Here is a 49,146-nt window from a genome sequence, read left to right as displayed (position 1 = left end):
AGGAACGAAGCGAAGACTGAGATATTTAATTTTATCGAGATGTTTTACAATCCGAAAAAGCGTCATTCTCATACAGGTGGTGTATCACCTGTTAACTTTGAAAAGGCGTACTTTGAGAATCTACAGACTGTCTAGTGAAAGCTGGGAAGTCCAGTGAACAACTATTCTATGTATTCCTTGCTTCTGGTTACTTGTTGTGGATTGGATTTTTTTTCGAGTACAGGGATGAGTATACTCGATACGAAGCGGCACGTGATACGGAAAAAGACAAGATCTTTTATCAAGAAGCAAACGCGTGGTTGAGGTTGGTAGCAAAGCACAATCACATTAGGGTTACCTTTAAGAAAAATCGAAGCCAATAAACGTATTCTCCGAGGACCACTACATTTTTTATGCTCAAAGAAGATAAGTCTGATTGTAATCGTCACTTGAGATATCCGCAAAAACGAGGTTTAGGGGCATGTTTCCAGCTAACACTGATGGACTCCCGAATGTTATTGCCAACCCGCTTTTAAGTGTATTTTTATAGCCCTTAAAAAGGCTTTCTACATGAAATAAACACTTTATAGCCCATATAAAGACTTTTATATAAATGAAATTGCGTACCTTAAATAGTCTGCTACACTCTACTTATAAGTTTAAAGCCTATTTAAGGTTCGTTATATGGATTCTGAGCGAGTTTCAGCAATCATTGGTCAGCGAGTCAGGCAGTATCGGCTGAATCAGGATTTAACTCAGGAGGACTTAGCTACCTTAGCGAATGTCTCTCTGAATGCCGTTAAATCTGCCGAGGGTGGTAAAAGCACCTTACCGACCTATGTCGCAATTCTTCAGGCTTTGGGTCATATCGACAATTTACTGGCCGCATTCCCGGACGAGGGCGTTTCTCCTGTGCAACTACTAAAAAGTAGCACCAAACAGAAGAAGCGGGCGAGCGGTAAAACGCGTGTGAAACCTGCTGACAAAGAGGAGCTGGACTGGTGATTAATACCATTGAAGTTCGCTACAAAGGTGAGCCTGTCGGTGCCTTAAGTTATAACAAAGGCGACACGGCTGCGCGGTTCGAGTACTTATCTGAATTTGTCGAAAAAAATATTCCGCTGGCGCCTTTAACTATGCCTGCCGAGAAGGGGCGAATTTACTCTTTTCCGGGGTTAAACTGGGATACCTTCAGAGGCCTGCCGGGCATGCTGGCGGACTCTTTGCCCGACGACTTTGGTAATGCGGTGCTGAACCAATGGGTTGCGCAACAGCCCGACCGCACCGAGCCTCTGAGCCCACTTGAGCGGCTTCAGTATACCGGCGAGCGGGGGATGGGCGCTCTGGAGTATCACCCCGCGCGTAAGAATCAAACCAACGCCAAAAACAAAGACATAGAGCTCGAAAGCTTAATAAAATTAGCGCAGGAAGTGCTGGATGCACGAAAGGGCTTTCGTAAGAGCACGCACTTTGACGACGCGGCAGACAAAGAAATGATGCAGGCCTTGTTAGCGGTTGGCACCAGCGCCGGTGGCGCAAGGCCAAAAGCGGTACTGGCGTTTAATAAGGATTTCAGCCAGGTGCGTTCAGGGCAGGGGCTTGTGCCCGAAGGGTTTGAGCATTATCTGCTGAAGTTTGACGGGGTAAAGGAGCGCGACCCATCTCAGCAAACCTTTGGCGACCCGCTCGGTTACGGTGCTATGGAGTATGTGTATTACTTAATGGCCACGCAAGCCGGCATTCATATGATGCCATGCCACCTGCTGGATGAAGGCAACCGTCGCCATTTTGTGACGAAGCGCTTTGACAGAATAGGCAATGAGAAAAAGCACATTCAAACGCTTACGGCTATTAAACACGTGAACTACCATGACATTGGCGCGTTTTCTTATGAAGAGCTGTTTCAGGTTGCCCGCCAGCTAAGGTTGCCTCGGGCGGACGCTATAGACTTATTTCGGCGTACGGTGTTTAACCACGTAGCAACCAACCATGATGATCACTCCAAGAATTTTGGTTTTATGCTGGAGGACAAGCAATGGCGGCTAAGCCCGGCTTACGACGTTGCCTTTAGCTATAAACCCGGAAACCCCTGGGTAGAGCAGCACTGGATGTCTTTAAATGGCAAACGCAGCGGCCATACCCGCGCCGATTTTTATGCACTTGCAGACGTTCAGTTGCCAAAGATAGAGCGCAAAGAAATAGATGCCATTATTGATGAGGTGATTAATGCGGTGTCTCAGTGGAGGGAGTTAGCCGCTGAACATGAGGTGCCCAAAGATCTTGCCGGCTCAATAGAGGGGCATCTCAGGCTGAAAGATTTTGCCTGAGAGGCGTTTAGGCGTTATCTGACTTCACTTTATGAAGGAGCTCGCGCATAACATTGTTGTTGTAAGCATGGACAATTTGTTGTGACTTAAACAATTGCGGCAGCTCGACAATAACAATGCCGACAAGAATAATAACCCCGACTATGGGTAAGAAAGGTAAGAAAACCAGCCCAACCAGCATGACACAAAGATTGATAACACCACGCTGCGTGTTGCCTAAATAAAAATGATGCAGACCCGCCATAATGAACCAGTTGAGTACAGCGTAGGTATCGGGGTCTTTAATTTTCTGACCTTCAAGCCGGTAATATTCTTTTCGCTGCTCAGGCGTTAGCTCGCGTATTTGTTTACGCAGGGTTTCTTCTTCATCGCGCAACTGTTCAGAAGACATTTCGTAAGACATAAGGGTTACCTTATTTAGGGAATATTTAGGGAATCGGGTCATGTTTTTTATGCACGCAGTCAGGGTCGTTACAACGCTTCATGCGTGCTACACCGATTTTTATACCGCGCCAGGTACCGTATTGGCTAATGGCCTGGTAAGTATAGTGCGAACAGGACGGCTCAAAATTACAGTCGGTATTAAAGAAGTGGCGCGAACCGCCACGACGCTGATACCAACGAATTGAAGCTAAAATGAACCGCTTTATCATGGTCGGTTTATCGACCCAAAGTCACAATGGCTGCTTCGCGCGTCCAGAACAACCAAAAACGCTTTTGCTCCAGTACCTGAAACACTAGTTGCCAACCGTCAGCAGCTTCCTGGTTCAAAGTAGATTCAATTTTCTTTAACGGCAGTCCACTTGAACCCAGTAGCAGGGTGCCACAGCCACCCTCCGTAATATGGATGACTTTGTATTCCGTAAACTTAGGCATGCTTTTTCCTTATTGTTATTTTGATTACTCTGACCATACTGCGTATTCGTTGCCGCTAGGGCAAGTAAATTGAAAGCGTCGACCACCGGGAAAATCAAATATAGGCTTAATGATTTTACCGCCCGCGTCCTCAACGCTTTTCAGGCTTTGCTCAAGGTCTTTGCTATACAAGACTATCAGAGCGCTGCCAGTGGATGTTTGAGCAACTAAATCAGACTGGTAAAAGCCGCCATCGAGTCCAGCGTTTTGGATAGCTGCGTATTCCGGACCATAGTCGACAAACTCCCAGCCAAAGGCTTGCTGAAAAAAGCGCTTGGTTGCTTCAAGGCTCCGCGCTGGTAGTTCAATGTAATTAATTTTGGTTGAGTTCATTGTGTGTCTCGCTTAGGGCTTTTAGAAAAACGATTTTGCCTTTCGTAAGCGTATCAGAGTTTTCGTAACCTACCATCAATCCGGATGTTTATTCACCTTCTACGGTTTCCCTAACTCGTAAAAAGCTGGCAAAGCGTGGCAAGCCATTATTAGTGTAGTCATGGTATTTGTAGGTAATGATACTGCCGACAGGTGGCGGGGTAGCGTGTTCTGCATCTGTAAACTTTGGCTTTATGGTGGAGGGAAACCAGTAGAGAGAGTTAGCGACTGAAAATGAGGTGCCCCAACCGCTTGTGGAATCAATAGACAGGCACCTCAAGTTGAAAGACTTTGCCTAATAAGTCTGTTTACTAGGAGCCTTCTGCTTTCGGTTTAAGGTTTTCATGCACTTCGCTAGCATCGAAGCTTGACTCTGAGTCCGGTTGCTCACCTTTACCGAACTTGATACTCATGATGGCTTCGACTTCGCTGTCGCGATTACCCCCTACAAAGACACCCGTTTCATAGGACGTCGATGGCCTGGTAGTGGTGCGGCACGACAATATGCCACATTCGCGAACTTGCTCATAACGACGAGTAAAACCTGCTTGAGAACTGCTTTTCGTCTGCTCTCTGTCGACCAGAGTTTCACGGCTGGAAACCGTAAACCAGTCGTAGTCATTTTGTAAGGTCAATTCAGCTGCGCGAAGCATAGCAAAGTCCATTGCTTTTTCAGTATCGGAACCTTTCGCCTTAAAGTGAACCCGATACTGGGTATCACTTAGCTGGCTTTCCTTATAGCCGAAACCGTTATCTTCTGCCTGACGGTACTCAGGCGAACTTGAGCATGCAACCAATGCTATTGATGAAAATAAAGCAAGTGCCCAATATTTCATAATATTGCCTCCTCATTGAGTGAGTTAGGTCAAAAACCTATTTATAGACTAGGAAAGTTTTAGATAAATAGATTGGTATTTTCGAAATTTTTACGGCGGTTTATGTTGTTAAGGCTAACCAGTATTTACACGGGTAGACGAATTACGATGAAATGATTTATGTGTCGCTTTGTTCGGTCTCAGCCTAATGGGTGAGTCAATTACAATTTAGATCTGCTTGGCTGTTGACAAATAAAACGTTCAGCTAGAGTATCAAATATGCAGTTCATTCGGTTTGTTTCTTCTTCGTTTGGCATGGATGGCGGTAACCCGAAAGAAAACTGAAGTAGGAGTTTGCCGATAGAAGATGGAGAGTTTTCTACGAGAATAAACTTTGACTCGTAGAAATCGAACAGCATACTTGCGTATGGAACACCGGTTTTTGACTCTAATAATAGCTTGTGTAGTTTATGGCCTGCGGTGTCGTGCATAATGAAAGGTGTAACGGATAGTCTTAATTCATCGACAAACGTTTCCCCTTCATATCTAAAGCCGAATCTATCGAAAAGCAACTCTAGTAAACTATCACTGTCTTTTCCCAAGCTACTGATCGTTATGTTACTAACGCTCGTTATGCCGTCACCATTAGAGGAAACCGGCTTATCAAACTTGATTTGAAGACCAATAGGATTTGAATAGCTCTCATCAGAGATATAAATATGATTATTTTTAATACCAAACGGAATCGAGATTGACTGAACACCAGCGTTGTAACTTTGTGTGTTCTCTTCCCAGCCAATTTTTTGTCCTGCTACTGAAGCAGAAGTAAAAATTATCAATGTGCAGATTATAACTTTTAGTTTTTGAAGCACTTCGACCCCTAAGGTAGATATACTGAAAGTCAGTAAATACTAATTCAAAAGTAAAAATGGAGGAAGCTGTTCACTAGCTCCAAGTCAACTTTTTTCATGAAATGAGAGGTCAAAAACAGGAAATACTCGTATTAATAAGTAAGCAATTCATAACCTCGGTGGTGGTATTCATGCAGAACGCTCAACTTATTATTTTTTACGATGGTGGTTGCCCTTTATGCGTAAAGGAGATGCGGCATCTGAAACGGTTGGATAAAGAAGGGCGGATTCAATTCGAAAACGTGAATGACCCAGACTTTAGTCAGCGCTACCCTCAGGTTGAGGTTGCTAAAGCCAACCAGTATTTACATGGGCAGACCCGCTCGGGTGAAATGATCTATGGTCTGGATGTCACCCATGAGGCTTGGTCGTTAGTCGGCAAAGGCTGGATGATTGCCCCTCTGCGCTGGCCTGTTATTCGTTGGTTCGCTGATAAAGCCTACTTGTTTTTTGCGCGCCACCGTAACCGAATTTCAAAGCTACTGACGGGCGAAGAGCGTTGTTCGCAGTGTTCTATTGATTGATCTTTCTAATTTTTGGGAGCGTTTTTAACGCGACTTGTATTGGGTAGGGCAATAGCCGCGGGATACTCCAGCCGGACGTAGCTTGCGGTGTTTGGTGGATCGACCTGTAACGCGTTGGCGCCAGAGCCGAAAGCTGCCAGGCTTTAGCTGCAATCGCATAAACTTCACAACCTGCTTTTCCTGCAGGCCAAATTGTTCTTCAATAGCCTCAAACGGCGTGCGGTCTTCCCATGCCATTTCAATAATTCGAGATTTTTCAGGTTTGGTCAGGTTCATAGGTGATTATGTAAAAGGTTTTATCAAATTACGTTGGCCAATCTTAATCGGATCGTTTTTTTGGCATCGATAAAGCGCTAAAATTATTTAGCGTCGTTGAATGACCCCTTTGTCTGGCGCACTCGTATAACTAATGACATATTTAAACGCGAATTGGGTTTACTTGATAATTCAATTCGTACCACATAGAACCTGTGCGGGTGCTCCCCTTGCAGTTTAACCTCAGACCAGGGGAACCTTTGGCTATAAAAAAACGAAGTTCACTGATAGCGATATTCCTCTATATTGTGGTGTTAATTCCTTTATTAATGGTTGCGGCCTGGATCGGAGCTTTAGTGGAGGAACGAATTAAGCAATCCGCTAAAGATGAAGCACTAACAGAGCTTCTGCTTGCTAAGTCCTCTTTAGAGGCGTCTCTTTTCAGGGATGTCTTTTTATCCGATAGTCTGGCAACCGTATTCAGTATCGACCCTGAAGAAGCGTCTAAGAATTTTCAAAACATTGGTTCTCGTCTGATTGAGAGATCGCAAAATGTTCGTAACGTTGGTATAGCACCAAATGATGTGGTCGAGAAAATTCTACCTCTAAAAGGAAATGAGAGGGCTGTTGGTTTAGATTTTAGAACCGTACCTTCTCAATATAAAACGGTGAAAGCTGCTCGTGATTTAAAAGATGTCTTTCTTGCAGGGCCTTTAGAACTCGTTCAGGGGGGGCGTGCTGTTATAGCCCGGCTTCCTATTTTTTATGATTACCCACGCAGTGAGAATTACTGGGGCTCAATAAGTGTGGTTATTGATTACGACAGACTGATGAACTCGGCAGGGCTTTTAAATATTGAGAATGCCAAAGTCGCTTTACGCGGAGTTAATGGACTTGGGGAAAAAGGGGAAGTATTTGAGGGGGACAAACTAACTTTTGAGCAGTCCGATTACCAAGGAACCTTAATAGTCCCTAATGGTGAATGGGCGGTAGCTGCGAAATTTGATGCGACAATCACTCAAACACAATCTCTTCTAATCGATATTGGGCGGCTGAGCCTCGTATTTTTGTACACGTTGGTTTTCTTTGGAACCTTTATGCTTTGGCGTTCTTACCAAATAGAGCGGAGTATGGCGAATCGAGATGCTTTAACTCAGCTTTTTAATCGACGGTTTTCACTCAGTTATCTCGAAAACTTAATGAGTAAGAGAAAGCCCAAAAAACATTTTTATGTGTTGGTCATTGATCTCAACCGGTTTAAGGAAGTGAATGACAAATATGGTCATGATGTGGGTGATAGCATGTTACAACTCGTCGCTAATGGTCTTGAGAAGTCGGTCCGAGCTTCGGATATCGTGGCCCGAATGGGAGGTGACGAGTTTTTAGTAGTTGTGAATAGAGTTGAGACTGAAGAAGCCATTACATCTATCATTGAAAATATAAAAAAGAACGTTGAAAGTGAGAGCGTCGAAGTGTCAGGAAGCATATTGAAACCGTCGTTGAGTATTGGGTTCGCGAGTAACGCAGGGGGCGCGGGCACACCTAAAGATCTTTTGAAGCTTGCTGACCAGAGAATGTACGAGGATAAGAGTAAGGGCTAAGTGTATGCCTTTATTTTACTGTTTTTTCTTCTACACTTAATGATGAAAAGGAAAGAAAACGCACTGACATTTTTAATGATTAAGGAGGCTTTATGACAGGGCCAATGAATCCGAAAGTTAAAAAACACGAGCAGGATCTGACCGAAGAAGAAAAACGTAAACTGCAGTCTCAGCAGGACAAAGAGAACCAGAGCCGCGAAGATCACCGTCGGCCGGGTTCAACGCATGACACTCATTCGCAAAAAGATAAGCAGATTGCCCCTGAGCAACGTGGCAAGGACTCCCAATAAGAGTAGGAGGCTGTTATGCCTGACGTTTGGCGTGATAAAGACGAGCGAATGTATCAGCATATCAAGCAGTCGCAACTGGATGACGGTAAGAGTGAAGACGAGGCAGAAGAAATAGCCAGTCGTACCGTGAACAAGCAGCGGCGCGAGGAAGGGGTTACTGATAACACCACCACTCAGGGTACCGGTAACCCCAATACCCGGCTGGAAGAGCGCACCAGAGATGAGCTTTATAACCGGGCGCAGCAGCTTGATATTGATAACCGCAGCGAAATGAGTAAAGACGAATTGATTGAGGCGATAAGGCAAAAGAAATAGAGGTTCAAGCTGACGCATGGCTAGGATGTGGTAATTCTTCACACCTTTGCCATAACCTATTAACAAAACCGTAACAAAAGTCTTTTAATGTGTCCTGGTGTGTGGTACTTATGAGTTGTGGTTTTTTTGTTAACGAACAGATTAACTGCAGCGCTAATACCATAATTAAAAAAGTTGTATCAAAAAAGCAGAGGGTCATACCATGGATAATTCCGAAGAACTGCAAAAGGTAAATGACAAGTCTGGAAAGGGTCGCGCCGCAAAACGTAAATGGCGTGAAATAGAACAACTAAAAGAGAAGTACCGGTTGCGGGAAGAACTCTCTGAAATGGATTACTCGCTAGAGCTCGATTTGGAAGAAATCGAATTATAAAAAAGAACGCCGTCTGGGTTAGCTCAGACGGCGTTTTGCTTTTTAGCGACTGAAAAACAGCTTAGCGAATTTGTGCCAGCATTTGTTTTAATGCTTTTGGTGCACCGGCTGCTATGTTGCCTGACTGAATGTAGTTGTGACCACCTTGAAAGTCACTGACTATGCCACCTGCTTCGCGAATTAATAATTCGCCGGCCAGCATGTCCCAGGGTTTTAAACCCATTTCCCAAAATGCATCATGACGTGCAGCAGCTACGTAAGCTAAATCTAGAGCGGCTGCGCCTGCGCGACGTACGTCAGCACAGTGTTCAAACAGTTTGCTGAACATATCCAGGTATTCTGGTAAGCGGTTTTTCATTTTGAATGGGAACCCGGTAGCAATAATTGCGCCTTTTAATTCCACTTTCGGTGAAATACGTAAACGACGGCCATTCAGCTGAGCGCCTGCCCCGCGAGATGCGGTGAAGAGTTCTTCGCGCATAGGGTCATACACAACGGCCTGCTGAACAGAGCCTTTGTGAAGCAAAGCAATAGAAATACAAAAGTGGGGAATACCGCGCATGTAATTGGTGGTGCCGTCTAGCGGATCGATAACCCACTGGAAGTCATTTTCTTTACCAGCCTGGGTACCGCTTTCTTCTGCAATGATGCCATGGTCCGGGTAGGACTTTTTGATAGTGTTGATAATAGCCTGCTCTGCGGCTTTATCCATTTCAGTAACCCAGTCATTTAAGCCTTTTGATTCGGCTTCAACAGGGCTGCCCTGATCGAAATTTTTAACTAAAATTTTGCCGGCCGCACGCGCTGCGCGCACCGCAATATTTAACATCGGATGCATACCAATTACCTGTGCTGTAAAAGAACAATTTTCGGTCGCGGATCATACCAGTGTTACGGTATCATGCCAAACTTTTCCATAAGTCGAGAAAAATCCAAGGGAAACGCCATGCTTGATAACATTCGTATTGTTCTGGTGAACACTTCTCACACCGGGAACATAGGCTCTGTTGCCCGTGCCATGAAAACCATGGGACTGTCTAAATTAACGTTAGTAGACCCTGTGCAGGAGCCGGACAGTCACGCATCGGCTTTGGCGGCTGGTGCAACTGATATTTTGGCATCGGCGACTATTGTGGACACCTTGCAAGAAGCGATTGCCGATTGCGGTCTGGTTATTGCGACCAGTGCTCGTAACCGTACGCTGGACTGGCCGCTTTTAGGGCCTCGCGAGTGTGCTGAAAAAGTGCTGGAAGAAGTAGGACAGCACGAGGTGGCTTTAGTATTTGGTCGTGAAAACAGTGGCCTAACCAATGAAGAGCTGCAGCAAAGTCAGTTCCACCTGCATATACCAACAAACCCGGATTACAGTTCTCTGAACCTGGCTATGGCGGTACAAACCGTGTGCTATGAACTGCGCATGCAGTGGCTGGAGTCACAACAACGCAGCTCTGGAAAATTACCGGAGTATCCAAGAGCCGAAGATTTAGAACGGTTTTACGAGCACCTTGAAAAAACATTGAGCCAAACAGGGTTCATTGTGCGTCAGCACCCGGGGCAGGTAATGACGAAATTACGCCGCTTATTCACCCGTGCCCGGCCGGAAGAGAACGAAATTAATATTTTGCGGGGCATTTTAGCCTCGGTGGATAAATCGACAGGCAATACTTGACTAAAATAGTCAGGAATGTAAAATTTCATAACATATTATGCTGATTTAAACACCAGAGGGAACCACCATGCGCCTGACGTCAAAAGGTCGATACGCAGTTACAGCTATGCTGGACGTTGCGCTTTTTACGGCAAATGGTCCTGTGCCGTTAGCGGACATTTCTGAGCGTCAGGGAATATCTCTGTCGTATTTAGAGCAACTGTTTGCGCGTTTGCGTAAGCACGGACTGGTGGACAGTGTGCGTGGTCCGGGCGGTGGTTATCGTCTGGGTTGCCCGGCAACCGATATTTCTGTTGGTGCGGTCATTCATGCCGTTGATGAATCTATTGATGCGACTCGTTGCCAGGGTAAAGCTAACTGCCAGGGCGGTGAGCGTTGTTTGACGCATTCGTTGTGGGAAGGCTTAAGTGACCGCATAGCGGACTTCCTGGACGGCATTACCTTGGCTGAACTGATGAAAAAGCGCGATGTTGGTGATGTTCTGAGTCGGCAAAATTCACTTCATAATAAAAGTGAAGAAGAGATTAAGTTAAACTCACATCTTTAATATTGTCTTTAGTTTGTCAGGAGCAACGAAGTGCCCAAGCTACCCCTTTATTTTGATTATGCTGCAACCACCCCTGTAGATCCTGTTGTAGCAGAGAAGATGATGGGCTGTTTAACTCAGGATGGTCTCTTCGGAAACCCCGCGTCACGTTCACATAAATACGGCTGGCAGGCTGAGGAAGCCGTTGATGTTGCCCGGCATCAGGTTGCTGATTTAATCAATGCCGACGCGCGCGAAATTGTGTTTACCTCCGGCGCTACTGAGTCGGATAACCTGGCAATAAAAGGTGCGGCTCAGTATTACTCGGCTAAAGGCAAGCATATCATTACGCTGAAAACTGAACACAAGGCAGTATTAGATACTTGCGGTCAGTTAGAAAAAGAAGGCTTTGAAGTTACTTACCTGGACGTTGGCAGCGACGGACTGCTGGATATGGATTTGTTCCGCTCAGCTCTGCGTGAAGACACCGTCCTGGTAAGCGTTATGCTGGTTAATAATGAAGTTGGCGTTATTCAGGACATTGCTGCTATTGGGCAACTTTGTCGTGAAAATGGCACCTTATTCCACGTTGATGCTGCCCAGGCTTCCGGTAAAGTTTCTATGGATATGGCTGAGTTGCCGGTCGATTTAATGTCACTTTCTGCTCACAAAATGTATGGCCCTAAAGGTATTGGGGCGCTCTATGTGCGTCGTACGCCCAGAGTTCGGCTACTTGCGCAAATGCATGGCGGCGGTCACGAACGGGGTATGCGTTCAGGTACCTTACCAACCCACCAGATTGTCGGCATGGGCGTTGCGGCTGAAATTGCGCGTAATGAGCTGGAGCTGGAGCCTGTGCGGGTTAAAAACCTGCAGCAGCGGTTATGGAAGGGTGTTAGTCAGTTAGAAGGCGTAACCCTGAATGGCTCTGACCAGCAACGAGTTCCGCATATTACCAATATCAGCTTTGCCGGAGTTGATGGCGAACTGCTGCTAATGGCGTTAAAAGATCTTGCGCTTTCGTCGGGCTCGGCCTGCACGTCGGCCAGCGTTGAACCTTCGTATGTGCTGAGAGCATTAGGCGTTGAACATGAGCTGGCAATGAGCTCATTGCGCTTTAGTATTGGCCGTTACACGTCCGAAGACGATATCGACAGTGCAGTAGAGCTTATCCACCGCACTATCGGTACCTTGCGAGGGGCTGCTTAGTCTTTCAGCAGGCCGGCAAAGGTTTTGCGGAATTTAGCCAGCTTAGGTGAAATGACCGCCTGACAATACGGGTTTTCCGGGTTTCTGGCGTAGTAGTTTTCGTGGTAATCCTCCGCCGGATAAAAGGTCCCTAACTCGGTGACTTCCGTTACTATAGGCGCTGCAAATGCATCGTCAGCCTCTAGCTCTGCAATAATTTTCTCGGCTTCTCGTTTTTGCTCGTCATTATGATAGAAGATTGATGTGCGATATTGCGTGCCAACATCGTTACCCTGGCGATTCACCTGAGTAGGATCGTGCAGGGTGAAAAAGATTTCTAAGATTTGACGGTAAGAGATCTGCTTCGGATCGTACTGGAGTTGAGCGACTTCTGCGTGGCCCGTGTTTCCCGTGCAAACTTGTTCGTAAGTGGGGGTTGGCGTATGACCACCCGTGTAGCCGGATTTAACCGACTGAATGCCTTTTACCTGAAGGAAGGCAGACTCAACACACCAGAAGCAGCCGCCGCCCAGAGTAGCTTGTTGGTATTCATTGTTCGCCATGTCAGAACTCCTTATCGTCAAATAGACGTCTATATGGCTAATTTGTTTTAGGCATCCTAGCTGAGAATAAGTGAAAAAACAATCACTGGGTATTCGATTTCTGTGCTGATCTCACGTATAATCCGCGCGACTAATTTATCCCTTTATTTTATTGGAGTTTATAACCATGGCTTTAGAGCGCACTCTATCAATTATCAAGCCTGATGCAGTTGCAAAAAACTTAATCGGCGCTATCTACAACCGTTTTGAATCTGCGGGCCTACGCATTGTCGGTGCTAAAATGATGCACTTAAGCAAAGAACAGGCGGAAGGTTTCTACGCTGAACACAAAGAACGTCCTTTCTTTGGCGCTTTGGTTGAATTCATGACTTCAGGTCCTATCGTTGTTCAGGTTCTTGAAGGTGAAGACGCTGTGCGTAAAAACCGTGACATTATGGGTGCTACGAATCCTGCAGAAGCACTGGCAGGAACTATCCGTGCCGACTATGCTGAAACTATAGACGAAAATGCGGTACACGGTTCAGATGCAACTGAATCTGCTGCGCGCGAAATCTCTTACTTCTTCAGCGACGAAGAAGTTTGCCAGCGCACTCGTTAAGACGTAAGAAAATATGGCCTGACGGAAACGTCAGGCTACATCAGAACACTGGAGCTTTATGACCAACGCAATAGATAAAAAAGTGAACTTACTCGACCTGAATCGTGAGGGGATTAAAGAATTCTTTCGTGAAATGGGTGAGAAACCGTTTCGTGCCGAACAGGTTATGAAATGGCTGTATCACTTTTGTGTCGATGACTTTGATGAGATGACGAATCTCAATAAAGCTTTGCGTGAAAAGCTCAAGCAAGTAGCCGAAATTCGCGCACCTGAAATTCGTGAACAACAGCAGTCGTCAGATGGCACCATTAAGTTCGCGATGACTTTGTTTGACGGTCAGGACGTGGAAACGGTATGGATACCCGAAGGTGACCGCGCTACTTTGTGCGTGTCTTCTCAGGTTGGGTGTGCTTTAGAGTGCACTTTCTGCTCAACAGGGGCTCAGGGCTTTAACCGTAACCTCAGCGTGGCAGAAATTATCGGCCAGGTGTGGCGGGTGAACCAGCTTTTAGGGGCTTATGGAAAAACCGGAATTAAACCCGTAACGAACGTTGTCATGATGGGCATGGGTGAACCACTGCTTAACTTAAACAATGTTGTTCCGGCAATGGAGTTAATGTTAGATGACCTGGGCTTTGGTTTATCAAAGCGTCGTGTCACTTTAAGTACTTCCGGTGTTGTTCCCGCATTGGAAAAGTTACGTGAACGCATTGATGTCATGCTGGCTATTTCTCTGCATGCACCAGACGATGAACTCCGTAACGAAATTGTACCTGTTAATAAGAAGTACAATATTGAAGAATTTTTGGCATCCAGTCGTCGTTATGTTGAGCAGTCAAAAGCTCAGCGTAAAGTAACGGTAGAGTATGTCATGCTGGACCATGTGAATGATTCAACTGATCAAGCGCATGCGCTGGCGAAAACATTAAAAGATACCCCAAGTAAAATTAATCTTATTCCGTTTAACCCGTTCCCGGGCTCGGACTACGGCCGTTCCAGCAACTCGCGTATTGACCGTTTTGCTAAGGTACTGATGGAATATGGGTTTACTGTAATGGTAAGAAAAACCCGGGGTGACGATATTGACGCAGCTTGCGGACAATTGGTCGGCGATGTCATTGATCGTACAAAACGCATACTGAAGCGTCAGCAGAAACAGCGTGGTGGAGAAGCAATAGCTGTAAAGACCGCGTAAATTAACAGAATCGCAGGCACAAGGAGTGTGATAATGCGAGCCGCTTTATTATTGATAGCCGTAGTGCTATATGGTTGTACCGCTAACCCTGAACAGTCGGTTTCTGAGGGTAAAGATGTACGGTTGCAGCTGGGACTTGCTTACTTAGCGCAAGGGAAGTTAAAACTTGCGCATCCACATTTGCAAACCGCATTAAAGAATAACCCTCAGTCTCTGGATGCCAACCTTGCCTTAGGGCAATGGTATTTATCGACAAATGACGTTGATTCAGCTTTGTCACTTTACCAACAGGCATTATCATGGCAACCTATGAGCGGTGCATTGTACAATAACTATGCGGTTGCACTGTGTGTGGCTGGTGACTGGAAAACAGCACTGACGTATTTTGATAAAGTGAGGTTGGATAGTAAGTATTCACATCACGACCGGGCCAGGAAAAACAGAGCCGAATGCCTGGCACGAGGAAGTCACGACGCAGCTCAACCATAACAGGGAAACCCCTTACAATCATGACTGCTGAAAACGAACCAACACAAGATAACGAAAAAACAGAACCTGAAGCGGTAAAAGAAACAGAACAAATGCCGAGCAAGGGTCCTGGACAAATACTAAAAGAAGCTCGTGAAGCAAAAGGCCTAAGCCAACGCGAGGTTGCAGACCAACTGCGTTTGAGAAAGCAGATCATTGAGTTGCTGGAAGTCGATGACTACTCAACTTTTTCGACGCCTACTTTTATTAAAGGTTATTTAAGAGCTTACGCCAAGTTACTGGATCTGGACGACACTGAGTTATTTCAGGCCTACAAGGCAAAAGGCTTTCAAGAAGTCCAAAGTAGCCAGATGCAGAGCTTTTCACGACGTAAGAAGCATCAGGAAAACGATAACCGCTTAATGCTGATTACATACGTGGTCATTATTGTTGTTATTGCCTTAGTTATTTGGTGGTGGCAGGAGCCTGATCTTGGTTTTAATGAAAAAGCTAACGGCACTCAGGAAAGTTCAGAAGTTGCTCCGACGGATGCGGATGGTGAAGCCGACAGTGTTGGCGGTATTGAAATTTCGAATCAGCCGACCGAGCCACAAATTCGGCCTGACGAAGAAGACGCGGTATTAGAGTCAGATGTTGAAGCCGAAGACACTAACGTTGCTGTTGAATCTGTTCAGGAACCGACTGCAGAAGGCGAAGAACTGAATAGCGAGTCGACGGGCGACACCTTAGCAGGTGCTGAGCCGATTACCGAAGAGACAGATAATGATTCGTCTCTTGAAAGTGCTGAAGAAGCTACCCCTGAAACTCAGTCAGCAGAAGCTGATGCTGAGCCTGTGGAAGCCGCTCAGGTGGCGGCAGAGCAATCTGAGCAGCCTGAAGCGAGTTCACCCAGTTTGGTTTTAGACTTTAATGAAGAATGTTGGGTAAAAATAGATGACGCCACCGGTGAAACTCAGGCCGTTGGTGTTAAAGCAGCGGGCTATCGCATGCCGGTACCGGGCGAGGCTCCATTTTCGATTACACTATGTAAACCAGAAGCAGTTAACGTAAGTTTTAACGGTAATGCAGTTGATATGAGCCAGTTCCGTACGGGCCGTGTTGCGCGCTTTACCGTGCCGACAGAGTAGTAGAGGTCAATTTAAGGTTATGATGCACGAAAATCCAATTAAACGCCGTCCTTCACGCCGTTTGTATGTAGGTAATGTACCTATTGGCGATGGCGCACCGATTGCTGTGCAGTCTATGACAAATACTGAAACAACCGATGTTGATGCTACCGTTGCTCAAATTGATGCGTTGGCTCAGGCCGGAGCTGATATTGTCCGGGTTTCGGTACCGACAATGGAAGCGGCTGAAGCTTTCAAACAAATCAAATTACGCAGCCCTGTTCCTCTGGTTACTGACATTCACTTCGATTATCGCATAGCGCTAAAAGTTGCTGAATACGGCGCTGACTGTTTACGCATTAACCCGGGCAACATTGGCCGTGAAGACAGAATTAAAGCTGTCGTTGATGCTGCGCGTGAGCGCAACATTCCAATTCGCATCGGTGTTAATGGCGGGTCGTTGGAAAAAGATTTACAGGAAAAGTACGGTGAGCCAACGGCTGAAGCCTTAGTTGAGTCTGCCATGCGGCATGTCGATATTCTCGACAAACTCGACTTTCACGACTTTAAAGTGAGCGTTAAAGCCTCCGATGTGTTTTTAGCCGTTGATTCCTACCGTCTGCTTGCGAAGAAGATAGACCAGCCACTGCACTTAGGTATTACCGAAGCGGGTGGTAAACGCAGCGGCGCCGTTAAATCGTCAGTAGGCTTAGGCATGTTGCTGGCTGAAGGTATTGGTGACACGCTTCGTGTTTCGCTAGCGGCCGATCCGGTTGAAGAAATTAAAGTGGGATTCGATATTCTGAAGTCACTGCGCATTCGCGCACGTGGTATCAACTTTATTGCCTGCCCAAGTTGCTCACGTCAGGAGTTTGATGTAATTAGCACGGTTAATGAGCTGGAACAGCGTCTGGAGGATATAACCACGCCTATGGATGTTTCGGTAATAGGCTGTGTTGTTAATGGTCCGGGCGAAGCCTTGATATCTCATGTTGGTCTTGCCGGCGCTAAAAATAAAAGTGGTTTGTATATTGGTGGTGCACGTCAGAAACAACGTTTAGACAACCATAATTTAGTGGATGAGCTGGAAGCGCAAATTCGCGAGCAAGTGAAGTTTATTGAAGCTAATAAAATTGACGTAAAAGAAATTAACGGTTGATTTTACCCGCATCGACAAAGTCCTTATAATACCCGCTTATTTTCTGTATCGATAACCAGACGAGAAGGTTCCGTGGCGAATACAATACAAGCAATTCGTGGCATGAATGATTTGTTGCCAGAGCAGAGTCCGGCCTGGCAGCAGGTTGAAGCAGTAATACGCCGTGTTGCTGCAAGCTACGGCTATAGCGAAATCCGTATGCCTGTGCTGGAAAGTACGCAACTTTTTAAACGTTCAATTGGCGAAGTAACGGATATTGTCGAGAAGGAAATGTACACTTTCGACGACCGTAACGGTGAAAGTGTCACTTTACGCCCTGAGGGAACGGCCAGCTGTGTTCGTGCAGGGAACCAACACGGTTTGCTGTATAACCAAATTCAGCGTTTGTGGTACATGGGACCCATGTTCCGTTACGAACGCCCGCAAAAAGGCCGTTATCGTCAATTTCACCAATTTGGTATTGAAACCTTTGGTTTAGAAAGCGCCGATGCCGACGCTGAAGTCATCCTGCTTTCTGCCAGGCTATGGCGTGAGTTTGGTATTGCGGATCAGGTTGAACTGCAACTGAACTCTTTAGGGTCTAATGAAGCACGGGCGAATTATCGGGATGCGTTGAAAAATTACTTATCTGACTACATTAGCGAGCTGGATGAAGACAGTAAACGCCGGCTGGAAAGCAACCCGCTGCGTATTCTGGATAGTAAAGATGAAAACACTCAAAAGATTCTTGAAGGTGCGCCAAGCCTGTCCGAATACTGGGACGCAGAATCGAAAGAACACTTCGAGCAATTAACGGCTCGCCTGGAAGCGGCTGGTATTTCCTATACCCTGAACGAACGTTTGGTGCGTGGTCTGGATTATTATAACCGTACCGTGTTTGAATGGGTAACCACAGCCTTAGGTGCTCAGGGTACTGTTTGTGCAGGCGGTCGTTATGATGGTCTGGTTGAACAGTTAGGCGGTAAAGCAACGCCTGCGGTTGGCTTCGCAATGGGTATGGAACGTCTTGTGCTGCTACTGCAGGAGCAAGAAAAGCTGACCCCAAGACGAGTCGTTGATGCTTACTTAATGCCGTTAGGCGAAGAAGCGGAACTAAACGCCCCGCGAATTGCCGAACAGCTGAGAAATGAGTTACCGGAACTGCGGCTGGTAAGCCACTGTGGCGGCGGTTCCATGAAAAAGCAAATGAAAAAAGCTGATAAGTCGGGTGCTGAAGTTGCTCTGATTATCGGTGCTGATGAAATCGCTCAGCAGCAAGTAACGGTAAAACCGTTGCGTACTGCTGAAGAACAACAAACTCTGGGCTGGCAGGCTCTTATAGAATTCCTGCAGCCGCTGACAAGAGGGTAGTCAGGTGGATAATACCGAAGAACAACAAGTAGAACGTTTAAAAGAATTTTGGAAAGAACACGGTAAAGGTATTGTTGCCGGTGTTGTTATTGGTTTCGGTCTTTTCTATGGTTGGCGCTACTACGACCAGCACACGTTAGAAACACAGGAGCGTGCGTCAGCTAACTATGAGCAATTAACTTCGGGGTTGTCCGAAGGTAGCGAGAACGCCGTACTCGAAGCTCAAAACTTTGTCAGCGAAAACCCAGGAAATGTGTACGCACAGCTTGTTGCGTTCCAATTGGCACAGCATGCAGCTGAACGCGCTGACCTGGCAACAGCCGTTACCGTTTTACAATCCGTTGTAGATAACGCAGATGATGAAAACATGTCGGCTTTGGCGAGCATTCGTTTAGCTCGGGTGTTAATTGCTCAGGAACAACTGGACACGGCTTTAAGCTTGGTTCAAAAGCCTCTACCTGAAGCTTACGCTGGTTTTGCGGCGGAGTTGGAAGGTGACATACTTGCTGAGCAGGGCAATACCGAAGAAGCCCGAGCAGCTTACGAACGCGCATTGCAGGCAGGTGAGTCATTGACTCCGGCTTTGCAAATGAAACTCAACAGCCTGGCTAAGTCATAATGCAATTGATTAAACGCTTTATTAAAGGCAGCTTATTATTTTCTGCCACTCTTCTTGTTACCGGTTGTTCTATTTTTGGTGACGATGACGAAGAACCGAAATTTGCTGAGTTACAGCCCATTTCTTCGGAAGTACAGCCAAGAGTTTTATGGGATGCCTCTGTTGGTAGTGGCATAGGAGAGTATTTTTCCCGACTGAACCCTGTGGTTGAGTATGGCAAAGTTTTTGCCGCTGATCGTAATGGAATAGTCAGTGCTTTTGATAAATCCACAGGTGAGCGCTTATGGCGAATTGATTTACGTCAGAGTATTCAGTTTGACCAGGCAACCGATGAAGGTTGGTTTGGCGGTATTTTCTCAAGCCCATTCCCTGCGCGTATTTCAGGTGGTTTAGTGGCGAGCTACGACCGCGTTTTTCTGGGAACAGAAAATGGTGATGTCGTTGCACTAAATGCTGAAAGCGGTGACATTGTCTGGCACACAGAAGTCAATAACGAAGTCATGTCAGATCCTGCTGTCGGTGAAGGACGCGTTGTTGTGCATACTGGTGGCGGAAAAGTTATTAGCCTGGATGCGGAAACTGGCGAACAGCAATGGGAATATGAGTATCAGGCTCCAATGCTGACAGTTCGTGGCGCATCTGCGCCTGCTATTATTAGTGGCGGTATCGTTGTTGGAGACAGTAATGGTACAGGCATGATACTTATTGCCAATAATGGACAGCAGGCATGGACTCAAACCATTGGTAAGCCAAGCGGAAGCAATGAGCTCGAACGCCTGGCGGACGTTGATGCGAAGCCTGCTGTTCAGGGTACTACATTGTACATGATTGCTTTTAACGGTGAGCTGGTTGCGCTGGAACTAAGAGATGGCGAAGTACGCTGGAAGCGAGATTACAAAGCCTTTGAGAATATGCTGGTAACCAATGGTCGGATATTTTTAACTGATGTGAAAAGCCACGTTTATGCACTTGAGCAAAGCGGTGGTGTAGAACGTTGGGGTAATTCACAGCTGTTCGGACGTGAGTTAAGTGCGCCTGCATGGCATCGCGATTACGTTGTTGTCGGTGACTTTGAAGGTTACTTGCATTGGTTAGATAGCGACAGCGGCAATATTGTAGGCCGTTATGAAGTCGGTGGTGACGGTGTTTATGTAGCCCCGGTTGTTGATGACAACATTATGTATGTACAGACTCGGGACGGTGATATCATCGCGCTCGATATTCAATCAGGAAATTAATAAGAGATGTTACCTGTTGTCGCGCTGGTTGGGCGCCCAAATGTGGGGAAATCCACGCTTTTTAATCGTTTAACGCGGACACGCGACGCACTGGTAGCGGACTTTCCCGGGTTAACCCGGGATCGTAAATACGGTCAGGCAAATTACGACGGTTTTCAGTTTATTGTTATTGATACCGGTGGTATTCATGGCGATGAAGAGGGCATTGATGAAGAAATGGCAAAGCAGTCCCTGCTTGCTGTTGATGAAGCCGATGTTGTGCTCTTTATGGTCGATGCCCGCGACGGTGTGACCGTTGGCGACCAAGCTATTGCGGAACATTTGCGTAAGCAAAATAAAAAAGTTTATTTAGTCTGTAATAAAATTGATGGCATCGATGCGCACTCTGCGATGGGCGACTTTTATTCGCTGTCTTTGGGTGAACTCTATGGTATCGCTGCAGCTCATGGGCGAGGAGTTGAGCAGTTATTAGAAACCTGTTTTAGACCAATAGCAGAAGACTATCCCGATGTTATTGTGCCCAAGGACGTTGAGTCTGAAGAGCTTGAGCATGACGAGATCGATTACGACAAGCTGCCGTTAAAGCTGGCTATTGTTGGTCGTCCTAATGTTGGTAAATCAACTTTAATTAACCGAATACTGGGTGAGGAACGGGTTGTTGTCTATGACATGCCGGGCACCACGCGTGATTCGGTTTATATCCCCATGCAGCGCAACGAGCGCGAATATGTCCTGATAGATACGGCCGGAGTGCGTCGGCGAGGTCGTATTGGCGAGGCTATTGAAAAGTTCTCTGTGGTGAAGACATTGCAGGCGATTGAGGATGCAAACGTTGTCCTGATTGTTGTTGATGCGCGTGAGACTATCAGTGACCAGGACCTTAACCTTATTGGCTTTGCATTAAATGCCGGCCGTTCAATTGTTATTGCAGTGAACAAGTGGGATGGTCTGCAAAACGACCACAAAGAAGAGATAAAGCGCGAGCTTGACCGCCGCTTAGGTTTTGTCGATTTTGCACGGTTACATTTTATCTCTGCTTTGCACGGTACTGGTGTAGGGCATTTATTCGAGTCAGTGGAAGAAGCCTACAAAAGTGCAACTCAGCGAATTAGCACCTCTAAGCTGACTAAAATTATGGAAATGGCGCAGGAAGAACATCAGCCGCCATTGGTTAGCGGCCGTCGGGTGAAGTTAAAGTACGCGCATGCCGGGGGCTATAACCCACCACGTATTATTATTCATGGTAATCAGGTTAAGGATTTACCTGGCGCTTACCAGCGTTATCTCATTAATTACTTCCGTAAAGCGCTGGGCGTAATGGGAACGCCGATAAAAGTGGAATTCCGTGAGCCGGTTAACCCGTACGAAGGAAAGAAAAATCAACTGACGCTATCGCAGCAGCGAAAGCGCAGACGTTTGATGAAGTTTCTGAAAAAGAAAAAGTAGTTTTGATAGAAAAAAGCCTGCAAAAATTGCAGGCTTTTTTATTGATTAATTGAAGTCTGAAGGTGCAAAGCGATATTCCGTCAGGCAATAATCGCAAGTCATGACAATTTCACCCTCCTGCGCCAAAATTTCCTGAATTTCTTCAGGGCTTACTGACGCCAAAGCTTCTAATGTTCGTTCACGCGAACAACCACAAACAAAGCTGACACCTTGTGATGGGTACAGATGGACTTTTTCTTCGTGATAAAGGCGATGCAACAACTCTTGAGCAGGCAAGGTATAAATTTCTTTTGCCGTAATAGTGTCGGTCAGAGTTGCCAGGTGCTCAAAGCCGCTTAAGTCTTTTCCGGTAGCGGGTAAGCGCTGCAGTAACATGCCGGCAGCATGCTCGCCGTCGGCGTGTAACCAGACCCGGGTGTGTAGCTGTTCGGACTGTTCAAAGTAGTTTTCCAGCATGGTGGCAATTGAGTCGGCGTCGGCACTTACGACACCCTGATAGCGCTCACCGGTATCCGGCGTTAAAGTGATAACAAGCTGTCCTTTGCCTATCATTGAGCGCAGATCTGTAGCTCCAAGCTCGCTTCTTAAGCGTGCAATGCCCCGAAGTTCCTGATTATGGTTACCATTAACTGCGATAAAATTAAGTGGTCCATCACCCTGAAGCTGAACGGCTATGTGGCCGTTAAATTTTAATGTTGCCGTCAGTAAGGATACTGCCGCCATCATTTGCCCCAGTAACTCCTGAACCGGTGCCGGGTAATCGTGACCACGAATTAAGGTTTGGTAACTGCTGGTCAACTGAACGAGTTCACCGCGCACATCGTGCTCTTCGAAGGTGTAACGTGACAATTGATCAGTTGGGTATTCCATGGACACTCCTATTTATCGACGACAGGGGCTTACTCGCCGCTATCTTTCATTCTGATAAGTTGACGGCGCTGCTTCTTATCCGGCCGTCCTTCCGGGTGCGGATTATACAACGCATTAAGCTTTCTTGCTTCAGCATTTTGTTCGCGCTTTTCAACGCTTTCTGCGGTTTCCTGATAGAGTAGCTGAGCTTCACTTGCGCCGCGACGCTGCTCACTCAAAGCCATTACTTCGACTTCTTTGGTATCAAAGCCCTGGCGCAAAGTAATAACAGCACCCACCTGTACAATTTTTGAAGGCTTGCTACGCTGCCCGTCATAATGTACTTTGCCTGACTGAATCATTTGCCGGGCAAGTGCTCTGGTCTTATAAAACCGGGCTGCCCATAGCCATTTATCAAGGCGAATAGAGTTCTCTTTTCGATTTCTTGTCATAAAAACGCAACGAATTCGTTATAAACTTTGTGTTAATCGATTGTTGACTCATGTTGCCTGCGCTAGAATGCATGAATCGTCTTTTGTCAGTGTAACAAGAATAAGAATAAAGTGACTGTCCGACTCAAACAAATATTTACAGATCCTCAAATGTGGCGCAGATTAATGCAGGCGCTCACGGCATTCGCGTGGTTTTTGGTCGCAGTACTACTGGCGCGTTTTACCTGGTCTTTAATTAATCCGGCTGAACCGGAGGGAACTGCGGTTCTGCCTAAAGTGACGGTTGACGTTGCGGACAACCGGAATACTGACTTAAGTAGCTTAAAATCATTAAACTTATTTGGCGCCGCTGAGCGAAATGACCGTTCAACTAATACTCGTAACGCGCCAAAAACATCATTAAACGTGCGCTTAATTGGGGTTTCTGCCAGCTCTAATCCAGAGCGTTCAGCCGCTATTATCCAGCAAGGAACTAAGCAACAAACCTATGTTATTGGTGAGAACCTTGGTAGCTCATCCGTCACTGTTGAAGAAATTCATGCTGACCGTGTCATTCTTGATAATAACGGACGTTTAGAAACTCTGGAAATGGAAGACATTGGCGAAGATAGACCGGCACTATCGCTGGTTATTGATGGTTCAGGAAATGGCGACGGGGCTTTGGTTCCGGAAGATGACGAAGGCTCTAATGCTGATGAAAGCAACTTGTCAGACGATGCCAGTGTTGAGGAGCAGCTGGCTCAGGTCGCTAATAATCCTTCTTCTCTACTGGATTACGTGAGTATTTCGCCGGTACAGGCGAATGGTGAACTCAAAGGGTATAAATTAAATTCGGGAAAAAAACCTGAATTGTTTCGGGACGCAGGTTTTCAAAACGGTGACTTAGCAGTAGCCATTAATGGCTATGACCTGACCGATATGGAGCAAGCAATGCTGGCCAGTCAGGAACTCTCAGAGCAAAAGCAAGTCAGTATCGAAATTGAGCGCGACGGTGAACGTATGGAGCTGTCGTTTGAGCTACCGGTAAAACAGGATAATTAATATGAACGTGGCGAAGAGTGGCTTAAAAGCATGGCTGGGAGCCTTGGGGATAACTTTAACCCTTATGAGCTCGCCTTTAAGCAGCGAAGAGTATGCCGCTAGTTTCAAAAATACCGACATCAACGAATTTATTCAGGTGGTTGGACGTAACCTCGAGAAAACGATCATTATCGATCCAAACGTCAGAGGCAAAATTGATGTTCGCAGCTACGATGTCATGAATGAAGAGCAGTACTATCAGTTTTTCCTGAATGTGCTTGAAGTTTATGGTTTTGCCGTTGTCGAGATGGAATCTGGCGTGTTGAAAGTGATTCGTGACAAAGACGCAAAAACCTCGTCTCTGCCTGTGTTGGACAGAGACACCCGCGGCTCAGGCGACACCATGGTAACTCGTGTTGTGCCGGTAGAGAACGTATCAGTACGTGAGTTGGCTCCTTTGCTTCGCCAGTTGAACGATCAAAGCGGTGGCGGCATGGTCGTTAGCTATGACCCCTCCAATGTGATTATGATGACGGGTCGTTCAGAAACTGTGCAGCGTTTAGTCGAGATTATTGAGCGCGTTGATCAGGCAGGTGATCAGGACGTTGACATGATCAGTCTGGAGTATGCATCGGCAAGTGAAATTGTGCGTATTGCCCAGTCGCTTTATGAAAAAAATAACGAAGGTGTGCCAGCCCTGCTTATTCCCAAAATTGTTGCTGATGAACGTAGTAACAGCATTATAGTCAGTGGTGAACCTCGCGCCCGGGCTCGCGTTGTTAAATTGATAAAACAGCTCGATCAAGATTTAAAAACCGAAGGTAATACGCGAGTTTTCTACCTGAAATATGCTAAAGCGCCAGAAGTGGTTGAAGTATTGAAGAACGTCAGCAGCTCTATTCAGGCAGAAGTTGAGCAGCAGACCAGTAGTGGTAATAACAATCAACGTCGCCGCAGCGGTGGGGATGAAACCGTTAGTATCAGCCCGCACGAGCCGACTAACTCGGTTGTTATTACAGCGCAAAAAGACATGCTGGCGTCACTGGAAAAGGTGATTCGGGAGTTAGATATTCGCCGGGCTCAGGTTCAGGTCGAGGCTATCATTGTTGAGATCATGGAAGGCGACAATGTTAATTTTGGTGTGCAATGGATTAGCGAAGATGGTGGCATGGTGCAGTACAACAATGGTAACCAGGTTCCCATTGGCAGTTTGGCGGCTGGGGCTTATCAGGCTCGTGAAAGGCCAGGAACCACCACCACTCGTATAACGGACGGCGGTGTCGAAGTTACGACGACAGAACCCGACGAGCCAGGCGATATTTCGTTGTTGGCGAATTTACTCGGATCGGTAAACGGTATGATGTTCGGCACCATTCAGAACGACTGGGCAGCGGTGGTTCAGGCCGTTACTCAGGATACTCGTTCAAATATTCTGGCAACGCCAAGTATTGTTACCGTCGATAATGAGGAAGCGAGTTTTCTGGTTGGTCAGGAAGTACCGACCATTAGCGGTTCGACTACCGGCGACAACAACGACAACCCATTTCAGACAGTTGATCGCACCGAGATAGGTATCAAGTTAAAAGTAACCCCTCAGATAAACGAGGGTGACGCCGTGCAAATGACGATAGAGCAAGAAGTTTCCAGCTTGAGTGGTGCGACAGCGGTTGATGTTATTATTAATAAGCGTGAACTGAAAACAACAGTGATGGCTGACGATGGCGAAACCATTGTATTGGGCGGCTTGATTGATGAAGACGTGCAGGAGTCGGTATCTAAGATTCCTTTGCTGGGTGATATTCCGTTTTTAGGTAAATTATTCAGTTCAACATCGACTTCTAAGCAAAAGCGAAATTTGATGGTATTTATCCGTCCGACAATCGTGCGTGACGGTAATCGTATGCGTGAGCTGAGCTCGGCTAAGTACAACTATATGCGAGCTTTACAGTTAGATGAGCGTGCGCGCGGTATTTCTTTGATGCCAACCGAAGATTCTCCATTGTTAAATGACTGGGATAGTGAGTTAACCTTGCCGCCGGGGTTCGATGAATACCTGAAGAACAAAGGTGAAGCTGACAACGACAACAATGAGTCGACAAATGACTGAAGCTAGTGCCATTGCAACAACCCGCCTGCCTTTTGGCTTCGCTAAGCGTTTTGGCGTGGTCGTGGAGCATGGCGAGCCCATGATTTTGCATTGTCGCGCCGGTATTTCTGCAGCCGCATTGAAGGAAGTCCGGCGTGCTATGGGGCAGCCGGTAACAATAAAAGAACATGCAGCCAGTGACTTTGAAAGTCTGTTAACTCGTGCTTATCAACGTGATTCATCCGAAGCCAAACAATTGATGGAAGATATTGGCAACGAGTCGGACTTGTTTTCACTGGCTGATGAATTACCGCAAACGGAAGACTTGCTGGAAAGTGAAGACGACGCGCCTATTATTAAGCTCATTAACGCTATGCTGAGTGAGGCGATAAAGGAAGGGGCTTCTGATATTCATATCGAAACCTTCGAGAAAGCCTTATTAATTCGCTTCCGTATTGACGGTGTATTGCGTGAAGTACTTCGGCCAAACCGCAAGTTGTCGTCGCTGCTGGTGTCACGAATAAAGGTTATGGCGCAGCTGGATATCGCTGAAAAGCGGGTGCCTCAGGATGGCCGTATCTCATTATTAATTGCCGGGCGGGCGGTAGATGTGCGTGTTTCGACCATGCCGTCGAACCATGGTGAGCGGGTGGTACTGCGTTTATTGGATAAAAACAACGCGCGGCTCAATTTAACTGAACTGGGAATGACTGACGAGAACCGGAAAATTTTCCAGGAACTGATTTATAAACCGCACGGTATTATTTTGGTGACTGGCCCTACGGGGTCGGGTAAAAGTACGACCTTGTATGCAGGCCTTAGCGAGATCAACTCAAAAGACCGTAACATTCTGACCGTAGAAGACCCGATAGAGTACGCTATTGATGGCATTGGTCAGACTCAGGTTAACCCTCGTGTTGATATGACTTTCGCTCGCGGACTTCGTGCTATTTTGCGTCAGGACCCTGATGTTGTAATGGTCGGGGAAATACGAGACGTTGAAACGGCACAAATTGCTGTTCAGGCGTCCTTAACGGGCCACCTGGTACTTTCTACTTTACACACCAACACCGCTGCAGGTGCTATTACCCGTCTGGAAGACATGGGCGTTGAACCGTTTCTGCTGTCCTCCAGTTTGCTGGCTGTGTTGTCCCAGCGTTTGGTGCGAACACTTTGTACTGAGTGCAAACAGCCGCATGAGCCAGACGACGAAGAAAAAAATATGCTGGGGCTCAGTGCCTCAGATACCAGCGTAATTTATCGGGCCGGTAGCTGCGAACGTTGTAATCATACGGGTTACCGTGGGCGGACCGGTATTCATGAATTACTGGTTGTCGATGATCATGTGCGTGAGTTAGTGCATAACGGGCACGGTGAGCAGTCTATTGAAAAGTACATTAGACAGTCGACTCCGGGCATTCGTCAGGATGGTCTGGCAAAAGTACTGAAAGGCAAAACAACGCTGGAAGAAGTGCTGCGGGTTACCCGCGAGGAGTAAAGGGTGGCAGCATTTGAATACCAGGCTGTTGAAGCTAACGGCAGAAAGAAAAAAGGGGTTTTAGAAGCTGACACTGAGCGTCAGGTGCGCCAGTTGCTGCGTGAGCAGGGCTTAATGCCATTGAGCATAGCCCCCGCGGCTGATCAGGACAGAAAAAAAACCTTAACGCCGCGTTTCGGCTTGCCTCAACGTAAAGTTAAAGCTCAGGATTTAGCGCTTATAACACGTCAGTTGTCTACGCTGGTGGGTTCTGCACTTCCTATTGAACAGGCACTGCTGGCTGTTGCGGATCAAACCGAGAAGCCGCGGTTGAAAAAGCTGCTAATGTCGGTGCGAAGTAAAGTCGTTGAAGGTTACGGACTGGCCGAAGCCATGTCTGAGTTTCCCGGGGTATTTGACTCCTTATATACGGCCATGGTGGCTGCCGGGGAAAAGTCCGGGCATTTAGACACCGTACTGGACGAGTTGGCAAACTATACTGAGCAGCGGCAGCACATGAAAAGCCAGTTGACTCAGGCGCTTATCTATCCGCTCATGCTGACTTTGGTTGCTGTTGGTATTGTTGTCTTCCTGTTGGTTTCTATTGTGCCGCAGATAGTCGATAACTTCTCCACTATGGGACAGGAATTACCCCCTACAACACTGGCGATGATTGCCATAAGTGAGTTCTTGCAGAACTGGGGGCTGTGGTTGTTAATAGCTATCGCCTTAGTTTTGGTGGCTTTTAATCAGTGGCTGCGAAACGAAAAAAACCGTCTGAAATATCATCGTCGACTGTTAAAACTTCCTATGCTGGGCAAGGTCATAAGAGGGGTAAGTACGGCGCGTTTTGCCAGAACACTCAGTATTTTGACTTCTTCTGCTGTTCCGCTGCTTGACGGCTTGCGCATTACATCGTCAGTGATAGGCAATTTAGCCATACGGCAGGCTGTCGATGAAGCTGCTGACCGTGTGCGCGAGGGTTCTTCAATGCGAGGTGCGCTGCAGGAAACCGGGTTATTTCCACCTATGATGCTGCATATGATAGCGGCTGGCGAGAAGTCAGGTGAACTGGAGCAGATGCTGAAACGCTCGGCAGATAACCAGGATAAAGAATTTGAGAATTTGGTATCGGTCAGTTTAAAGGTATTCGAGCCGGTGCTCATTGTGACTATGGCCGGTATCGTATTCTTTATTGTGCTGTCTATCATTCAACCCATTTTACAATTAAATAATAGTGTAGGGCTTTAGCTATGAGACGTAATCAATCAGGTTTTTCATTAGTCGAAGTAATGGTCGTTATTGCCATTATCGGTATACTGGCGACTATGGTGCTACCCAATGTTCTGGGCAATCAGGAAAAAGCGAATGAACAAAAAGTTATCGCTGACATTGTTGCGTTAGAAAATGCATTGGCACAGTATCACCTCGACAACGGCATGTTCCCAACGACTGAGCAAGGTCTTGAAGCTTTAGTCAACGAACCAAACTTAGATCCTCAGCCGCGTAGTTACCGTCGTGGTGGCTATATTCGCCGGTTACCACAAGACCCCTATGGTAATGACTATCTGTTATTGAACCCGGGCCAGTATGACGACGTTGATATTTTCTCGCCGGGTCCTGATGGGCAGCCGGGCACTGATGATGACTTCGGCAGCTGGATGATTGGCAACAACGACCGTGATCAATAAGCGTCGTCAGTTTGGTTTTACCTTAATTGAAGTCATGCTGGTGATGGCCATCCTGGGCCTTATCGCCAGCGCTGTTGTGTTTACCCTGCCAGGCGGTGAGCGTGGCGGAGATTCTCCTCATAACGCTGCTGTTGCGTTACGTCAGCAGCTTAACTACGCACGCGAATATGCCATGGTCAGGCAGCAACCTGTTGGTCTCAAGTTTCATGAGAACGGATATCGTTTTTTATTCTGGCAGGACGAACAATGGAAAGAGAAGAGTCCCCGCGGTTTGCGGGCCCAGAAGACCGAATGGCCAATGCGCTGGAAGTTTACCAGTCGGGGTATAGCCATACTTGAGCAAAGTGAGTCCTTAGAGAGTGGTCTGTTCGCGGACGACAGTGACGATGACAGTCTGGTTCCCGATATTCTGATTCTTCCAAGCGGCGAGATGACATTGTTTAGTGTTCATATTGAACACTTAAACGAGCCTGAAGCGGAACGCTGGCTGATTGCACAAAACAGTTGGCTGATTAGTATCTCTGAAGAGGCTCCGGAGTAGTTATGCGGCTAATGCGAGGGTTTACATTAATTGAGGTGATGGTCGCTTTATCGGTCTTTAGTCTGGCTGCTTTGGCGGCGTTACAAGCGGCCAGTGGACATTTGACCGGGTTAAGTGCCCTGCAGGATAAAACCTTCGCACAGTATGTGGCCTCTAACCGTCTGGCTGAGCTTTCTATTGAAAACAACTGGCCGCTGGAAAACGGACGAAAAGGCCAGCAAGAACAAGCTGACATTACCTGGTACTGGCAACAACAAGTGACCGAAACCGTAACGCCAAATGTAGTTGCGGTAACGATAAAAGTGATGAAGAGCGAAAACGGCCGTGAACACTTTCGGCTAACCCGTTACGTGCGTAAACCGGATTCAGCGGGAGAGTCTCGCAATGGTCGCTAACTCTGCAAACAGAGGGTTCACCTTAGTTGAGGTGTTGGTCACCATGGTGATATTCGCCATCATCGGTATTGCGAGTTTTCAAGTGCTGAACCAAATGGTCAGCACAGAAGAGCAATCGCAGAAACAACGTGATCAGCTAGAGCGTTTGCAGTTTAGTCAGTTGCTGATGCAGCAGGATATTCGCCAAATGGTCGCTAAACCGACGCGGCCATCGGCTATGGAAGTTACGCATCAGTATTTAAGTAACGACCCAAGATACTTTGAATCAGACGGCGGCGTGCTGGCGTTTGTCAGAAGCGGTTTTGATAACCCCGGCTATATTCTGCCGCGCAGCGAATTGCAGCCTGTGGTTTACCGCCTATGGGAGGGTGATTTACAGCGTGTCACAGAGACATTTGTTAATGACCGCTCATCAGAGCCGTCAATTCAGACGCTGTTAGAAGATGTGAATGAACTCTCTTTTCGGTTTTATCGCAGTGAGACCGGGAGTCGCTCGAATCAGGACACAGAAGAGGGCTGGAGCGATAGCTGGGAGAGTGCAGGTGACTTACCTCAGGCGGTTGAAGTTACCATTGGCAGTGAAACCTTTGGCACGATTAGGCGGGTGTTTCTGATTGCTGGTGTTGGTCAGTTAGCAGTTGATGATTCTGAGGGGGATCGAGGTGCCAACTAACTTAACCCGGTCGTCGCAAAAGGGAGCGGCACTGATAACAGTCCTGCTGGTCATTGCTTTAGTATCGGTTATTGCCGTCAATTTAGGTGGCAAACTACAGTTGCAAATAACCCGCATGGGAAATCTGCAACAAGCTGAGCAGGGCTACTGGATGTGGCTAAGCGCCGAAGATGTTTTAAAAGAAGTGCTTAAAACAGAGCTCGATGAGAATGATGGTGTCGCCCATAGTGAACAAAACTGGGCGGGTCGCAATGGGCCTTTCCCTGTCGAGGGCGGCCAAATCGCTGCACGAGTAAATGACTTATACAGCTGCTTTAATCTAAACAGTTTGAGTGCTGACGCGGAAGATCCAGGCACACTGGAAAAGCGCAAACGCCAATATAAAGCCTTGTTACAGGCATTAGATATTGATAACTATCAGGCCGAAATTTTGACCGACAGTCTGGTAGACTGGATAGATGAAGATAGCGAGTTATCGGGAAGCAATGGTGCAGAAGATCCAGACTACGAAAGCTTACCTAAGCCTTATCTTGCGGCAAATAGTCACTTGCTGGACTTGAGTGAGCTAAGAATGGTGCGTGGTTACAGTGCTAAAATTGTTAATAAACTGAAGCCCGTTGTTTGTGTTATTCCTAATGAATCTGAATTAAAAATAAATATAAATACACTGGAACAAGAGCAGGCAGCGGTGCTGACAGGCGTGACAGAAGGTAAGTTGTCAATTGCTGATGCTATGTCGCTTTTGGCCAATAGGCCGGAGCAGGGCTACGAGTCGGATGAAGAGTTAACCGAATTAGCTGAGCTTGAAAATGTTCGTTCTGAACTGGAAAGTGACCTTTCAGAGCTGACGGTAAAAAGCGAGTATTTCCAGCTGGTTGCGATGATCCAGTGGGGCGAGGTAGAGATGAGAGCGCGCTCGGTATTACATTTAAACCAAGGTCGAGTACAGACATTGTACCGGGCGATGGGAGATTAGTTTATGCAAGAAACACTGATTCTGCGTTTGCCAGCTTACGGTACGAATGAACCCATACCCTGGCTGGTTTGGCATAAAAATCAGCAGGAGTTAATTGCCAGCGGTAGCCTGAATTCAGTCGATGAGCTTTCTCAGCTGAAAGACAAAGCAGGCCGCTGCGAGGTTATTGTTGCCTTGCCGGGGCAGGACGTCTTTATGACAAAGGTAACACTGCCGGCAGGCACCAAGAGACATCTGCAGCGCATTATTCCTTATGCACTGGAAGAAGAGCTGGCAAGTGACATAGAGCAGCTACATTTCTCCTGGCCAGACGTAAAAGGAACGGAATTACCTGTCGCCGTGGTCGCAAAAGAGCGAATGGATGAATGGCTAAAACTGCTTTTAGAGGCTGGTATTGACGCTCCTTACTGGGTGCCTGATTGTTTCCTACTTCCGTATCAGGAGGGTGTTTGGCAGGCAATAGAGCTTGGTGACAGCATTATTGTCAGAACGGGAGCCTGGGAAGGTTTTACGGTTGAAAAAGGGCAGTTTGCAGAGTTAGCACCGGCTCTTGCTTCAGAGCAGGAAAACCCAACCGAAATTGTTCACTACGGTGAGTTAAACTGGCCTCAGTCTCCGGCACCTTTAACCGCCGCCGATATCGAAGTGCCTTTTACTATTGCCGTGCAAAGCCTTGAAACGGGTAATAAGCTTAACCTAAGGCAGGGAAATTATCGTTCACACAGAGCTAAACGTTCAGTAGAGCTTCCCTGGCAGGCTTTTGCCACAGCCGCGAGTGTACTTTTTGTGTTGGCTATTGTGTTAAATGGTGTGCGTTACTGGCAGCTAAATTCACAAAGCGAAACGTTGAAAGCTCAGGCTGAGCAACTTTATCGGGATGCATTTCCAGGTAATACCCGAATTGTGAATTTGAAAGTTCAATTGCAACGACAGTTAGATGGTCTGGGCCTCGGAAATTCGGACCAGGTGTCAGTGCTTGCTGTTTTGCAGCAATTAGAGCCGGCATTTAAGTCTCAACCTGACTTGCAGCTTGAGTTGTTGCGGTTTCAGAATAATGAGTTACGGTTGCAGGCAACGGCTAAAAGCTTTTCTCAGTTTGAATCTTTCCAACAAGCCGCAAAGGCAGAAGGCCTGAATATTGAAGCTGGTTCAATGAGTAACCGCGGAGAAACGGTATCAGGCGCATTGACGGTGCAAGTTGAAAGTGGAGGGGCTCAGTCATGAATGGATTCAAACGCTACTTAAAGCCTTATCTGGATTTGGGAGCTCAACGCTGGCGCCAGTTTAATCAACGTGAGAAGACGTTGCTGTCTGTATTAGGCGGTGTGCTTTTTATTGCTTTACTGTATTTCGCTGTGTGGCAACCCAGTGCTCAGGCAGTTGCTAATGCCGAGCGCAAGTTAGAAGCTCAACAGCAGCAGTATCAGTGGGTACAGCAAGCTATCGCACGTTATAAAAAGTTAGAGGGTAAAACCGAACAACGAGAAAGCGCGTCTGGTTCAGTGAGTCAACGCATTAACCGTGCTGCTGCAGCGCAAGATATCCAGATAGCGCGTTTGCAGCCTCAGGGTCAGGAGTATTTATTGACCGTAGATGAAGTATCTTTCTCTGACCTGGTAAGTTTTTTGGCTGAATTAGAGCAGCGCCAGCAGTTAGTATTGACGTCGGTCGATATTGCGAAATTGAATGCACCCGGACAAGTTAGGCTCCGCAAACTTTTAGTAAGAGAGGCTTCATGAATCTAAAGCGCTGGATACCCTGGTTAGTTGTCGTGTATCTGGTTGCCATGCTGGTTATGTTACCGGCACGAGTGGTTTACTGGTTTCCGCTACCGGATAACATCCGGATATCTCAGGTAAGTGGTAGCTTATGGCAGGGTGCTGCCGGACAGGTGGCTGTTGATGACATAGTGCTGAGTAATCTGGCGTGGGACTGGCAAGTCTCGTCTGTGTTGCTGGGCGAGCTTGTGGTGGATGTTAACCTTCCTCAGAACAACAATCCTTTTGCGTTGAACGGTCAACTGCTGGCCGGCTCAACAAAGGTTGGAGCGAAGAATGTAACAGCCAGAGGTGATGTCAACGCGCTATTGCAGCTAGTTGGCACTCGCTTACCGCTAAAAACGGGTGGTAACTGGCGCTTGTCGCTGGATAGCTTTGTGGTTACAGCTCCCGGGCCTGTGCGCTGGTGTGACGAGCTGCAGGGGCAGGCACGAGGAGAGCAAATACGTGTATTGGTCAATAACCAATGGCAGTCTCTGGGGGATTTCCCGGTTGAACTAGGCTGTAATGATAATAACGCCGTTACACTTGCTATGGACGGAAATAATAGTCTGGGGCTGAACTTTAACGGCAGTATTAATAGTCAAAGCTTTAATGCTCAGGGAACGGTTAAACCGACACCAAGAACACCTGAAGGTTTAGCTAGAATGATGGAGTATATGGGGAAACCAGACTCTCAGGGACGTTACTCCTTCCGGTTGTGATCTGACTTGCAGGTCAGTCCGTTTACAATTACTGTACTTATAACTCGTTTAAGCCTCTGCCTAATAAGGAATTTGTATGGATAACATCGTTCAGTGGATTAATAATAACCAGGATATGCTGATCGGTTTCTCGATTAAGTTTGTTATCGCTATTGCGATACTCATTATCGGTAAAATGGTTGCGAATGCTGTTACCGGTGTAATGACCAAGAACATGCGTAAGCGCGAAGTAGACGGTGCAGTCATCAGCTTTGTGGGTGCGATTCTGAAAACGGTAATATTCATTGCCGCTATTATGATGGCGTTGTCACACGTTGGGGTTGAAACCACTTCCTTTATTGCTATTTTAGGTGCGGCAGGTTTGGCTATTGGTCTTGCTCTGCAGGGGTCTTTGTCAAACATTGCATCGGGCGTTTTACTAATTACGTTCCGTCCTATTCGTGCTGGCGAATATGTAGACGCTGGTGGTGTTTCAGGAACGGTTGAACAAATTAATATTTTTCAGACGATAATGAAGACGCCGGACCGTAAGGTGGTTTTTGTTCCTAACTCTGAAATTATTGGCGGCCCAATCGTTAACTATAACCGCGAAGAGTTGCGCCGTATCGATTTAGTGATTGGTGTTAGTTACAGTGCTAACTTACAGCAAACGAAAAAAGCACTGATGGATGTTATTACCAGTGATGAGCGTGTACTGAAAGATCCTGAACCCGTGGTTACGGTAACTAACTTAGGAAACTCTTCGGTCGACTTTAACGTGCGCCCGTGGACAAAAAATGAAGATTACTGGCCGACCCGCTGGGATCTGCTTGAACGTATTAAAGACCGTCTGGATGAAGAGGGTATTGGTATTCCCTTTCCGCAAATGGACGTTCACCTTAAAAAAGAAGACTAACATTTTGTTTAAAAAGGCCACTGAAAAGTGGCCTTTTTTTGTACTTAGTTAACTCAAAGCTTGTGAGATATCAGCAATAATATCTTCCACATTTTCAATACCCACACATAAGCGTATGGCTTCGGGTTTCACACCAACCGAGGCTTGCTCTTCCGTTGATAGTTGCCTGTGGGTTGTTGATGCAGGGTGGCAGGCCAGTGACTTGGCATCACCGATATTGACCAGACGCTTAAACAGTTTCAGCTTGTCATAAAAAGTCACACCGGCATCGTAACCGCCCCTCACACCAAAGGTTAGTAGCGAAGCCGGTACTGCATTCTTAATGTATTTCTTTGCCAGCCCGTGATTCCTGTGTTCTGGTAAAGCTGCAAAGTTAACCCACTCTACCTGAGGATGTGCTTTTAAATATTCAGCCACTTTTAATGCGTTTTCACAATGGCGTTCAATACGTAAAGCCAGAGTCTCAAGCCCCTGCAATAGCAGAAAGGCGTTAAACGGTGATAAACAGGCTCCGGTATTACGCAGCGCAACGGTTCGCACTCGTGCTATAAATGCGGCGGGGCCAAAAGCATCAGTATAAACCACGCCATGATAGGCGGGCTCAGGTGAACTAAACTGAGGGAAACGCTGCTTTTCCTGAACCCAGTCGAAACGACCACTGTCAACAATTAGACCGCCAACCGAATTGCCGTGGCCACCGATGTATTTCGTCAGCGAGTGAACAACAATATCGGCACCGAAATCAACAGGCTTGCAGAGTATGGGGGTTGCGACAGTATTATCAACGACCAAAGGTACCCCATGTTTATGTGCAACCTGAGCATACTCTTCTAAGTCGGCGATGTTACCGGCAGGATTGCCGATACTTTCGCAGTAAACCGCTTTGGTTTTACTATCAATAAGCTCCGCGATATCTTCAGGCTTGTCGGAGTCGGCGAAACGCACCTCAATACCAAATGATGGCAGCATATGACGGAATAGCGTATAAGTTCCACCGTAAAGCTGTGGTGTAGTGACAATGTTGTCGCCCTGACTGGCCAAAGTAATGAGAGCATATTCAATAGCGGCCATGCCTGACCCCACGGCAAGTGCTGCGACACCGTGTTCCAGTTCTGCCACGCGTTTTTCCAGAACATCGTTGGTCGGGTTCATAATGCGCGAGTAGATATTTCCTTCAACCGCTAAATCAAACAGATCGGCGCCGTGCTGAGCGTTATCAAACTCGTATGACACCGTTTGATAAATGGGCGTTGCTACCGACTTGGTTGTCGGGTCGGTTTCATAGCCATGATGTATGGCCAGTGTTTCGTCTTTCATGCGGACTCCAGTTGAGATTCAGTTAAAAAATGCGTTAAAGCCGATTGGTATTGTTCGACATTTTTAATAAAACCATCGTGACCAAAAGGTGTTTCAATGGTGACTCGACCTGTGTGATTAGGGAGTAATTGCTCCAGCTCCGTGACCAGACTTGGAGGCGCAATAGCATCATTATGAAAGTCGATAAGTTGAACCTTCGCCTGAATCCTGGTTGGATCAATGCTGTAGTCATTCAGTATTGGCGTCAGGTGTGTGAACAGGCTGCGACAGTTATTACCGTTTTGTTTTAACAGCTTTTCTCCCTGATACAGAAGGTACTCAAACGCATCGTCAGCGTGGTTAAACCGTTGCTCGAACTCTTCAGCGGTACGGTAACTCAGCATGGCCAGCGCCCGGGCGAGAATAATTCCGGACTGGTCATCACCGCAGCGCTGAATCAATGCTTGTTGAAAATAGCGCAACAGGGCGGAATGAACAGAAGGCTTATGAGCGGCTCCAATAGCTGTCAGATGAGTTAATTCCGCTGGGTGGTCGGCAGCAAACTGAAGCCCCAAAACACCACCAAAGGATCCGCCAACCCAGGCTTGCAGATCACAGGTTTCATCTCGTAGTGCCTGACGTATGGCCTCGCTGTGCTGTTGAACCGTCAAAGGAATAGCAGGGCAGTCAGAACCTCCCAACCCGCCAAAGTAATCAAAGCTAATGACTTGTACATCATCGAGTTTAGAAAATACCGGGTGAAGTGACTGCCACCAACCGCTTTTATCCGGCTTCCATAGTTTACCGCTGGCGCTGATGCCCCCTTGTACAACAATTGCAGGCGCACCGGCATTACCATAACGGTAGCCTTTGATACGTCCGAAGGAGGTCTCTTTATAAAAACTGCGGGCAACTGGCTGAACCATAGCTAACCTCACGTTGATGAACCATTCCCCGACTGTAATAAATGGATATAAAGCCGTCAAGACATTTAGACGTCTAAATGTAAGTGGGCTTATTTTGATATCCTTTGAGTGTGGTATGATTTCGCTATTAACTTTAAAGAAAAGAGTGACGTTCATGGTGTATTCGGTCAGCCAGTTAAACATTGAGATCCGGCAACTGTTAGAGCAGGGGTTTGGGCAAATTAGTCTGGTTGGAGAAATTTCAAATTTTGCGGCACCGGGTTCCGGACATTGGTACTTCACTTTGAAAGATGAGCGTGCTCAGGTTCGTTGCGCTATGTTCCGCAATGCCAATCAACGCGCTAAAGTTCGACCACAGAACGGTATGCAAGTACTGGTACGAGCCAAGGTCACGGTTTATGAGCCGCGCGGCGACTATCAGCTGATTATTGAACAGGTGGAAGATGCCGGGCAGGGTCTATTACAGCAACGCTATGAGCAGTTAAAAGAAAAACTCTCGAGCGAAGGGTTGTTTGCTACTGAACGCAAGCGGCCACTGCCCGAGCACATTCATAAAGTGGGTGTGCTGACGTCGCCGACGGGTGCTGCAATAAAAGATATATTAGCTGTCATGAAGCGTCGCGACCCTAGCGTTGAAGTCATTATTTATCCTAGTGCCGTTCAGGGTGAAGCGGCGGTACCACAGTTGCAGGCCATGATGAAAACCGCTTTTGAACGTAATGAAGTGGATGTGCTTTTAGTCAGCCGTGGTGGCGGTTCACTGGAAGATTTATGGTGCTTCAACGATGAGAACTTTGCGCGTCTTTTGGGCACGGCACCCATGCCAACTATTAGCGCGGTCGGTCATGAAATTGACTTTACCATCTCTGACTTTGTTGCGGATGTGAGAGCTCCGACGCCGTCGGCGGCTGCCGAGCTGGTAACTCGCGACCAGCAGCAACAGCAACAAAAAGCTCAGGCTCTGCAACAACGTTTAGCTCTGGCCCAACAGAGATTATTACAGCGTTTAAAGCAGCGCTGGCAGTTTCTGCAGACTCGTCTTCAGCAGCAGCACCCGCAACGTCAGCTGCAACAACAGTCACAATTGGCTGATGAATTGCAGGCTCGAGCCAGCCGTGCACTGCAGAATCGTTTAGCACGTCAGCAACAGCGGGTTTCTTACCTGCAAGGCCGATTACAGGCGGTTCATCCACAAAAAGAGCTACAGCGTTTACACGAAAAGTTGAGTAATCAGCAACAGCGCCTGCCATTAGTCATGCAGCGGTTGTTAAAAGAGAATAGAGCCCGACAGCAGCAGTTAATGCAGTCATTAAACCTTGTTAGCCCGCTAAACACACTGGAACGCGGCTACGCAATTGTCCGCACCGAGAGCGGTGAAGTTGTTCGCAGCGAGAAACAGGTGAACATTGGCAGCACAATAGAGGTTAGGCTGGCCGACGGAAGCATTACCGCTAAACGGCAATGATCCTGAGTTTATTGTCATATTCCTGACATCCTGGCTTTGTTATACTGCGCAAGTTATTCAAAAAGGAGTCGTGGTATGAAACTCAAAGCATTAGTGGCTGGTATTGGACTGGCTTTCGCATCCTCTATGGTGCATGCAGAAGAACAGAAGCCAAATATTATCTATATTATTGGCGACGGTATGGGGTTTGAATTTATTACAGCCTACCGTTATGCCATGTCCGATTTAGACAGTAAAACCATTGCTAAAACCGAGTTTGACGCCATGCTGAAAGGCGCGGCAACAACCTATCCAGATGATGATACCTGGGTTACCGATTCGGCAGCCGGTGCAACGGCCCTTGCAACAGGGGTTAAAAGTTACAACGGTGCTATTGGTGTTGACGCTGACAAGTATCCTTTGCAGACAATGATGGAGCTGGCACGTGAGAGCGGTTGGTCAACGGGCTCGGTATCGACTTCGCAAGTGAACCATGCCACGCCTGCGTCCTTCTTTACTCACCACCCATCGCGCTACGAGTACAACCAAATAGCGGATAAAATCGCGACTCAGGTGGTTGAGGGTGAAGCTTCTTTTGATGTCATGTTAGGTGGTGGACAAAGCTACTTTGACCGTGATGATAAGAACTGGCTGGATATTTTACCGGAACATGGGATGCAAATTGTAACCGACATGGAGCAGCTGAAGTCAGTTGATACGGCACCAGTGATGGGACTTTTTGCTGAGAAAGGTTTGCCTTATGCCATTGATGGTGATGTTGATGCTCTGGCAAATATGACACGCACGGCTTTACGTTTGTTGGATAAAAAGCAGCAGCCTTTCGCGTTAATGATTGAAGGCAGTGAAATAGACTGGTGTGGCCACGCCAATGATATTGCTTGTGCTGTGCACGAAATGGACGGTCTGAACCGGGCACTGCAAGTTGTTCGTGAGTACCGCGAGAATAACCCGAATACTTTGATTGTTATGACGGCAGACCACTCGACCGGTGGGCTGACTATTGGGCGAGATGGCGAGTATGCCTGGTATTCTGATCGCGTTATGCAAATTGAAAGCTCAATTGCGCATATGAGTGAAGAAATGCTGAGCATGGACTCTGATCATTGGCCGGAGTACGTTGCGGACAAAGTCAACTTTGAACTCACTCAGGACTATATCGATGAACTTGCTATCGCCGCTGAAGAAGAGGGCGAAGCGCGGGAAGACAGCCTGCACCAGGCACTGGTTTATATAACGGCTGATATTACCGGTACCGGCTGGACAACCAGCGGACATACGGGTGTTGATGTTCCTGTGTTTGCCGCCGGTCCTTATAGTGAAAACTTCGGTGGCTATATGGATAACACCGATATTGGTAAAGCACTGATTGAGATTGTTCGTTAAAAGTAGTTAAATCGTTAGTTGTTGATGATGCAGTTTGGGATAAAACAACAATAAGAGGAAACCTTATGACAATGGAAGTGAACTCAGAACATCAGGAACAACTAAAGAAAATGGCACTTGTTGGGTATATTTTATATGCCCTGAGTCTCATTATTCCTTTTGCGTCGATTGCCGCTGTTATTTTAGCGCTACTTAAAGCGCAGTGAAGCCCGTGGCACTTGGGTGGAAAGTCATTTTAACTGGCTAATTAAAACCTTCTGGGTAGGCGTTATTGGAACAATCATTGGTATTATACTGTTGTTTGTTGTGATCGGTTATTTAGTGCTGCTGGCGGTTACCATATGGGTTATTTACCGAGTAATCCGTGGTTGGCTGGCGCTGTCAGAAAACAAACCTGTTATTGCTGACATTTAATAAAAAAAGATGCACAAAGTGGAAAATTTCTTTGTGCATCTTTATTGGTTAGTAACTTAGAATTTATACATCGCCATAAGTTGAAGGCGGTTTAAGTCACCGTCTACACTAGCTTCCGTTTCACGATTTGCTTTTGAAATCTCTGCACCGAAAGTCAGGTTAGATGCCGGTGAATACATTAAGTTAAACGCAAGGCGTTGAGTGTATTCTGTCATATCGCCTGCCAAAGCCAGTACTTCACCATCGTTATCTGCCCAGCCGCGAGAGTACACCACGTTTGAACGCAGTTTCTCTGACCAGAAGTGGCGATAAGCAAAGGATACACCGGTTGAGTCAATGGCTTCTAACTCACCATTGCTGTCAATATAAGCACCGTTCCAGGTGTTAAGGCCTAAATAGCGACCTAAACCAGAGCCTGTGGTGACTGATGCGCGGATATCATCCATGCCGAAGGTGTATTTAGCGCCAAAGCTGACACCGTAACCAAAGGTGGTTTCGTCATCGCCAGTTTGACTGACATCGTACGTTAGTTGACGTAAAAGTGCCGAAGCCTGCCAGGTAAGATTGTCTGTTTTACCGGTATACTTAAAGGTCACGTCCGGCGCAAAACCGTCACTGGAGATAATACGGCCGCCGCCAACCGGTGTTACGGTTGTTTCAGGGTTTTCAATTGAGGCGCTAAAGCCACCGGAGGTGTAGCGAATTTGTGCCTGGCGGTTGAAGATAATGCCATCGGTGATGCCGATAAAGTCGACGGATTCAGCCAGAATGTTGAGGTCCTGAAAGTTAGACCAGGTTTGACCAAAAGTCCATTTTCCATATTTCAAAAATGCGTGACGCAGACGCGGATTATAAGAGTTTGAAATACGTTGGTCACCGTCAGGGGTCAACATAAAATCCATTTCGATATGGCCGGTCAGCGTTTCGCCATTATCTAACTCAGTGTCGGTGGTAAGGAAAAAACGCGACTGACGTGCGTGAAAATCGGTGACCATGTCGTCGCCTTCACCACCCACAGGGGTGAGGCTTGGAATATACTGTTGCCGGGCGATACTGCCGCTTGAAGGTGCCTGACCATCGGTGTAGTCCGATACCATCATGTCCAGTTTAACAAAACCACCAAAATCGATGTCAGTTTCGTTTGCCTGAGCTCCTAAGCTCATAACACCGAGTACGGCAGCGCTTGCTGCTGATACGGTGAATTTTTTTGCGATACTTGCTTTAGCCATGGTGTTCTCCCCTGTAAGCCAAGTGTTCGTTTTGATCGTGCATTTTATTGTTATGCCAAAGATAAACGCTGTTAATTCTCGTTAACTGGTCAATTTTTATCAATCTAGACTATGGTCTAATAGTGTTTAAGCCCTTTAAAACGTACAACAGATACCATCTTGCGAATAAGGAGGAAGAGGTAATGTCGCAACTGTATTCAGTTCCTGAACATATCAAAGCTAAAGCCAAAATCGATAATGACGGTTATAAGAAACTTTACCAACAGTCAGTAGACGATCCTGAAGGTTTCTGGAGTGAACACGGACAGCGAATTACTTGGTTCACACCTTACACCAAAGTTAAAAATACCAGTTTCGAACCGGGTAAAGTCAGTGTTAAGTGGTACGAAGACGGCACCTTAAACGCCTGTTACAACTGTGTCGACCGTCACCTTGCTGATAAAGCCGATAAAACCGCGATTATCTGGGAAGGCGACGACCCTAGTGTAGACAAACACATCACCTACCGCGAGCTACATAAAGAGGTATCCCGTTTTGCTAATGGCCTGAAAAAATTAGGTATAAGCAAAGGTGACCGCGTTGCTATTTACATGCCAATGGTGCCGGAAGCGGCTTATGCCATGTTGGCTTGTGCGCGCATTGGTGCGGTTCACTCGGTTATCTTCGGTGGGTTCTCACCAAACGCCATTGCTGACCGTATTAACGACTGTCAGGCAAAAGCCATTATTACCGCGGATGAAGGTCGTCGTGGCGGCAGCACTATTGGTCTGAAAGCCAATGTGGATAAAGCTTTGTCGGACGGCGCCTGCCCTTCGTTAGAGCACAGCATTGTGTGCCGTGTAACTGAAGGTGATGTCGACTGGACTGAGGGTCGTGACGTTTGGTGGCATGAACTGGTTGGTAACGTCAGTGACGAATGTCAGGCAGAAGTGATGAACGCCGAAGACCCGCTATTCATTCTTTATACCTCGGGTTCAACCGGCAAGCCTAAGGGCGTGGTGCATACTACCGGCGGTTATATGGTTTACGCATCCATGACCCACGAGTATGTTTTTGACTATCAGGAAGATGAAGTCTACTGGTGTGCCGCGGACGTTGGCTGGATCACTGGTCACTCGTACATTGTTTACGGACCGTTAGCGAACGGTGCGACGACCCTGATGTTCGAAGGTGTTCCTACATACCCGGGTGTTGGTCGTATTGGTGAAATTGTTGATAAACATAAAGTAAATATTCTTTATACGGCACCAACGGCTATTCGTGCGTTAATGGCAAAAGGTGACGAGGCAGCGAAAACTTCGACCCGCGAAAGCTTGCGTATTTTGGGCAGCGTGGGCGAGCCGATTAACCCGGAAGCCTGGGAGTGGTATCACCGCGCTATTGGTAACGGTAAATGCCCAATTATGGATACTTGGTGGCAAACTGAGAACGGTGGTATTTTGATTACCCCCTTACCAGGAGCCACGGATTTGAAGCCGGGTTCTGCGACTCGTCCTTTCTTCGGTATTCAGCCGGCATTAGTCGACAGTGAAGGCAACCTTCAGGAAGGCGAAGCGGAAGGTGGTCTGGTGATTAAAGACTCCTGGCCGGGTCAAATGCGTACATTATGGGGTGACCATGAGCGTTTTGAGCAAACCTACTTCTCTACCTTTAAAGGTATGTACTTCAGTGGCGACGGCGCACGCCGTGATGCCGATGGTTACTACTGGATAACCGGTCGCATGGATGACGTTCTGAATGTGTCAGGACACCGCCTGGGTACCGCTGAAATTGAAAGTGCGCTGGTGGCACATAAGTCTGTGGCGGAAGCGGCCGTTGTTGGCTATCCGCATGACTTAAAAGGTCAGGGTATTTATGTGTACGTAACACCCGTTGAAGGTGTTGAGGTAACCGATGAGTTGACCAAAGAAGTTCGTAACTGGGTTCGCTCTGAATTAAGCCCAATTGCAACGCCTGATTTGATTCACTGGACGACTGGTTTGCCTAAAACTCGCTCGGGTAAGATCATGCGCCGCATTTTGCGTAAGATTGCTGCGAATGAGTATGAAAACCTCGGTGACACCTCTACGCTTGCTGATCCAAGTGTGGTAGATTCATTGATAGAAAATAGAATGAATAAATAATGTCACTTAATTTGGAATCTCATGGCGAAATTTTTAATCGCAGATGACCACCCATTGTTTCGCGAGGCGCTGCAAGGCGCTCTCGCGAATCACTTTTCTGAACTTACCTTACGCGAAGCCGAAGACTTAGATTCAACTTTGGCTGCGTTAAATAAAGACGATGACGTTGATTTGCTCCTGCTGGATTTACATATGCCCGGCAGTGGCGATTTATATGGTCTTATTCGTGTAAGAGAAGATTACCCGCTTTTACCCGTCGCTATTATTTCTGGTAGTGAAGACTCGTCAATTGTTGCTAAGTGCATTGGTTTTGGCGCATTGGGTTTTATTCCAAAGTCATTACCTTCTGCCGAAATAGCAGAGGCTATAGATACCATTTTACAGGGTGAGACCTGGGTTCCCAAAGAAACCCGGGAGCGGCTGGATGTGATTTCAGATGAAGATCAGGAGCTGGCCCGTAAGGTTGCAGAACTGACTCCGCAACAATATCGGGTGCTACATTTCCTTCACGAAGGTCTGCTGAATAAACAGATTGCCTATCAACTGGGAATAACCGAAGCAACGGTTAAAGCGCACATTACTGCAATATTTAGAAAACTTGGGGTTTACAGTCGTACCCAGGCTGTTTTGGTGGCTGAACGTCTGCAATTATGACCTGGCTATTAATATTTGCCTCACTGGCTTATGTGATCTTTCTTTTCGCAGTTGCCACCTGGGGTGACCGGCTTGGCTCGTGGGCGAATAAGGTTAGTCATAAGCCTTTTGTCTATTCCATGTCGTTGGCAATTTATTGTACGTCATGGACTTATTATGGCGCAGTAGGAAACGCCGCTGTCGACGGCTGGGCCTTCTTCCCCATTTTGCTGGGGCCTATTCTCCTGTTTTTGTTTGGTATCCGAATTCTGGAAAAACTGGTTTCGGTTAGTAAGCAACAAAACATCACCTCCATTGCCGATTTCATTTCATCCCGCTTTGGGAAAAGACGTCGGCTTGCCGTAGCTGTTACCGGCATTGCAGCTGTTGCTATCATTCCTTACATAGCACTTCAGCTTAAGGCTGTAGGTATCAGCTTTGCCGTATTAACTGAAAATACGGGCATGATGGCTGAGTTCTCAATCAAAGAATTGGGGGCTGCCGCCTTAATGGCTATTTTCGCCATGCTGTTTGGTACCCGCCATGTTGAGGTAACTGAGTATCGTAGCGGTATGATTCTGGCAATTGCCGTGGAGTCTATGATTAAGCTTGTAGCGTTACTGGCGGCGGGTATTTTTGCCTGGTCACTGCTGCACGGCGATGTACAAACTGATTTATTCAGTTCATTCAGCGATGTAACCAAGCCGCAGTGGTCTTTTGCTTCATTCGGGGAATTTGAGTTTATTGTCCAGACCTTTATGGCCGCCGGAGCAATTCTTTGTCTGCCCAGACAGTTTCACGTTGCGGTTGTGGACAATGTCGACGTTCGGCACTTACGCACTGCCCGTTGGGGGTTCCCGCTTTATTTAGCGTTAACGGCCGCCGCTATAGTTCCCATTGCTATTGCCGGTACCTTTTATCTTTCTGCAGGCTCTGACGGTTCAACTTATGCTCTACAGCTGCCGCTTTTGAAAGATCAATTGTGGTTGTCTCTGGTTATCTTTATTGGCGGAATCTCGGCCGCAACGGCTATGGTGATCATTGCCTCTGTCACGTTGAGTACCATGATCACTAACGATGTCATCATGCCTATTTTGCTGCAGCGTGAATCGCGCTTGCCGTTAAAGCACAGACGTAGAGAATACGACCGGGCGTTATTGTTAATCCGCCGTGTGGCCATTGCCGTGACTATGGTTTTGTCTTTTCTGTGCTACTACTTCTGGGCGGCACGTACCAACCTGGTTAGTATTGGGTTGCTGGCGTTTTCTCTGGTTTTACAGTTGCTGCCGGCTTTACTGGCTGCACTTTATTGGCGAAAAGGTCACGCCCGTGGTGTTTATGCCGGGCTGCTGGCGGGTTCCGTGGGTTGGGTCATCGCGGTATTAATTCCTTTGTATACGAACAGTCAACTGACCGACGTTGAAATTATAACCCGGGGTACTGTTGTTTCACTGGGGCTCAATACCTTCAGCTTTATTGTTTTTTCTCTGCTGGCAAAGCCGCGGTTAGTCGACAGGATTCAGTCAACGGCTTTTGTAAAGCCAAGAGCGGCTCTACCCGACTTACACTTAAACAAAAACGACAACGCGACCAACGCAGACATGTTGTTGCTGCTCAAAACTTTCCTGGGCGCAGAGCGTGCGCAGCAACTGATGCAGTACTATCAGCGTCCTGAAAATACGGAACTTAAGCTGGAAGAAATTGCAGAAAAGCCGTTTATTAGCTTTGTTGAAAGGGCCATTGCCGGTGTCTTGGGTTCTGCAACAGCCCGTTCGTTAATTGATGCCGCCCTGAGGGATAAGCAGCTTAATCTGGAAGAGGTTGTTCACTTTTTTGATGACACGACTCAGGCACTGCAAACGCAGCAGTCAATACTGTTCAGTTCGCTTGAGAACCTGGCCCAGGGTATTAGTGTTGTCGATGCCGAGTTACGCTTGGTAGCCTGGAATAAGCGGTACCTGGATTTGTTCGAGTACCCTGAGGGCATGGTTAAGCCGGGGCAGCCGATTGCTACGCTCATTCGTTATAATGCAGAGCGCGGTGAATGCGGTCCGGGTGAGGTGGACGAGCTGGTTGATAAGCGTTTGCGTTATATGCAAATGGGGTCAGCGCATCGCTTTATCCGCCGCAGAGCGGATGGACGGGTTATTGAAATGGTAGGGAACCCGTTACCAACCGGAGGCTTTGTTACCAGTTTTACCGATATTACGTCGCACGTTGAAACTCAGCAGGCGCTGGAAGATGCGAATATTGACCTTGAGCAGCGGGTTGATGTTCGTACGCAGGAAATTCGGGAAATTAACCAGGAACTGACGGCTGAAATCGATCGGCGTCGTCAGGTAGAAGAAGAATTAAAGAAGGCGAAAGCAGAGGCTGAAGCTGCAAATGCTTCGAAAACACGCTTTCTGGCCCTGGCCAGTCATGATATTTTACAGCCGCTAAATGCGGCACGGTTATACCTCTCGGCAATTCAGGAAAAAGAACTCTCAGAGCGTAACTTGTCGTTAGTGGGTAAGCTGGATACGGCGCTCGGCTCAACTGAACATCTTTTGTCGACTTTACTGTCGATAGCGAAGATGGATCAGGGGGCGTTAAAGCCGCAGTTCCGGCATGTTCAGCTCAGTTCCGTTCTGGATCCTCTGGTGGAAGAATACGCTGTACTTGCTGAACAGAGAAAGCTGGACTTTCGCGCTTTTTATAAAGACAGGCCTGTGTATACCGATCCGACGTATTTACGGCGTATCGTGCAGAACTTCTTATCTAATGCCATTAAATACACTCAGAAGGGCAGTGTATTATTAGGGGTTCGTAAGCGCGGAGACGAACTCCAAATTGCGGTGTGGGATACCGGTCCGGGTATTGCTGCGCAGCAACAGAACAAAGTATTTGATGCATTTTATCGAGTGCAGAACCAGACGGTAGACGGAGTCGGGTTAGGGTTAAGTGTTGCTCAACGTATGGGTGAGCAACTCAATTGCGATATTCAGGTTGAATCGGTTGAAGGCAAAGGTTCCTGTTTTTCGGTGCGAGTACCGTTAGGTAATGCCGCTCAAGTCATCAGCCGCCCTAAAAAACAACAGGAAGATGCGCTGTCTGACCGCCTGCAACTGATGGTTGTGGATGACGATAATGAAAATTTGAGTGCCTTAAGTGCTCTTTTGAGTAAGTGGGAGTGTGAAGCTCTGACTTTTAACAGTTATAGCAAAGCTTTGGCTTATGCCAAGGCACACCGTGGTGATAAAGCTCCTCAGGGGCTGCTGCTGGATTACCAACTAGGTGACGGCGACGGTTTAGCCTTAGCAGAAGAGTTACGTGACATTTGGCAGCAAAAGATACCAGCGGCGTTAGTCACTGCAATGCGTGATGACGCTGTGAAACAGGCCGCCAGAAAAAGCGGCCTGCAATTTTTACCAAAACCGGCTAAACCCGCCGCATTAAAAGCATTTTTGAAGTACATCAGCACCCGAAAGGCAGGAGGAGCCAGAAGTTGATAGAGCTTGCTGAGCGACATACTTTTAAGTTACCGGCCAAATGCCGGACTTTAATTGAACTGAACAGCAGCGACGAGGTTGAGCAGCTAGCTTTTGAGCAGCCCTATTACTTGCTGGGTGAAGGCAGCAACACCTTGTTTCTGGAAGACTTTCAGGGAACCGTTGTCTGTAACCGTTTGCTTGGTGTATGCATTGAAGAGCTGGATACAAGTTTTTTAGTTACCGCGGCAGCCGGTGAAAACTGGCACAATTTTGTGACCGATTTACGCGACCGAAACATTGATGGTATGGAAAATTTGGCATTGATACCCGGCTCAGTGGGAGCGGCTCCTGTTCAAAATATTGGGGCCTATGGTGTGGAAGTGGCGACATTTATTGAACAGGTAACAGCCTGGGATATTAGCGAAAAATGCTGGGTGAGTATGAGCACAGAGGACTGCCAGTTTGCTTACCGGGACAGTTTGTTTAAACAGCACCCCGGGCGCTGGCTGATAACATCCGTAACCTTTCGTTTACCTAAAGACTGGCGGCCTGTGACTCATTACTCTCCACTGAACCAGTTGAGCGATAATGCGAGTGCACAAAGCATTTTCGACAAGGTTATAGAAGTGCGTCAGAAAAAATTACCTGACCCCAAAGTCATTCCGAACGCAGGAAGCTTTTTTAAGAATCCTGTTGTTTCTAATGCGCTACTGGAAAGCTTATTGCAGAAATGGCCAGATATGGTCTACTTTCCCGCTGACGAGAGTTGTTCAAAAGTAGCCGCCGGCTGGCTGATTGAACACCTGGGTTTGAAGAGCTTAAACGAGGGCGATGCAGCGGTTAA

55 protein-coding genes and 1 pseudogene (1 of these 56 running past the window's edge) are annotated in these 49,146 nt (G+C 47.1%); 41 read left to right on the top strand and 15 right to left on the bottom strand.

Annotation, left to right across the window (positions count from 1 at the left end; translation table 11 throughout):
• The 3 genes from ACP7FG_RS10390 to ACP7FG_RS10380 form a co-directional block, all read left to right on the top strand.
• On the top strand, positions 1–135 hold a 135-nt coding region (locus tag ACP7FG_RS10390; RefSeq protein WP_439226326.1), incomplete at its 5' end, for an IS3 family transposase.
• Positions 136–663: 528 nt separating this feature from the next.
• Positions 664–984: a helix-turn-helix domain-containing protein gene (locus tag ACP7FG_RS10385; RefSeq protein ID WP_439226324.1), complete on the top strand. Its 321-nt coding sequence runs from the start codon at positions 664–666 to the stop codon at positions 982–984.
• On the top strand, positions 981–2,306 hold the full coding sequence (locus tag ACP7FG_RS10380; protein WP_439226323.1) for a type II toxin-antitoxin system HipA family toxin: 1,326 nt from the start codon (positions 981–983) through the stop codon (positions 2,304–2,306). Before ACP7FG_RS10385 ends, ACP7FG_RS10380 begins: the two co-directional genes overlap by 4 nt.
• A gap of 7 nt (positions 2,307–2,313) precedes the next feature.
• Here the strand turns inward: ACP7FG_RS10380 and ACP7FG_RS10375 are convergent, their stop codons facing one another.
• From ACP7FG_RS10375 to ACP7FG_RS10345, 7 genes and pseudogenes are all read right to left on the bottom strand, one after another.
• Positions 2,314–2,709 carry a TM2 domain-containing protein gene (locus ACP7FG_RS10375; RefSeq protein ID WP_439226322.1) on the bottom strand — a complete coding sequence of 132 codons (396 nt, stop codon included), beginning with the start codon at positions 2,707–2,709 and terminating at the stop codon, positions 2,314–2,316.
• A gap of 25 nt (positions 2,710–2,734) precedes the next feature.
• Positions 2,735–2,959, bottom strand: a complete 225-nt coding sequence (gene yidD / locus ACP7FG_RS10370) for a membrane protein insertion efficiency factor YidD (RefSeq protein WP_439226321.1) — start codon at positions 2,957–2,959, stop codon at positions 2,735–2,737.
• Between the two features lie 7 nt (positions 2,960–2,966).
• Positions 2,967–3,182: a DUF4177 domain-containing protein gene (locus ACP7FG_RS10365; protein WP_278354717.1), complete on the bottom strand. Its 216-nt coding sequence runs from the start codon at positions 3,180–3,182 to the stop codon at positions 2,967–2,969.
• A gap of 24 nt (positions 3,183–3,206) precedes the next feature.
• Positions 3,207–3,554: a VOC family protein gene (locus tag ACP7FG_RS10360; protein WP_439226320.1), complete on the bottom strand. Its 348-nt coding sequence runs from the start codon at positions 3,552–3,554 to the stop codon at positions 3,207–3,209.
• 88 nt (positions 3,555–3,642) lie between these two features.
• Positions 3,643–3,777 (bottom strand): annotated as a pseudogene (locus ACP7FG_RS10355) (DNA ligase); the annotation flags it as partial.
• Positions 3,778–3,904: 127 nt separating this feature from the next.
• The gene (locus ACP7FG_RS10350) at positions 3,905–4,429 is read right to left on the bottom strand and encodes a CC0125/CC1285 family lipoprotein (protein ID WP_439226319.1); all 525 of its coding nucleotides are present in this window, start codon (positions 4,427–4,429) and stop codon (positions 3,905–3,907) included.
• Between the two features lie 200 nt (positions 4,430–4,629).
• Complete coding sequence (locus ACP7FG_RS10345; protein WP_439226318.1) at positions 4,630–5,280, bottom strand: hypothetical protein; 651 nt, start codon at positions 5,278–5,280, stop codon at positions 4,630–4,632.
• Positions 5,281–5,450: 170 nt separating this feature from the next.
• On the opposite strand from ACP7FG_RS10345, the gene ACP7FG_RS10340 reads away from it, so the two are divergent.
• Entirely contained in the window at positions 5,451–5,843 is a 393-nt protein-coding gene (locus ACP7FG_RS10340; RefSeq protein WP_439226317.1) for a thiol-disulfide oxidoreductase DCC family protein, read from the top strand.
• Positions 5,844–5,867: 24 nt separating this feature from the next.
• On the opposite strand, the gene ACP7FG_RS10335 is transcribed toward ACP7FG_RS10340, so the two are convergent.
• Positions 5,868–6,119 (bottom strand): TIGR03643 family protein, encoded by a 252-nt coding sequence (locus tag ACP7FG_RS10335; protein ID WP_439226316.1) that lies wholly within the window; start codon positions 6,117–6,119, stop codon positions 5,868–5,870.
• A 239-nt stretch (positions 6,120–6,358) separates the two neighbouring features.
• Here ACP7FG_RS10335 and ACP7FG_RS10330 point away from each other — a divergent pair, with 239 nt between their 5' ends.
• From ACP7FG_RS10330 to ACP7FG_RS10315, 4 genes are all read left to right on the top strand, one after another.
• A complete protein-coding gene (locus tag ACP7FG_RS10330; RefSeq protein ID WP_439226315.1) occupies positions 6,359–7,699 on the top strand; it encodes a diguanylate cyclase in 1,341 nt (446 codons plus the stop codon).
• Positions 7,700–7,791: 92 nt separating this feature from the next.
• The gene (locus ACP7FG_RS10325; protein ID WP_054489355.1) at positions 7,792–7,989 is read left to right on the top strand and encodes a hypothetical protein; all 198 of its coding nucleotides are present in this window, start codon (positions 7,792–7,794) and stop codon (positions 7,987–7,989) included.
• A gap of 15 nt (positions 7,990–8,004) precedes the next feature.
• On the top strand, positions 8,005–8,304 hold the full coding sequence (locus ACP7FG_RS10320) for a Rho termination factor N-terminal domain-containing protein (RefSeq protein ID WP_439226314.1): 300 nt from the start codon (positions 8,005–8,007) through the stop codon (positions 8,302–8,304).
• A 202-nt stretch (positions 8,305–8,506) separates the two neighbouring features.
• Entirely contained in the window at positions 8,507–8,677 is a 171-nt protein-coding gene (locus ACP7FG_RS10315; RefSeq protein ID WP_074930865.1) for a DUF3545 family protein, read from the top strand.
• Positions 8,678–8,738: 61 nt separating this feature from the next.
• Here the strand turns inward: ACP7FG_RS10315 and suhB are convergent, their stop codons facing one another.
• Positions 8,739–9,515, bottom strand: coding sequence for an inositol-1-monophosphatase (gene suhB, locus ACP7FG_RS10310; RefSeq protein ID WP_054489349.1), 777 nt, complete (start codon positions 9,513–9,515; stop codon positions 8,739–8,741).
• 108 nt (positions 9,516–9,623) lie between these two features.
• Between suhB and trmJ the strand changes: the two genes are divergently transcribed.
• From trmJ to ACP7FG_RS10295, 3 genes are all read left to right on the top strand, one after another.
• The gene (gene trmJ, locus ACP7FG_RS10305) at positions 9,624–10,346 is read left to right on the top strand and encodes a tRNA (cytosine(32)/uridine(32)-2'-O)-methyltransferase TrmJ (RefSeq protein ID WP_271331767.1); all 723 of its coding nucleotides are present in this window, start codon (positions 9,624–9,626) and stop codon (positions 10,344–10,346) included.
• A 67-nt stretch (positions 10,347–10,413) separates the two neighbouring features.
• Positions 10,414–10,893 (top strand): Fe-S cluster assembly transcriptional regulator IscR, encoded by a 480-nt coding sequence (gene iscR / locus ACP7FG_RS10300; RefSeq protein ID WP_054489344.1) that lies wholly within the window; start codon positions 10,414–10,416, stop codon positions 10,891–10,893.
• Positions 10,894–10,923: 30 nt separating this feature from the next.
• Positions 10,924–12,081 carry an IscS subfamily cysteine desulfurase gene (locus tag ACP7FG_RS10295; protein ID WP_439226313.1) on the top strand — a complete coding sequence of 386 codons (1,158 nt, stop codon included), beginning with the start codon at positions 10,924–10,926 and terminating at the stop codon, positions 12,079–12,081.
• On the opposite strand, the gene msrA is transcribed toward ACP7FG_RS10295, so the two are convergent.
• Complete coding sequence (gene msrA, locus ACP7FG_RS10290; RefSeq protein WP_439226312.1) at positions 12,078–12,623, bottom strand: peptide-methionine (S)-S-oxide reductase MsrA; 546 nt, start codon at positions 12,621–12,623, stop codon at positions 12,078–12,080. The two genes, ACP7FG_RS10295 and msrA, sit on opposite strands and share 4 nt — an antisense overlap.
• A gap of 166 nt (positions 12,624–12,789) precedes the next feature.
• Here msrA and ndk point away from each other — a divergent pair, with 166 nt between their 5' ends.
• The 9 genes from ndk to der all read left to right on the top strand — a co-directional run bounded on the left by ndk (position 12,790) and on the right by der (position 21,823).
• A complete protein-coding gene (ndk, locus tag ACP7FG_RS10285) occupies positions 12,790–13,221 on the top strand; it encodes a nucleoside-diphosphate kinase (RefSeq protein ID WP_011235266.1) in 432 nt (143 codons plus the stop codon).
• 58 nt (positions 13,222–13,279) lie between these two features.
• Complete coding sequence (locus ACP7FG_RS10280) at positions 13,280–14,416, top strand: bifunctional tRNA (adenosine(37)-C2)-methyltransferase TrmG/ribosomal RNA large subunit methyltransferase RlmN (protein ID WP_054489338.1); 1,137 nt, start codon at positions 13,280–13,282, stop codon at positions 14,414–14,416.
• Positions 14,417–14,449: 33 nt separating this feature from the next.
• Positions 14,450–14,905 (top strand): tetratricopeptide repeat protein, encoded by a 456-nt coding sequence (locus ACP7FG_RS10275; RefSeq protein WP_054489336.1) that lies wholly within the window; start codon positions 14,450–14,452, stop codon positions 14,903–14,905.
• 20 nt (positions 14,906–14,925) lie between these two features.
• The gene (locus ACP7FG_RS10270; protein WP_439226311.1) at positions 14,926–16,032 is read left to right on the top strand and encodes a RodZ domain-containing protein; all 1,107 of its coding nucleotides are present in this window, start codon (positions 14,926–14,928) and stop codon (positions 16,030–16,032) included.
• Positions 16,033–16,051: 19 nt separating this feature from the next.
• The gene (gene ispG, locus ACP7FG_RS10265; RefSeq protein WP_054489331.1) at positions 16,052–17,170 is read left to right on the top strand and encodes a flavodoxin-dependent (E)-4-hydroxy-3-methylbut-2-enyl-diphosphate synthase; all 1,119 of its coding nucleotides are present in this window, start codon (positions 16,052–16,054) and stop codon (positions 17,168–17,170) included.
• 72 nt (positions 17,171–17,242) lie between these two features.
• On the top strand, positions 17,243–18,520 hold the full coding sequence (gene hisS, locus ACP7FG_RS10260) for a histidine--tRNA ligase (protein ID WP_439226310.1): 1,278 nt from the start codon (positions 17,243–17,245) through the stop codon (positions 18,518–18,520).
• A 4-nt stretch (positions 18,521–18,524) separates the two neighbouring features.
• On the top strand, positions 18,525–19,139 hold the full coding sequence (locus tag ACP7FG_RS10255; RefSeq protein ID WP_417447962.1) for a YfgM family protein: 615 nt from the start codon (positions 18,525–18,527) through the stop codon (positions 19,137–19,139).
• Positions 19,139–20,377, top strand: coding sequence for an outer membrane protein assembly factor BamB (bamB, locus tag ACP7FG_RS10250; protein ID WP_439226309.1), 1,239 nt, complete (start codon positions 19,139–19,141; stop codon positions 20,375–20,377). Before ACP7FG_RS10255 ends, bamB begins: the two co-directional genes overlap by 1 nt.
• A 6-nt stretch (positions 20,378–20,383) precedes the next feature.
• Positions 20,384–21,823 (top strand): ribosome biogenesis GTPase Der, encoded by a 1,440-nt coding sequence (der, locus tag ACP7FG_RS10245; RefSeq protein WP_439226308.1) that lies wholly within the window; start codon positions 20,384–20,386, stop codon positions 21,821–21,823.
• Between the two features lie 45 nt (positions 21,824–21,868).
• Here the strand turns inward: der and hslO are convergent, their stop codons facing one another.
• Positions 21,869–22,693 carry an Hsp33 family molecular chaperone HslO gene (gene hslO, locus ACP7FG_RS10240; protein WP_439226307.1) on the bottom strand — a complete coding sequence of 275 codons (825 nt, stop codon included), beginning with the start codon at positions 22,691–22,693 and terminating at the stop codon, positions 21,869–21,871.
• 29 nt (positions 22,694–22,722) lie between these two features.
• Complete coding sequence (gene hslR / locus ACP7FG_RS10235) at positions 22,723–23,124, bottom strand: ribosome-associated heat shock protein Hsp15 (RefSeq protein ID WP_439226306.1); 402 nt, start codon at positions 23,122–23,124, stop codon at positions 22,723–22,725.
• A gap of 150 nt (positions 23,125–23,274) precedes the next feature.
• Here hslR and gspC point away from each other — a divergent pair, with 150 nt between their 5' ends.
• The 13 genes from gspC (at position 23,275) to ACP7FG_RS10170 (ending at position 35,360) form a co-directional block, all read left to right on the top strand.
• Complete coding sequence (gene gspC / locus ACP7FG_RS10230; protein ID WP_439226305.1) at positions 23,275–24,165, top strand: type II secretion system protein GspC; 891 nt, start codon at positions 23,275–23,277, stop codon at positions 24,163–24,165.
• A gap of 1 nt (position 24,166) precedes the next feature.
• Positions 24,167–26,251 (top strand): type II secretion system secretin GspD, encoded by a 2,085-nt coding sequence (gene gspD, locus ACP7FG_RS10225; protein ID WP_439226304.1) that lies wholly within the window; start codon positions 24,167–24,169, stop codon positions 26,249–26,251.
• On the top strand, positions 26,244–27,728 hold the full coding sequence (gspE, locus tag ACP7FG_RS10220; protein ID WP_054489314.1) for a type II secretion system ATPase GspE: 1,485 nt from the start codon (positions 26,244–26,246) through the stop codon (positions 27,726–27,728). Before gspD ends, gspE begins: the two co-directional genes overlap by 8 nt.
• A 3-nt stretch (positions 27,729–27,731) precedes the next feature.
• The gene (gspF, locus tag ACP7FG_RS10215) at positions 27,732–28,958 is read left to right on the top strand and encodes a type II secretion system inner membrane protein GspF (RefSeq protein WP_054489312.1); all 1,227 of its coding nucleotides are present in this window, start codon (positions 27,732–27,734) and stop codon (positions 28,956–28,958) included.
• Positions 28,959–28,960: 2 nt separating this feature from the next.
• Complete coding sequence (gene gspG / locus ACP7FG_RS10210; RefSeq protein WP_054489310.1) at positions 28,961–29,398, top strand: type II secretion system major pseudopilin GspG; 438 nt, start codon at positions 28,961–28,963, stop codon at positions 29,396–29,398.
• On the top strand, positions 29,373–29,939 hold the full coding sequence (gene gspH, locus ACP7FG_RS10205; RefSeq protein ID WP_439226303.1) for a type II secretion system minor pseudopilin GspH: 567 nt from the start codon (positions 29,373–29,375) through the stop codon (positions 29,937–29,939). The genes gspG and gspH overlap by 26 nt, the downstream gene beginning before the upstream one ends.
• A 2-nt stretch (positions 29,940–29,941) precedes the next feature.
• The gene (gene gspI / locus ACP7FG_RS10200; RefSeq protein WP_222235695.1) at positions 29,942–30,334 is read left to right on the top strand and encodes a type II secretion system minor pseudopilin GspI; all 393 of its coding nucleotides are present in this window, start codon (positions 29,942–29,944) and stop codon (positions 30,332–30,334) included.
• Positions 30,324–31,007, top strand: a complete 684-nt coding sequence (gene gspJ / locus ACP7FG_RS10195; protein WP_439226302.1) for a type II secretion system minor pseudopilin GspJ — start codon at positions 30,324–30,326, stop codon at positions 31,005–31,007. Before gspI ends, gspJ begins: the two co-directional genes overlap by 11 nt.
• The gene (gene gspK, locus ACP7FG_RS10190) at positions 30,997–31,983 is read left to right on the top strand and encodes a type II secretion system minor pseudopilin GspK (RefSeq protein WP_439226301.1); all 987 of its coding nucleotides are present in this window, start codon (positions 30,997–30,999) and stop codon (positions 31,981–31,983) included. Before gspJ ends, gspK begins: the two co-directional genes overlap by 11 nt.
• A 3-nt stretch (positions 31,984–31,986) precedes the next feature.
• Positions 31,987–33,207, top strand: coding sequence for a type II secretion system protein GspL (gene gspL / locus ACP7FG_RS10185; protein WP_439226300.1), 1,221 nt, complete (start codon positions 31,987–31,989; stop codon positions 33,205–33,207).
• Positions 33,204–33,722 (top strand): type II secretion system protein GspM, encoded by a 519-nt coding sequence (gspM, locus tag ACP7FG_RS10180; RefSeq protein ID WP_439226299.1) that lies wholly within the window; start codon positions 33,204–33,206, stop codon positions 33,720–33,722. Before gspL ends, gspM begins: the two co-directional genes overlap by 4 nt.
• On the top strand, positions 33,719–34,465 hold the full coding sequence (locus ACP7FG_RS10175) for a type II secretion system protein N (RefSeq protein ID WP_439226298.1): 747 nt from the start codon (positions 33,719–33,721) through the stop codon (positions 34,463–34,465). The genes gspM and ACP7FG_RS10175 overlap by 4 nt, the downstream gene beginning before the upstream one ends.
• Positions 34,466–34,541: 76 nt before the next feature.
• Positions 34,542–35,360 (top strand): mechanosensitive ion channel domain-containing protein, encoded by an 819-nt coding sequence (locus ACP7FG_RS10170; protein WP_439226297.1) that lies wholly within the window; start codon positions 34,542–34,544, stop codon positions 35,358–35,360.
• A 48-nt stretch (positions 35,361–35,408) separates the two neighbouring features.
• Here ACP7FG_RS10170 and ACP7FG_RS10165 read toward each other — a convergent pair whose 3' ends face one another.
• Together ACP7FG_RS10165 and ACP7FG_RS10160 are read right to left on the bottom strand one after the other, a co-directional pair.
• The gene (locus tag ACP7FG_RS10165) at positions 35,409–36,677 is read right to left on the bottom strand and encodes an O-acetylhomoserine aminocarboxypropyltransferase/cysteine synthase family protein (RefSeq protein ID WP_439226296.1); all 1,269 of its coding nucleotides are present in this window, start codon (positions 36,675–36,677) and stop codon (positions 35,409–35,411) included.
• Positions 36,674–37,582 (bottom strand): alpha/beta fold hydrolase, encoded by a 909-nt coding sequence (locus tag ACP7FG_RS10160; RefSeq protein ID WP_439226295.1) that lies wholly within the window; start codon positions 37,580–37,582, stop codon positions 36,674–36,676. Before ACP7FG_RS10160 ends, ACP7FG_RS10165 begins: the two co-directional genes overlap by 4 nt.
• Positions 37,583–37,736: 154 nt before the next feature.
• Here ACP7FG_RS10160 and xseA point away from each other — a divergent pair, with 154 nt between their 5' ends.
• The 4 genes from xseA to ACP7FG_RS10140 all read left to right on the top strand — a co-directional run bounded on the left by xseA (position 37,737) and on the right by ACP7FG_RS10140 (position 40,844).
• Positions 37,737–39,047, top strand: a complete 1,311-nt coding sequence (gene xseA / locus ACP7FG_RS10155; protein ID WP_439226294.1) for an exodeoxyribonuclease VII large subunit — start codon at positions 37,737–37,739, stop codon at positions 39,045–39,047.
• Positions 39,048–39,122: 75 nt separating this feature from the next.
• Positions 39,123–40,430, top strand: a complete 1,308-nt coding sequence (locus tag ACP7FG_RS10150; RefSeq protein ID WP_439226293.1) for an alkaline phosphatase — start codon at positions 39,123–39,125, stop codon at positions 40,428–40,430.
• A 65-nt stretch (positions 40,431–40,495) separates the two neighbouring features.
• Positions 40,496–40,636, top strand: coding sequence for a hypothetical protein (locus ACP7FG_RS10145; RefSeq protein WP_439226292.1), 141 nt, complete (start codon positions 40,496–40,498; stop codon positions 40,634–40,636).
• A 16-nt stretch (positions 40,637–40,652) separates the two neighbouring features.
• Positions 40,653–40,844 (top strand): hypothetical protein, encoded by a 192-nt coding sequence (locus ACP7FG_RS10140; protein WP_439226291.1) that lies wholly within the window; start codon positions 40,653–40,655, stop codon positions 40,842–40,844.
• Between the two features lie 56 nt (positions 40,845–40,900).
• On the opposite strand, the gene ACP7FG_RS10135 is transcribed toward ACP7FG_RS10140, so the two are convergent.
• On the bottom strand, positions 40,901–42,073 hold the full coding sequence (locus ACP7FG_RS10135) for a DcaP family trimeric outer membrane transporter (RefSeq protein ID WP_199493581.1): 1,173 nt from the start codon (positions 42,071–42,073) through the stop codon (positions 40,901–40,903).
• A 182-nt stretch (positions 42,074–42,255) separates the two neighbouring features.
• Between ACP7FG_RS10135 and acs the strand changes: the two genes are divergently transcribed.
• The 4 genes in view from acs to murB are tightly spaced (at most 21 nt apart) and all read left to right on the top strand, a layout consistent with a single transcriptional unit that may run on beyond the window.
• Positions 42,256–44,196: an acetate--CoA ligase gene (gene acs, locus ACP7FG_RS10130; protein WP_222235687.1), complete on the top strand. Its 1,941-nt coding sequence runs from the start codon at positions 42,256–42,258 to the stop codon at positions 44,194–44,196.
• 21 nt (positions 44,197–44,217) lie between these two features.
• Positions 44,218–44,850, top strand: a complete 633-nt coding sequence (locus tag ACP7FG_RS10125) for a response regulator transcription factor (protein ID WP_054489278.1) — start codon at positions 44,218–44,220, stop codon at positions 44,848–44,850.
• A complete protein-coding gene (locus ACP7FG_RS10120) occupies positions 44,847–48,320 on the top strand; it encodes a PAS domain-containing hybrid sensor histidine kinase/response regulator (protein WP_439226290.1) in 3,474 nt (1,157 codons plus the stop codon). The genes ACP7FG_RS10125 and ACP7FG_RS10120 overlap by 4 nt, the downstream gene beginning before the upstream one ends.
• Positions 48,317–49,146, top strand: partial view of a UDP-N-acetylmuramate dehydrogenase gene (gene murB / locus ACP7FG_RS10115; protein WP_439226289.1) — the 5' portion only. Its footprint extends 172 nt past the window's final position; only the first 830 of its 1,002 coding nucleotides appear in the window; the start codon lies at positions 48,317–48,319; the stop codon falls past the right edge of the window. Before ACP7FG_RS10120 ends, murB begins: the two co-directional genes overlap by 4 nt.

It is taken from the genome of Idiomarina sp. ST10R2A5 (assembly GCF_051842325.1).
Taxonomy (GTDB): Bacteria; Pseudomonadota; Gammaproteobacteria; order Enterobacterales; family Alteromonadaceae; genus Idiomarina; species Idiomarina abyssalis.
This window is presented reverse-complemented; position numbering and strand designations above follow the sequence as displayed.

Coding starts and splice junctions, on each gene's coding strand:
- ACP7FG_RS10350 (WP_439226319.1), bottom strand. CDS start 4,429: ATGAAATATTGGGCACTTGCTTTATTTTCATCAATAGCATTGGTTGCA.
- iscR (WP_054489344.1), top strand. CDS start 10,414: ATGCGCCTGACGTCAAAAGGTCGATACGCAGTTACAGCTATGCTGGAC.
- ACP7FG_RS10320 (WP_439226314.1), top strand. CDS start 8,005: ATGCCTGACGTTTGGCGTGATAAAGACGAGCGAATGTATCAGCATATC.
- ACP7FG_RS10315 (WP_074930865.1), top strand. CDS start 8,507: ATGGATAATTCCGAAGAACTGCAAAAGGTAAATGACAAGTCTGGAAAG.
- gspD (WP_439226304.1), top strand. CDS start 24,167: ATGAACGTGGCGAAGAGTGGCTTAAAAGCATGGCTGGGAGCCTTGGGG.
- trmJ (WP_271331767.1), top strand. CDS start 9,624: ATGCTTGATAACATTCGTATTGTTCTGGTGAACACTTCTCACACCGGG.
- suhB (WP_054489349.1), bottom strand. CDS start 9,515: ATGCATCCGATGTTAAATATTGCGGTGCGCGCAGCGCGTGCGGCCGGC.
- ACP7FG_RS10340 (WP_439226317.1), top strand. CDS start 5,451: ATGCAGAACGCTCAACTTATTATTTTTTACGATGGTGGTTGCCCTTTA.
- ispG (WP_054489331.1), top strand. CDS start 16,052: ATGATGCACGAAAATCCAATTAAACGCCGTCCTTCACGCCGTTTGTAT.
- ACP7FG_RS10165 (WP_439226296.1), bottom strand. CDS start 36,677: ATGAAAGACGAAACACTGGCCATACATCATGGCTATGAAACCGACCCG.
- xseA (WP_439226294.1), top strand. CDS start 37,737: ATGGTGTATTCGGTCAGCCAGTTAAACATTGAGATCCGGCAACTGTTA.
- bamB (WP_439226309.1), top strand. CDS start 19,139: ATGCAATTGATTAAACGCTTTATTAAAGGCAGCTTATTATTTTCTGCC.
- ACP7FG_RS10335 (WP_439226316.1), bottom strand. CDS start 6,119: ATGAACCTGACCAAACCTGAAAAATCTCGAATTATTGAAATGGCATGG.
- ACP7FG_RS10275 (WP_054489336.1), top strand. CDS start 14,450: ATGCGAGCCGCTTTATTATTGATAGCCGTAGTGCTATATGGTTGTACC.
- gspL (WP_439226300.1), top strand. CDS start 31,987: ATGCAAGAAACACTGATTCTGCGTTTGCCAGCTTACGGTACGAATGAA.
- ndk (WP_011235266.1), top strand. CDS start 12,790: ATGGCTTTAGAGCGCACTCTATCAATTATCAAGCCTGATGCAGTTGCA.
- der (WP_439226308.1), top strand. CDS start 20,384: ATGTTACCTGTTGTCGCGCTGGTTGGGCGCCCAAATGTGGGGAAATCC.
- ACP7FG_RS10145 (WP_439226292.1), top strand. CDS start 40,496: ATGACAATGGAAGTGAACTCAGAACATCAGGAACAACTAAAGAAAATG.
- ACP7FG_RS10160 (WP_439226295.1), bottom strand. CDS start 37,582: ATGGTTCAGCCAGTTGCCCGCAGTTTTTATAAAGAGACCTCCTTCGGA.
- ACP7FG_RS10280 (WP_054489338.1), top strand. CDS start 13,280: ATGACCAACGCAATAGATAAAAAAGTGAACTTACTCGACCTGAATCGT.
- gspM (WP_439226299.1), top strand. CDS start 33,204: ATGAATGGATTCAAACGCTACTTAAAGCCTTATCTGGATTTGGGAGCT.
- gspE (WP_054489314.1), top strand. CDS start 26,244: ATGACTGAAGCTAGTGCCATTGCAACAACCCGCCTGCCTTTTGGCTTC.
- ACP7FG_RS10120 (WP_439226290.1), top strand. CDS start 44,847: ATGACCTGGCTATTAATATTTGCCTCACTGGCTTATGTGATCTTTCTT.
- ACP7FG_RS10360 (WP_439226320.1), bottom strand. CDS start 3,554: ATGAACTCAACCAAAATTAATTACATTGAACTACCAGCGCGGAGCCTT.
- ACP7FG_RS10385 (WP_439226324.1), top strand. CDS start 664: ATGGATTCTGAGCGAGTTTCAGCAATCATTGGTCAGCGAGTCAGGCAG.
- ACP7FG_RS10125 (WP_054489278.1), top strand. CDS start 44,218: ATGGCGAAATTTTTAATCGCAGATGACCACCCATTGTTTCGCGAGGCG.
- gspC (WP_439226305.1), top strand. CDS start 23,275: ATGTGGCGCAGATTAATGCAGGCGCTCACGGCATTCGCGTGGTTTTTG.
- ACP7FG_RS10170 (WP_439226297.1), top strand. CDS start 34,542: ATGGATAACATCGTTCAGTGGATTAATAATAACCAGGATATGCTGATC.
- hslR (WP_439226306.1), bottom strand. CDS start 23,124: ATGACAAGAAATCGAAAAGAGAACTCTATTCGCCTTGATAAATGGCTA.
- ACP7FG_RS10270 (WP_439226311.1), top strand. CDS start 14,926: ATGACTGCTGAAAACGAACCAACACAAGATAACGAAAAAACAGAACCT.
- ACP7FG_RS10325 (WP_054489355.1), top strand. CDS start 7,792: ATGACAGGGCCAATGAATCCGAAAGTTAAAAAACACGAGCAGGATCTG.
- acs (WP_222235687.1), top strand. CDS start 42,256: ATGTCGCAACTGTATTCAGTTCCTGAACATATCAAAGCTAAAGCCAAA.
- gspI (WP_222235695.1), top strand. CDS start 29,942: ATGCGGCTAATGCGAGGGTTTACATTAATTGAGGTGATGGTCGCTTTA.
- gspG (WP_054489310.1), top strand. CDS start 28,961: ATGAGACGTAATCAATCAGGTTTTTCATTAGTCGAAGTAATGGTCGTT.
- msrA (WP_439226312.1), bottom strand. CDS start 12,623: ATGGCGAACAATGAATACCAACAAGCTACTCTGGGCGGCGGCTGCTTC.
- ACP7FG_RS10365 (WP_278354717.1), bottom strand. CDS start 3,182: ATGCCTAAGTTTACGGAATACAAAGTCATCCATATTACGGAGGGTGGC.
- ACP7FG_RS10175 (WP_439226298.1), top strand. CDS start 33,719: ATGAATCTAAAGCGCTGGATACCCTGGTTAGTTGTCGTGTATCTGGTT.
- hslO (WP_439226307.1), bottom strand. CDS start 22,693: ATGGAATACCCAACTGATCAATTGTCACGTTACACCTTCGAAGAGCAC.
- ACP7FG_RS10135 (WP_199493581.1), bottom strand. CDS start 42,073: ATGGCTAAAGCAAGTATCGCAAAAAAATTCACCGTATCAGCAGCAAGC.
- ACP7FG_RS10375 (WP_439226322.1), bottom strand. CDS start 2,709: ATGTCTTACGAAATGTCTTCTGAACAGTTGCGCGATGAAGAAGAAACC.
- ACP7FG_RS10150 (WP_439226293.1), top strand. CDS start 39,123: ATGAAACTCAAAGCATTAGTGGCTGGTATTGGACTGGCTTTCGCATCC.
- yidD (WP_439226321.1), bottom strand. CDS start 2,959: ATGATAAAGCGGTTCATTTTAGCTTCAATTCGTTGGTATCAGCGTCGT.
- gspJ (WP_439226302.1), top strand. CDS start 30,324: ATGGTCGCTAACTCTGCAAACAGAGGGTTCACCTTAGTTGAGGTGTTG.